Source organism: Streptomyces sp. NPDC054842, from assembly GCF_053611025.1.
Map to the genome: position 1 here is coordinate 1 of NZ_JBSGZN010000003.1, position 55,845 is coordinate 55,845.

Consider the following 55,845-nt stretch of genomic DNA (forward strand, 5'->3'; position numbering starts at 1 on the left):
GGCGGGCACCTGGGGTGCCCGCCCGCTCCGTACCGCTTCGCCAGTGTCCGCCCGTCCGGGCGCCGACGGGCCGGGGCCCGTCGCCCGGCTACTCGGTCTTGACCTTGATGGTGCCCGAGGTGATGCCTTCCTTGGCCTTGGCCACCGCGTCGGTGAGACCGGCGACCTCCGCCATCTTCGGGTTGCTGTCGGCCAGGCCGACACCGTTCACCTTGAGATCGAAGGTCTGCGTGCCGGTCAGCGGCTTCTTGTCGTGGACCGACTTGGCCAGCGCGTAGACCGAACCGCCGACGTCCTTGAGCGCGGAGGTCAGGATGTAGTCCTTGTACGGGGCCAGCGCCTTCTGCTTGTACTGGTCGGAGTCGACGCCGATCGCCCAGACCTTGTTCTTCGCGGCGGCCTCGATGACACCCTGGCCGGACAGGCCGGCGGCGGCGTAGAGGACGTCGGCCTTCTTCTCGATCTGGCCCTCGGCGGCGGCCTTGCCCTTGTCGGGGCTGGAGAAGCCGCCCTCCTCCGCCGTCTGGGTCAGGTACTGCGACAGCACCTTGACGCCGGGCTTGGTGTCCTCGACGCCCTGCTTGTAGCCGGCCTCGAACTTGTGGATCAGCGGGACGTCCACGCCGCCCACGAAGCCCACGGTGTTCGTCTTGGTGGCCTTGGCGGCGGCGACGCCCGCGAGGTAGGACGCCTCCTGCTCGGAGAAGACGAGGGACGCCACGTTCTTGCCCTCGACGACGGAGTCGACGATGCCGAAGGTCGTCTTCGGGTACTTCGCCGCGGCCTTCTCCATCGCGGGGCCGTAGGCGAAGCCGACGCCGATGACCGGGTTGTAGCCCTGCTTGGCCAGCGAGGACAGGCGCTGCTCCTTGTCGGCGTCCGTCTCGCCGTCATTCGGCTCGAGGTCGGCCGTCTCGTAGCCGAACTCCTTCTTCGCCTTCTCCAGGCCCGCGAACGCGGCGTCGTTGAAGGACTGGTCGCCCTTGCCGCCGATGTCGTACGCGATGGCGAGGCCCTTGTCGCTGCTGCTCTCGCCACCGTCGCCTTCGTCACTGGTACCGCCGCAGGCCGTGGCCGCGAGTGCGAGAGACGCGACCCCCACCGCGACACGGGTCAGGCTGGAAATACGACGCATCCGAAGTTCCCCTTCTCCAAAGCCCCGCAGTGGGTGCTGAGTTCGGCGCAGATTAACGCGCGTAGACCGTGGAGGGAACGGGGTTCCCCGGGCCGTTACCCATTCGTGCCGATGGCCGGTTACGTCCTTGTGAACCACGGGATCGAAAGGGGCGCTTCATGGACACAGCCCCCCTCGCGTCCGCCACGCTCTGCAAACGGGGGTGAAGTCCGCGTGACGGCGCGAGTGGCTGTTTCCAACCGACGCTCACGCTACTGCGCACGACCCCGCCCCGCGACCGGAGCGGGGCCGACGGGGGCGGGGCGCGGGACGGCTACGCGAGGGCGTCGAGCAGGGCCGCGGCCGTGAAGAGCTCCACGCCGACCTTGATCGCCGCCTCGTCGGCGTCGAAGTCGCCCTGGTGCAGGTCGCGGCCGCCGCGCTCACCGGGCGTGCGGACGCCGAGCCTGGCCATGGCGCCGGGCACCTGCTCCAGGTACCAGGAGAAGTCCTCGCCGCCCAGGCTCTGCGTGGTGTCCTCGACGGAGTGCGGTCCGAGCCGGGCGGTCATGGCGTCCCGCAGCAGGTCGGCGACGACCGGGTCGTTGACGACCGGCGGGACGCCGCGGACGTAGTTGATCTCGGACTTCGCCCGGTGCAGCGTGGCGATCTCGTCGATCGCGGCGTGCAGCAGGTCGGGCGCCTGGCGCCAGGCGTCGAGGTCCAGGCAGCGCACGGTCCCGGACAGCTCGGCGTGCTGCGGGATGACGTTGCACGCGTGGCCGGACTCGATCCGTCCCCAGGTCACGGAGAGTCCGCTGCGCGCGTCGATGCGGCGGGCGACCACGGCGGGCACGTCCACGGCGACCCGGGCGACCGCCGTGACGAGGTCGGTGGTGAGGTGGGGGCGCGCGGTGTGGCCGCCCGCGCCGTCGAGGGAGACTTCGAGCCGGTCGCACGCGGACGTGATCGGACCGTGCCGCAGGCCGATGCGCCCCGCGTCCACCTTCGGGTCGCAGTGCACGGCGATGATCCGGCCGACGCCCTCCAGCGCCCCGAACTCGATGGCGTCGAGCGCGCCGCCGGGCAGGACCTCCTCGGCGGGCTGGAAGATCAGCCGGACGGGCTGGGGCAGCCGCCCCTCGCGGTGCAGCCCGGCGAGGACCAGGCCGGCCCCGAGGACGACGGTCGTGTGGACGTCGTGTCCGCAGGCGTGGGCGCGGTCCGGGACCGTCGACCGGTAGGCGCAGTCCGCCTTGGTGTCCGGGATGGGCAGCGCGTCGAGGTCGGCGCGCAGGGCGAGCATGGGACGGCCGCCGTCCCGCGGGCCTCCGTCGAGCCCGATGTCGCACACGAGGCCGGTTCCGGTGCCGAGCACACGCGGCGTGAGGCCCGCCTGCTCCAGGCGGGCCTTGATCGCCGCGGTGGTACGGAACTCCTGGTTGCCGAGCTCCGGGTGCATGTGCAGGTCGCGGCGGAAGGCCACGAGTTCGGCGCGCAGTGCCTCGGGCAGCGCGCCGGGAAGCACTGCTTCCCCGGGATGATCGGCCTCGGACTCTCGGGACATCAGTTGGTTCACCCTCTGAAGGGTAGGGCGATCGGGCGGCCGGCCGACCCACGATCAACAAAACTTCAGCCCGTTAGGGGAAGAAAAGCTGGCCGCCCGGCGCATAGGTATCGGCCGGGATGGGTAAACTCGCCCGGCTCTCCGGGCGGCTGGATCTCGAACCGGGCCGTCTGATCAGGCCCTTCGGTCGCCGTCGACCTCTCCCGCCGGTCCGGCGGACGGTTCTCGAACCGCTCCGCGGCGCAGCCCGCGGAGTCCCACTGGGGAACAACGCCCGGGGTGCCCGAGCCCATTCCCGTACTCCACGGTGCCACAGATACGCACGTCGCCGCCCCGTCCCCCAGCGTGACGCGAGCCTCACCCGAGATCCTCCGCACGGCCCGGGACCGTCCGGTGACCGAACGTCACCGGGAGCACGCCCCGTACCGCGCGATGGTTTCCGGGTGCCCGGTCCGCCCGGCCCTATGCCGGGGCGGTGTGCGCGACCGCGGTGAGGCGGTGGACGTCCTTGGCCGTGCCGGTCACCCCGGAGAGGAAGCCCTCGGCGCGGGGCGAGGCGTTCTCGGTGAGCCAGGAGGGGTCGATGTCGCAGACCGCGACGCGCACGTCGGTGCCGGCCAGGGCCAGCGGCAGGGTGTGGACCACGGTCGAGGGGAAGCTGAGGACGGTCCGGCCGATGGGGCCGCGGCGGGCGATCAGTTCGAGCGGGAGGTCGGGGCGGACGATCTCCAGGCCCGTCTCGCCGGCCAGCCTGCGGAGCTTCTCGGGGCTCTCGCGGCGGTGGGCGAAGTACCGGGTCGCGCCGTGCGCCGCCGCGAGCGAGCGGACCGCGGCCAGATAGCGCTCGGGGTCGACCACGCCGGTCTCCACGAGCGAGGTGCCCACCAGGTCGGCGCCCTTGGTGATGCGCGGCGGGCCGAAACGGGCCCGGGTCCAGGCGAAGTCGTTGGGTGTGACGAGGACACCGTCCGGTGCCGAGTCGATCGGCATGGACGAGAACACCTCGACCGAGCGGTGGCCGGTGGGGGTGAGCCGGCGGCGGGCGGAGGCGGACACCGGCGCGAACAGCACGTCGCGCGCCCCGGGCCGGCCGCCGCGCCGGTGCCACCGCACCAGGCGTTCACCGCGGCCGAGCTGGGCGACGAACTCCATCGTCGCCGTGCCGTCGTCCACGACCACCAGGTCGCGGGCGGCGGTGATGGTCAGCAGGAGCTGCACGTAGCGGGAGAACGGGTCTCCCATCACTATGCGGCGGGCCCTGCGCAGCAGCGGGACGAGGCCGCCGATCGTGTGGAACGGGGCAGTCGTGCCGCCGCGGGCCTCCTCCCACCGGACCTCGTAGCCCTCGTCGCGGGCCAGCTCCGCCATGCGGCGCAGCTGTCCCCGGGTCATGGGGTCGGTGGGCGACAGGACGACGAGCGTGAGCCCCGCGCCGGGTGCCGGGGCGGTGCCCTCCTCCGTGCGCAGGTTCTGGGTGTGGGCCCACTCCAGCACGTTGAGGAGTTGCACCGGGCTCTCGACGAACGCGAGGGTGTCCGGCTTCTTGGGGCGGCTGCCGGCGGAACCGGCGCGGGGGCTCATCGACGTACGACCGTCGCTTCCGTGAGGGTGGAAGGGGGCAGAGGGATCAGACCGCGACCGGCTCGCCCGCGGCCGCGGCGATCTCCGCCTCGGCGACGACGCCCGAGACGCGGCGCAGCTTCTTCATCGGGCCGAGCTCGGACTCGTACACCTTCTTGACGCCGTCACCGAGGGACGCCTCGATGGTGCGGATGTCGCGGACGAGGCGGGTCAGGCCCTGCGGCTCGACGGAGGCGGCCTGGTCGGAGCCCCACATCGCGCGGTCGAGGGTGATGTGGCGCTCGACGAAGGTGGCGCCGAGGGCGACCGCGGCGAGCGTGGTCTGCAGGCCCGTCTCGTGACCGGAGTAGCCGATCGGCACGTTCGGGTACTCGGCCTGGAGGGTGTTGATGACGCGGAGGTTCAGCTCCTCCGCCTGCGCCGGGTAGGTCGACGTGGCGTGGCACATCAGGATGTTGTCGCTGCCGAGGACCTCGACGGCGTGGCGGATCTGCTTCGGCGTCGACATGCCGGTGGAGAGGATGACCGTGCGGCCGGTGGCGCGCAGGGCGCGCAGCAGCTCGTCGTCGGTCAGCGACGCGGAGGCGACCTTGTGGGCGGGCACGTCGAACTTCTCCAGGAAGGCGACGGCCTCGGTGTCCCACGGGGAGGCGAACCAGTCGATGCCGCGCTTCTTGCAGTGCTCGTCGATCTGGCGGTACTCGTCCTCGCCGAACTCCACGCGGTGGCGGTAGTCGATGTAGGTCATGCGGCCCCAGGGGGTGTCGCGCTCGATGTCCCACTGGTCGCGCGGGGTGCAGATCTCGGGCGTGCGCTTCTGGAACTTGACGGCGTCGCAGCCGGCCTCGGCGGCCACGTCGATCAGCTTGAAGGCGTTGTCCAGGTCACCGTTGTGGTTGATGCCGATCTCGCCGGTGATGTAGACGGGCTGCCCCGGGCCGGCGGTCTTCGAACCGAAGGTGCGGAGGCGGGAGTTGCTGCTCATGGTGAAGACGTTCCTTACGTGTCGAGGGAGTCGAGAGAAGGGCCGAGGATCCAGCTGGCGATCTCTCGGATCGCGCCGTCGCCGCCGGGGACGGTGGTGACCGCGCGTGCGGCGCCGCGCACGACGTCGTGGGCGCTCGCGACCGCCACGGGCCAGCCCACGAGGGCGAAGCACGGGAGGTCGTTGACGTCGTTGCCGACGTAGAGCACGCGCTCAGGCGCGATGCCCTGCTCCTCGCACCACTGCTTCAGTGCGAGGTCTTTCCGGTCGATGCCGTGCAGGACCGGGATCTTGAGCTTCCGGGCCCGGGCGGCGACGACCGGGTTCTGTTCCGTGGACAGGATCAGCATCGACAGTCCGCTGCGGCGCAGGGCTGCGACACCGAGGCCGTCCCCGCGGTGCACGGAGACGAACTCCCGTCCTTCGGAGTCGATCAGCACCCTGTCGTCGGTCTGGGTGCCGTCGAAGTCGAGTACGACCGCGTCGATGTCGTCGGCGGTCGGGAGGGCGCCGGGCCGGCCCGCGTCGAAGAGCGGGGCCAGCGCGCGGGCGCGGGCGAGGTCGTGCGGGTCGTCGATCTCCAGCACCCTCGCGGGGTCGGTGCGGACGAGTTCCGTACGGCCGAAGAAGCGGTGCCCGGCGGTGCGGAAGCCCGCCGCGTCCATGCCGTAGACGGCGCCGGTCTCCAGGAGGTCCTGGGGGCGGTCCTGGCGGCGGGGGCGGAAGGACTTGTCGTGGTTGATGCCGTAGCCGCCGCTGGTGGCGGTGGAGGCGACGAGGGTGTCCGTGCCGCCGGCGGCCGTGGTGCGGCCGGTGCCGGCCGCGACGGGCGCGGCGGGTTCGTCGGAGCCGTCGCGCCACACGAAGCCGTGGAAGGGGGCCACGGTCAGCGCCGTGTCCGCGCCCTGCTCGACGACCGCGCGGACCACTCCGTCGATGTCCTCGCGGACGATGAACGGGCTGGTGCACTGGACGAGCAGGACCACGTCGACCGCGGCGCCGTGCAGGGCCTCGTGGGCGTCCATGGCGTGCAGGACCGCGGCCTCGGAGGTCGCGGTGTCCCCGGCGATGGCGGCGGGCCGCAGGACGACCTCGGCGCCGGCGGCGCGGGCCGCCGCGGCGATCGCCGTGTCGTCGGTGGAGACCACCACGTCGGTGACGAGCCGGGCCGAGCGGCACTCGCGCACGGCGCGGGCCACCAGCGGCACACCCCCGACCGGGGCGAGGTTCTTCGCGGGCACGCCCTTGGAGCCGCCGCGCGCGGGGATCACCGCGAGCACACGGCGTACCGGCGCCGCTTGGCCCGCTTCCGGGTGGGACATCAGCTGTACTCCTTGGGAGGGGATCGGGGCGCTCACAGCTCCCCCATCCGCCGGATGACGGGCGCCACGCGCTGGACGCCGTGGCGGTAGGCGCCGCGGGCCGCGCGCCGCACGATCTGCCGTACGGGGCTGGGCTCCTTGTCGGCGGCGGGTGCGCCGGGCAGCGGGCTGCCGTCGGGTGCGAGGTGGTGGCGGGCGAGGATGCCGGGCAGGTAGCCGGGCGCGGTGGCGGACGTGTAGTACGGCGCGAGCCGCGGGAGCCGGGCGGCGCCGAGCAGTTCGGCGATGCGGGCCCGCGCGCCGTCGAAGGCCGTCTCGTAGGAGCCTCCCCCAGACTCCGTCTGGGAGGTGCCCCCAGCGGCGACGCCCTGGCGGGCCACCCACGCCGGGTCGGGCGCCGGTTCGTGCCCGGCGTCGAGCTGGTCCCAGGAGGCCAGGCAGCCGGAGCCCACGAAGTGGTGGTTGCCGAGCGCCTCGCGCACCCCGAGGTCGGTCAGGACCACGGTGGGGATGCGGCGGTGCAGGGATTCCAGGGCCGCCGTGGAGCTGACGGTGACCAGCAGGTCGGTGCGGTCAAGGACCTCGCCCATGTGCCCGTACACGAGGCGGAAGTTGGCGGGCGGGTCGGCCTTCTCCGCCAGCTTCTGGTAGGGCAGCTCCTCGATGTGCGTGGTGTGTTCGCCGGGCCTGGAGCGCAGCTTCAGCAGGACCTCGCGGTCCGGGTGCAGCCGTGCGTGCCGGATCAGGCGCTCCAGCAGGTACGTACGGTCCTTGCGGTTCTCGGGCACCGAGGGCTGGGCGGCGAAGACGACCGTGTACGGGTCGTGCTTCTCGTAGCCGGCGCCGCCGAGGAAGGGCAGCGCCACCTCCGTCACCGCCGAGGCGTCGGCGCCCACTCCCTCGTACACGGCCCGGAAACGGTCCGCGTCCTGGCGGGAGTTGGCGAGGACGAGGTCCGCGCCGTGCCGCAGCAGCAGGCCGTCGGCGAGCTTCTCGTAGACGACGCCGACGTAGCCGGTGACGACGAGCGGCCGCCGTGTCCGGCCGTCCCAGGCCCGGCCGAGCCCGTGCAGCATCGCCTGGACGGCGCCGCCGACCAGGGCGAGCACGACGAGGTCGTACGCCTCCTCGCCCATGGTGCGCAGGAACTCGACGCCGGTGACCTCGCGGAGCGAGTCGGGGCGGACGCCGACTTCCTGGAGCTGGCGGGCGGTGGGCGTGGCACGGCCGCGCAGCAGGTAGCCGTCGAGCCGGATGTCCGATCCGGCGGGGGCGATGCGGCTCGCGGTGAGCGAGCCCCACTTCCACCGGGTGTCGGAATCCGCGAGGACGGCGATCCGCAGGGACTTCCTGGTACTTGCTGGCACGTCCAAGACGCTAGGAAGCGATTTCGTTGTGCGGCCCAACCTGAATGCAACAAACGGTTAACAGCACATCGACGAATGGGGATTCGGTCCGTTCTTGGCACGGAAATCAGCCTGGTTCACGGCTTCGCCACGCGTCGTTCACCTTGCATCTCACCAACGGTCAAGACGAATGCCGGGCCGCCGCCTAACGTCACTCGGGTGGTCAAGCTCTCCGTCATCGTGCCGTTCTACAACGTGCAGCAATACGCGCCCGACACTCTGAAGAGTCTGCGTGCCAACACACGCGACGACTTCGAATTCATCCTTGTCGACGACTGTTCTCGCGACGAGACGCCGGACATTCTCGCGCGCGCGGAGCGCGAGCTCCCGGGCGCGGTGCATGTCAGACACGAGAAGAACGGAGGACTGGCGACCGCGCGCAACACCGGCATCGACGCGGCGCGCGGCGAATACCTCACCTTCCTGGACGGGGACGACTGGCTCGCCCCCGGGTACTACGAGCAACTCCTCGCCGCCATCGAGGATCTGGGCTGCGACTTCGTCCGTACGGACCACGTCCAGTGCACCGCGCGGGCCCGCACCGTGCACCGGGTGCCGCACGGCCGGCGCGGCGTCGTGCTGCGTCCCCGTGACGCGATCCTGCCCGCCGACCGTTCCACCTCCGTCGACTACGCCTACGCCTGGGCGGGTGTCTACCACCGCCGGCTGGTCGACCGCGGGCTGCTGCACTTCACCGACGGGCTGCGGACGGCGGAGGACCGGCCGTGGATCTGGAAGCTGCACCGGGAGGCGGAATCCTTCGCCACGGTGGGGCTGCTCGGTGTGTTCTACCGGCGCGGTGTCGCCTCCTCGCTGACCCAGATCGGGGACGTGCGGCAGCTCGATTTCATCCGGGCCTTCGACCAGGTCGTCGCGGAGACCGCGGCGGACCGCGACGCGGACATTCTGCTGCCCAAGGCCGTGCGCACGTATTGCGCGATCATTTCCCATCACCTGGGATCCATCGAGAGGTTCGAGCCGTCCGTGGCACGGAAATTGAAGTCGATGAGCGCCGTCGCGTTGCGGCGCATGCCGCAGGACGTGCTCGACGAGGCACTCGACTCGATGGACGTCCAGCGCGCGACGCGGCTGCGCCGGCTGCGGCGCCGTCCGGCTCCGGCCACGGGGGTGGCCGCGTGACCACGCAGATCTTCATGGCGTCCACGCTGTACGGCACGGCGACGCTCGCCGCGGCGCTGGACACGGACTCCTTCGCGCCCGCCGACCGGCGCATCCTGCTCGTCTCGAACAACGCGGCGACGCCGGAGACGACGCCCGCCGTGGACGAGATGCCGGGCTTCGCGCAGCTGTGCGGCCGGTTCGACGAGGTCATCTCGTGGAACGAGACCATCTCGCCGTTCCACCCAGGTGGCTGGGCGCCGCGCCCCGACGACGTGCCGCTGTGGGAGCGGCATCTGCGGCTGGCCTGGCGGCTCGGGGACGACGACGTCGAGCTGGCCGTCGAGTCGATCCAGGTGAACCCGGCCCTCGCCGTGGCGCAGATCTTCCTCGGCGCACCCGTCACCGTGTACGCGGACGGCCTGATGAGCTACGGGCCCACCCGGAACAAGATCGACCCGCTGGTCGGCACCCGCGTGACCCGGCTGCTCCACCTGGACCTCGTGCCGGGCCTCACGCCCCTGCTGCTCACCGAGTTCGACGTCCCGCCGGAGGTGGTGCCGACGGACGCCTTCTCGAAGGTGCTGGCCGAACTCGGCGACACGGGTGACGCGTTGCCGGTGGTCGAGGAGCCGGCGCTGCTGCTCGGGCAGTACCTGTCGGCGCTCGGCATCCTCTCCGCCGAGGAGGAGGAGGACCTCCACGTGCGGATGCTGCGGGGCGCCGTCGGACTCGGCCACCGCAGCGTGGTGTTCAAGCCGCACCCCACGGCGCCGGCCCGCTGGTCGCGCCTGCTGGAGAAGGAGGCCGAGAAGCTCGGCGCCGACCTGACGGTGGTCGACGTGCCGGTCCTCGCCGAGGTGCTCTACCAGCGAATGCGGCCGGCCCTGGTCGTCGGCTGCTTCTCCACCGCGCTGCTCACGGCGTCCGCGCTGTACGGCCTGCCGGTCGCCCGGATCGGCACGGAGACGCTGCTGGACCGGCTGACCCCGTACGAGAACAGCAACCGCGTCCCGGTGACCGTGGTGGACGCGCTGCTGCCCGAGCTGACGGACCGGGCGGCGGTCGAGGCACAGCGCCCCGGGCTCGGCACGGAGGACCTGACCGCCCTCGTGCGGGCCGTCGGGTTCGCCATGCAGCCGAAGATCTACCCCACGCTGCGTCCGGCCGCCGAGCGGTATCTGACGCTCCATCTGGACCAGCACACCTGGCGCTACTTCAAGCGCCGGCGGCTGACCTCGCTGGCGCTGCCGGGCGCGGTCCCGGCCCAGCTCGCCTTCCTGCCGCGCAACGCGACCGTCCGCCGGGTGGCGCGGCGGGCGCGCTCCCTCAAGCGGGCGACGCTCGGATGACCGCGGCGACGAAGGCACCGGTTCCGGTCCCGCCCGCCGCGGAGGCCGCCGACGTCCCGCCCCGGATAGGACCCCGGGTGCACGCACCGCGGTTGCGTGCGCTCGACGGGCTGCGGCTGGTGGCCGCGCTGATGGTCGCCGGGTACCACTACGGCGGCCGGGACGGCGAGATCGCCCGGGCCTGGGGCAGCTCGCCGAAGGTCCAGTTCCCCTCGCTGCACGAGTGGTTCGCGTACGGCTGCCTGGGCGTGCAGGTCTTCTTCGTGATCAGCGGGTTCGTGATCTGCATGAGCGGCTGGGGCCGCACCCTGCGGGCGTTCTTCGCCTCCCGCGCCTCGCGTCTGCTGCCCTCGTACTGGGCCGCGGTGATCCTCGTGACGGCGGTCTTCGCGCTGCCGGTCGTGGCCTACCGTGCCGTGTCGCCGAGTGACGCGCTGGTGAACCTGACGATGCTCCAGCAGCCGCTGGGCGTGGACCGGGTGCTCGGGGTGTGCTGGACGCTGTGGGCGGAGGTGCGCTTCTACGCGCTGTTCGCGCTGTGCATCGTGCTGCCGGGCGCGAACCGGCGGCGGGTGATCCTCTTCTGCGCCGGCTGGACGCTGGCGGCGGCGATCGCGCAGAGCGCGCACCAGCCGATGCTGGACGTCGTCCTGATGCCGGAGTACGCGCCGTTCTTCGTCGGCGGGGTCGGCCTCTACCTCGTCCACCGCGACCGGCGGGACGCGTACGCCTGGGGCATCGTCGGCGTGAGCTGGCTGCTGGGCCAGCACTACGCGGTGGCGCAGCTGTGGCACGCCCCGAACCCGGACTTCTTCTCGTTCCGCACCTCGTACGGCATCGTCCTGGTCGTCACGCTCGGGTACCTCGCGGTCGCCGCGATCGCGCTCGGCTGGCTGGGCTGGGCGAACTGGCGCTGGCTGACCGTGGCGGGCGCGCTGACGTACCCCTTCTACCTGATCCACGAGCACCTGGGCTGGGTCGCCGTCGAGACCTACCACCGGACCCTGCACCTGCCGTCGTACGCGACGCTGCCGCTGACGGTCGTCACGATGCTGGTCCTGGCCTGGCTGCTGAACCACTTCGTCGAGGACCGGCTGGCGCCCCGGCTGCGCGCCCTGCTCACCACGGCCCGCTGACCGCTCTCCCCGCGTGCGTCAGCCGCGCGCCGCCCGGCCCGGACCTCCGCGCCGGGCCCCTGAGCCGCCGGCCCGGACGTCCGGGCCGGCTCAGGCGATCCCGGCGCGGACGCCCCGGCCGGCTCAGGCGATCCCGTACCGGGCCTCGATGCCCGCGACCACCAGGCTCAGCCCCTCCTCGAAGCCCTGGTCGTAGTCCTGGAAGATCTCGGGGCCCGCGGCGGCCGCGAGCGGGTAGTCGGCCATGCGCGCGGTGCGTTCCCCGATGTCGAAGCGCTCGCCGGACTCCCCGGGCGGCGGCCGCATCCCCTGCTCCTCGGTGACGAAGCCGACCGTGAAGAGGTACGCCGTGGTGGTCGCGCGGGCGGCCTGGGCGAGCGTGAAGCCCGCGCCGGTGAAGAAGCGGAGCTGCTCCTCCATCTGCACCGCGTGGTCGATGCCCGTGAAGCGGGAGCCGCTGAAGACCCTGGCGCCGTCGCGGTAGCCGAGCAGCGCCGCGCGCAGACCCCGGTTGGCGGCCAGCAGCCGTTCCTGCCAGGTGGCGTCGGCGGGCGCGGCCGAGTCCGCGACCATGCGGCGGTACATCTCCGTCGCCATCTCGTCGAGCAGCGCCTGCTTGTTCTTGAAGTGCCAGTACAGGGCGGGTGCCTGGACGTCCAGCTCCTTGGCGATGGCGCGCAGGGTGAGCCCGTCGAGGCCCACGTCGTCGAGCAGCCGCAGTGCGGTGCCGGCCACCAGCCGCTTGTCCAGCCCGGGAGTCTTCCTCGAAGTCACGGTTGACAGTTTAACGCCGTTAAGTGCATGCTGCGCCGCATGGAACTTAACGACGTTAAGGACGGCCCCGCGGACGTCGTCGGGACGGACGTGCTGATCGTCGGCGCCGGTCCCACCGGGCTCGCCCTGGCCGTCGACCTGGCCAGGCGCGGAGTGCGCGCCCTGCTCGTGGAACGCGCCGACACCCTCTTCCCCGGGTCACGGGGCAAGGGCCTCCAGCCGCGCACCCTGGAGGTCATGGACGACCTCGGCGTCCTGGACGAGGTCCGGGCGGCGGGCGGCCCCTACCCGGTGGGCATGATCTGGCGGGACGGCGAACGCCAGGGCGAGCACCGGATGTTCGACGAGCCCGAGCCGACGGAGGCAGAGCCGTACCGGTGGGCCTGGATGCTCCCCCAGTGGCGGACCCAGCGGATCCTCCACGCGCGGCTGCGGGAGCTGGGCGGGGACGTGGCCTTCGGCCGCGAGCTGACCGCTCTCGACCAGGACGCGCGGGGCGTCACCGCCTCCTTCGCCGCCGGCCCCGCGGTCCGCGCCCGCTACGCCGTCGCCGCCGACGGCGGCCGCTCCGCCGTACGGCGCTCGCTCGGCATCGGCATGCGCGGCGAGACCGTGGACCCGCAGCCGACGCTGGTCGCCGACGTCCGCATCACCGGCCTGGACCGCGACAACTGGCACATCTTCCCGCCGGCCGACGGCGGCGGCTTCCTGGCGGTCTGCCCGCTCGCCGGGACGCGGGACTTCCAGGTCATGGCGCAGTTCCCGCCGGACGTGACACCCGACCTGTCCCTGGCGGGCCTGCGCGAGGTCGTCGCCGAACGCTCCCACCTGTCGCCCGACGCCCTGACCGAGGTCCGCTGGGCCTCCGCCTTCCGGCCCCGCACCGCGCTGGCGGAACGCTTCCGCGAGGGGCGCGTCTTCCTTGCGGGCGACGCCGCGCACCTGCACTCACCGGCCGGCGGGCAGGGCCTCAACACCAGCGTCCAGGACGCCTACAACCTCGGCTGGAAGCTGGCCGCGGTGCTCACCGGCGAGGCCGCCGACGCGCTCCTGGACTCCTACGAGGACGAGCGCAGGCCCGTCGCCGCCGGCGTGCTCGGGCTGTCGACCCAGGTGCACCGCGGAGAGGTCCGGCGCGGCGACGCGACCACCCAACTGGGCCTGGGCTACCGGGACTCGGCGCTCACCGAGGAGACCAGGACGGCTCTCGCGGAGGACGCGCTGCACGCCGGGGACCGCGCGCCGGACGGACGGCGCGGTGGCGTACGGCTCTTCGACGCGTTCCGCGGCCCGCACTGGACCCTGCTGGCGGTGGGCACGGACGCCGTACTGCCGTCGTTCGACGGGGTCGCGCCGCGCACGGTCCGCATCCCCGCCTACGAGGCGTACGGCACGGGCGTGTTCCTGGTCCGCCCGGACGGCTACGTCGGCTGGGCGGGCGACTCGGCGCAGGGCGCGGCCGGTTACCTCGCCCGGGTCACGGGGAGCGCCGGGCGCGGCTGAGCGCGCGCCCGGACCGCCGGGGGGTGCCGCGGGGCCCCGCTGCCCCGCCTAGACGGAGCCGGCGAGCGACAGCTTCACCGCGAAGCCGAGGAACAGCGCGCCCGCCGCCGAGGTGGCCCCCGCCGAGAGCGCCCTGCGCCGGCGAAACGCGGCCGCCAGTTTCGTACCGCCGAAGATCAGGGCGGTGAGGTAGAGGAAGCTCGCGAGCTGGGCGAAGGTGCCCAGCACGACGAAGGAGAGCGCCGGGTAGGCGTACCCGGGGTCGACGAACTGCACAAAGAAGGCGACGAAGAACAGGATCGCCTTGGGGTTGAAGAGGCTCACCACCAGCGCCCGTCGGAACGGCCGCTCCCCGGCGACCGGCGCGGGCTCGGCGCTCCGGGCGTCCGCCCGCTCACGCCGGGTCCGCCACAGGCTCCACGCGGCCCGCAGCATGCCCACCGCGAGCCAGGTCAGATAGCCCGCTCCCGCGTACTTCACGATCCCGAACAGCACGTCGTTGCCCTGGAGCAGCGAGGCGACCCCCGCGGCGGACAGCGTCATCAGCACGGCGTCGCCGCACCAGACACCGGCGGCGGCCCGGTACCCGCTGCGCACGCCGCGGCGGGCGGCCACCGAGAGGACGTAGAGCGAGTTCGGCCCGGGAAGCAGCACGATCAGGACGAGGCCCGCGAGGTAGGTGGGGAGGTCGATGACGCCAAGCATGAGCGGAGTCTCGCACAGGGGTACGACACTCCGCTCGGGGCTTCCGGACGGCGGGACGGGTCAGAACGCGTCGGTCGGCACGTACGTCCCCCAGACCTCCCGGAGGGCGTTGCAGACCTCGCCCACCGTCGCCCGGGCGCGCAGCGCGTCCTTCATCGGGTACAGCACGTTGTCCGTGCCCTCGGCCGCCTTCTTCAGGTCGGCGAGCGCCGCGTCGACGACCGCCTGGTCGCGCTCGGCGCGCAGCCGGGCGAGCCGCTCCGCCTGCTGGGCCTCGATGGCGGGGTCGACGCGCAGCGGCTCGTAGGGCTCCTCCTCGTCGAGCTGGTAGCGGTTGACGCCGACGACCACGCGTTCGCCGGAGTCCGTCTCCTGGGCGATGCGGTAGGCGGAGCGCTCGATCTCGCCCTTCTGGAAGCCGTGCTCGATCGCGTTGACCGCGCCGCCCATCTCCTCGACCTTCGCCATCAGCTCGACGGCGGCGGCCTCCACGTCGTCCGTCATCCTCTCGACCACGTACGAGCCCGCGAAGGGGTCGACGGTGGCGGTGACGTCGGTCTCGTAGGCGAGCACCTGCTGGGTCCGCAGGGCCAGGCGCGCGCTCTTGTCCGTGGGCAGCGCGATGGCCTCGTCGAAGGAGTTGGTGTGCAGCGACTGCGTGCCGCCGAGCACCGCGCCGAGGCCCTGGACGGCGACGCGGACCAGGTTCACCTCGGGCTGCTGCGCCGTCAGCTGCACGCCCGCCGTCTGCGTGTGGAAGCGCAGCATCAGCGACTTGGGGTTCTTCGCGCCGAACTCCTCGCGCATCACCCGGGCCCAGATGCGGCGGGCGGCGCGGAACTTGGCGACCTCCTCCAGGATCGTCGTGCGGGCGACGAAGAAGAAGGACAGGCGCGGGGCGAAGTCGTCGACGTCCATGCCGGCGGCGACGGCCGTGCGCACGTACTCGATGCCGTCGGCGAGCGTGAAGGCGATCTCCTGCGCGGGAGAGGCACCGGCCTCGGCCATGTGGTAGCCGGAGATCGAGATGGTGTTCCACTTCGGGATCTCGGCCTTGCAGTACTTGAAGATGTCCGCGATCAGCCGCAGCGAGGGCTTGGGCGGGAAGATGTACGTGCCGCGGGCGATGTACTCCTTCAGCACGTCGTTCTGGATCGTGCCGGTGAGCTGGTCCGCGGGGACGCCCTGCTCCTCGCCGACGAGCTGGTACATGAGCAGCAGCAGCGCCGCGGGGGCGTTGATCGTCATGGACGTCGAGACCTTGTCCAGCGGGATGCCGCCGAACAGGATGCGCATGTCGTCGATCGAGTCGATGGCCACGCCGACCTTGCCGACCTCACCGGAGGCGATCGGCGCGTCGGAGTCGTGGCCCATCTGGGTGGGCAGGTCGAAGGCGACGGACAGTCCCATGGTGCCGTTCGCGATCAGCTGCTTGTAGCGGGCGTTGGACTCCACGGCCGTGCCGAAGCCCGCGTACTGGCGCATGGTCCACGGGCGGCCGGTGTACATCGAGGGGTACACGCCCCGCGTGAACGGGTACTTCCCGGGCTCGCCCAGCTTCTCCGCAGGATCCCAGTCCGCGAGGGAGTCCGGTCCGTAGACCGGCTCGATGGGCAGTCCGGACTCCGACTCGCGCGCCATGGTGTGTGCCTCCGCTTGCTTGGTTACTCGCTAGTACAGACGACCCTTGCGACGGACTGTAGCGGCGGGCGTGCGCGCGGTGGAGAGGCCCACGCTGGGACCTTGCTCACAGACCCGTCCGGTCCCCCGTCCGCGGACGCCGGGGCGTCCGGTACCGACTATTGCCGCCCGTGTGCCGCCCGGCAATGCCACCGGGTTCGCAACCGGCCCCGCGGGGGGAGCATCTCAGGTGACACAGCCGTGGCGGGCCATCTCCGAGACGACAGGGGCCGGGATGCACAGCAGGGGCATGCGGAGGGGCGTCGCCGTCCTCGTGGCGCTCGCCGCCGTCGCCGGGTGCAAGGCGGCGGCCGACGGGCCCGCGGACGGGAAGGAGCCGCTGGTCCGGATCGACGTGAGCGGCACGCCCGACGCCAAGGGCCGCCCGACGAAAGACCCGGGCGCGAAGGACGACGGCGGCACCACCGCGCCCGCCCCGGCGGCGCCGTCCCGCACGAAGGTGCTCTGGTCGGCGGGCGACCGGGGCACGGACGTCCGCGAGGTGCAGGCCCGCCTGCGTCAGCTCGCCTGGCTGTTCGAGGGACCCACCGGGACGTACGACACCGCGACGGTCGCCGCGGTCGAGGGCTTCCAGGGCAAGCGCGGGCTGCCGCGGACCGGCAGGACCGACACCGCGACCTGGCGGCGCCTTGAGCGGATGACGCACGAGCCGACCAAGTGGGAGCTGTACGCGTTCGGCGGGCAGCCGGCGGCGAAGCCGGACCCGCGCTGCCTGACCGGCCGGGTGCTGTGCGTCAGCAAGACCAGCCGGACCCTGCGCTGGATGATCGACGGCCGGACGGTCTCGACGATGGCGGTGCGCTTCGGCTCGCAGTACACCCCGACCCGCGAAGGCGTCTTCACCGTCTCCTTCAAGTCCCGGCACCACGTGTCGACGCTCTACGACTCGCCGATGCCGTACGCGATGTTCTTCAGCGGCGGCCAGGCGGTGCACTACTCGTACGACTTCGCGGCGCGGGGCTACGCGGGCGGCTCGCACGGCTGCGTCAACGTTCGGGACGAGGCGAAGATCGCGGAGCTGTTCGCGCAGGTCTCCGTGGGCGACAAGGTCGTCGTCGACTGGTGACGCGAAGGCCCGGAGCGAGGAGATGGGGCGCGGGCGGGACCGGGGGAACGTGTCCCGCCCGCGCCTCGGTGCACCAAGCCGTGGGTACGGGGGGAACCCCGGCTCGATGCGAGGGCCGATGACCAGTCGGCTCACTCATTACTGCGCCCCGGCGGCCGAAAACGTCACACCCCGGCGGGAAAAAGTTCAAGGAAAGTCGAAACCGCAGGTCAGCGCCCTCCGATGGACCGGCGCGGGGGGTTCGCCCAGCTCAGGAGGGTGCCGGTACCGGCAGCGCGCCGTAGACCGGCGAGGGGCTCGCGGCCGGTGACGGTCCGGACCTGACGGGCCTTGCCGGCGCGGACCCCGCGGCGGGCGGGGCGAAGGCCGCGGACTCGGGAGTTCCGGTCTCGCCGCTCCCCCGGTGGCGGTCGCCGCCCGGCCCTATGTGATGGCCGTCGTCGTCACCGCCCTTGGCGCCCTGGTCCGCCTCGCCGCCCTTGTCCCCCTTGCCCTTCTCGTCGCCCTTGCCGCCGCCGCTCTCCCCGCCGGAGCCGGAGCGCCCGTCGGCGTCACCGAGGACACCGTCGCAGTACTGCTTCACCCGGCCGGAGCCCTGGGCCGCGCCCTCCAGGACGCGCCTGCGGTCCGGGCTGAGCTGCTTGCCCTGGCGCAGGTCGCGGCAGGACGCCAGGAGACCGTTCTTCCTGTTGTCGGAGCGGCCGGACGTGCCGTTCTCCCCGGGTTCCGGCTGTCCGCTCGCGTCGCCGCCGCCGCGTGCCTCGTCGTGCCGGGAGCCGCCCGGGGACGCGCCGCGCGTGGACGCGCCCGGCGAGGGGGCGTCCGGTCCGCGGCCTCCGGTGGCGCCGGGCGACGGGGAGAGCAGGGGCTGGCGGGGCGTCGCCCCCGCGGAGACCGAGGCGGCCGGTGCCGGCTCGTGCTCGCCGAACGGCGTGGGCAGCACTCCGGTTTGCGCCGCCATCGCGACCCCGCCGATCATCCCGGCGGCCAGCGCGGCGGCCAGGCCGAGCCGCACGGGACGGCCCCGCGACGACCGCCGGCCGCCGGACGCGACCCGGCCGAGGCGTACGAGACCGGCGTCCGCGGTGCGGCGACGGCTCTCGCGTGCGAGCAGCGCGGCCTCGTCGTCGGCGCCCGCCCGGGCGGCCCGGAAGGCGGCCAACGCGGCGGCCTCACCCGGGAGTTCGGCGCTGCTCAGCGGGGGTGCGGAGGCCAGCGCCCGCAGTGCCCCGGCCAGCCGGTCCGCCTGCTCACGGGTGTCGGCGTCGACGGTCTCCAGCGGCTCTCCGCGCAGCAGCCGCTCCGCGGCGTCCCGGTCCAGCCACCTGTCGTGCTCGTCGGCCATCACATGTCCTTCTGCGTCCGCGCACGCGTATGCGTCACACCGGCGGACGTCACCGCGCGGGGACGCGGCTCTCTTTGTGGGGGTACGGCACCGAGGGCGCCGACGGATTCCGCATCCGCGCCGAGCAGCTCCGCGAGCCGCTTCAGGCCGCGGTGCGCCGCCGTGCGGACGGCGCCGGGGCGCTTGCCGAGCGTCTCGGCCGCGGTCTTGGCGTCGAGTCCGACGACGACACGCAGCACGACGGCCTCGGCCTGGTCCTGCGGGAGCTGGGCGATGAGGGAGAGGGTGCTGTCGGTGGCCAGGGCCTCGATGGCCTCGCCCGCGGTGTCCGACTCGGCGGCCTTCCCGGTCAGCTCGGTCTCGTCACCGCCGATCGCGGGCCGGCGCCCGCGCATGCGTATGTGGTCGAGGGCGCGGTTGCGGGCGATGCGGGCGGCCCAGCCGCGGAACCGGTCGGCGTCCCCGCTGAACCGCTCCAGGTCCCGGGCGATCTGCAGCCAGGCCTCGGAGGTCACGTCCTCCGCGTCCGGGTCGCCGACCAGCGTCCGTACGTACCCGAGCAACCGCGGGTGCACGGCGCGGTACACAGTCCGGAACGCGGTCTCGTCCCCGTCCTGTGCCGCAAGCACCGCGGCGGTCAGCTCCGCGTCGTCCCCCAGCACCGCGCCCCTCTTGCGCCTCGGCCGGCGCCGCTGTCGCGGACCGGGTTCTCGCCGTCGTGGTCCCTCAATGGATGGTCGCGGTCCGTGGGCCCTTCGTGGATGTGGCTCCGGTCCGCGGTCCGGCGCGAAAGGCACGTTACGGCGTGAAACCACTCTTCGTCCATGTCCGTAGAACATGCAACTAACTCGTGACGCACCGGGGTGTGACAGAAAGCGCGCCCGCGGCGCTGTAGAGGGTACGGGCCGCCGCGCGGCCCGTGCCGCGCGACGGCCGGGGCCTCTCCTGTGGGGGGTGGCGGCCCCGGCCGTTGCCTCGGCACCGGGGGAGACACGGCGCCCACCTGGGTTGTTGCACGGCCTTGGTGACCGGTGCGACCGGCGCGTGACCGACAGGCCGCCCACTTGATGTGATCCTTTCCAGCGCTGGGGCCCGAACCGGTCCGGCGGTCGCGGAGCGCAGCCGCCCGCGAGGAACCGCCGCACACCACAGAGAACGCGCTCCGAGAATCCGCCCCGGATCCGGGCGACCGCTTCCCTGAGCCACCTCTTCGTCCCCGCCCCGCCCGGAGCGTCCCGACCGCGGCTGTCAGGGCCTGTCGTTGCCCTTCGACGCCTCCGGCTCGCCCGGAACCGCCCGGGTCGGCTCGGCGGGCGGTGTCGGGTCCGCGGCCCGCGACGGCCGGGTCGCCGCGGCCGACGGGGTCGGACGGGCGTTCCCGCCGTCCTGGCCGGGCTCGCCCGCGCGCGCACTCGCCGAGGCCCGCCGCCCGGCGCAGTACGCCCCGACCTTCTCCTCGCCGCCGGCCTCCGCGATCAGGCGCCGCCAGGCCGTCGCGCCGAGGGACTGCCCCCGGCCACCGGCGGCCTCGTACGCGCGGCACCGCGCCTCGGTGTCCGCGGCGGCCGGCGGACGGCCGGACGGGCTCGTGCCACCGGGTGCGCCGGTCGCGCCGGACCGTGTCCGGGAGGGGTCCGCGGGGGCGCTGGAGGGGCGGGTCCCGTGCCGGTCCTCGTCACCGCCGGACGACAGTCCCCCGGGACCGATGGCCGCGACCGCGACACCGCCCAGCGCGAGACCGGCGAACAGCGCGCCGAGCGCGGCCCGCAGCGAGCGTCTCCCCCGCCGCTGCTCCCGCGGCCGCCAGTCGTCCCGCCGCCGGCCCGGGGCGCCGTGCGCCCCCTGCTCGCGGGCGGCGAGGAACGCGGCGACGGCGGTCTTCTCCCCGCGCGGATCGACCGGATGGTCGCGCACGGCGGTGAGCAGGGCCTCGACGAGGGACTCGGCGTCCGCCCCGGCCGGAGGGGACGTGCCGGCGTCCGGCCACGCGACGACCGGAGGTACGGCCCGGCTGCCGGGATGCCTCCCGTCGCTCTGCCGTTCACCCATGTCCGCTTCCATCCCCGGCCGTCGTCCTACCGCCGCTCGTCTTCCTGCCGCTCATCCCGACTCCCCCAGCGTCCTGGGGCCCTCATGCGTCACACCCCGGGCGCCGAGCTCCCGGGCGAGCCGCTTCAGGCCCCGGTGGGCCGCGGTGCGCACCGCGCCGGGCCGCTTGCCGAGCACGCGGGCGGCGGCGGGACCGTCGAGACCGACCACCACGCGCAGGAGGACGGCCTCGGCCTGGTCCCGCGGCAGCCCGGCGACCAGTTCCAGGGCGTACTCGGTGGACAGGGACTCCAGCGCCTGGTCGTGCGTGCTGTGCGTGCCGGGCAGCTCCAGCAGGTCCTGTTCGAGCGCGGTCGCCCGGGGCCGTACCCGCTGCCGGCGCAGATGGTCGAGCGCCCGGTGCCGGGCGATCGTCGCCGTCCAGCCGCGGAAGCCCGCCCCGTCCCCCCGGAAGCGCCCGAGGTCCCGGGCGATCTCCAGCCAGGCGTCGGACGCCACGTCCTCCGCGTCGTCCCCGACGAGCCCGCGCAGATACCCGAGCAGCCCGGGCTGCACGATCCGGTACGCGACCGCGAACGCGGCTTCGTCCCCTTCCTGGGCACGCCCGACGGCCACGCCCAGCTCCCCGTCGTACGCCTGCACGCGGCGGGGCTCCCCTCCCTGGCCCAACACTGTCCTCGTTCGCACCGAGTCGTCACGGATCCGCACCGCGTGCCACGGCCGACCTTGTCCACGCCCCCCACGGTCATCAGCGTCGGGCCTCACATAAATGTCACAGCCCGTCAGAATGCCCTTCACACCCCCGGCACCCGCGCCGCCCCGTTTCCCGCAGTTCCCGGGGCTCTCCGAGCCTTCGGGGTCCTCCGAGTACGCGGGGTCCTCAGGGCTCTCCGGGTTCTCCGGGTTCCTGGGGTTCTCGATGCAGGTGCCCTAGGCGGACCGCCTGTCGCAGCCGGGCCGCGCCGCCCGGCCGTGCACCTGGAGGTACAGCGTGCGCACGGACTCCGACGCACCCTCCTCGAAGCGCTTCACGACCTTGCCGAGCGGGTTCCACACCCGTCCGTCCGGCATCCGCACCCCGACCGGCTGCCCGAACAACTCCCGCTGCGCGGCGTCGAACTCGACCCACACCCCGCCGGCCCGGCGGACGAACACCTCACCCGTGTAGACGCCGAGGCCGAACAGCACGTCGTGCACACGCGCCCGCTCCGGCCCGCCCTTGCGGACCCCGTCCACGATGAAGTCGACGACCCGCAGGCTGTCCACGGAGTAGTCCAGAGGCAGCCGGTTGCGCGCCGTGGCCCGCCGCACGAACTCCGCCGCCTGCCACCGCATCCGCGCCTCGACCTCGCCCCGCTTCGCCACGAATTCCCCTCCCGTCCCGCACGTCTCCCGCGCCTCTTCCGCACGCCTCTGGCACACCCAGCGCACCAGGGCCGCGGAACGTCACTCCCCGGACTGCTGTGCGAGGCGCCGGAACAACCGTTTCCGGGCCGGTGGAGCGCCCGCGCGGGCAAGAGTGATGTAGCGCACACCTTCCGACGGTGATGTGCACCCGCTCCGGTGAGCTGAAATGGAGGGTCACCTGTGTGATGGGTGATCTTTATGTGAAGTTCATCTAGGGGTGGGGCATTTGAGTCGCCGTAAGACCCATGCGTACAAGCCGCTGAGCCTGAAGCGGAGGACATGGCTGACGCTCGGGGCCGTCGTACTGGGTGGGGCGGGAGTCGTGACGTACGCAGTCGCGAATCCCAGCGACGGTCCGGCCGGGGACGCCGCCCGCGGCAAGCGGCCCGTGAAGGTGCACGGACTCGCGCTGAAGAGCGGCGGCGCCGGCGCGCGCGAGCTGCCGAGGACCGGCACCGACACCTTCTCGCTGGTCGGTGTCTCGTGGACCGGCGCGAAGACCGAACTCGACGGAACCGCCCAGGTGCGCACCCGCGACAGCGCGACCGGACGGTGGACCGGCTGGCAGAGCCTCGACGTCGCCTTCCGGCCCGTCGACGGCGCCGAGCCGGGCGCGAAGGAGGCGCGCGGCGTCTCCCGGCCGCTCTGGGTCGGCCCGAGCGACGGGGTGCAGGCCCGGATCCTCGCCGCCGACGGCTCCACCGGCGCGAAGCTGCCCGCCGGACTCCAGGTCAACCTGGTCGACCCGGGCATGACCGCCGCCGAGGCCGGAACCGCGGGCGCGGAAACCGGCACCGGCACCGACCTGGCCGAGGGCACCGTCGACACGGCCGGCCTGAGCAACGCGGCCTTCGCCGAGAGCCCGACCGACCCGACCGACCCGGCCTCGCCCACCGACTCCGCGTCGCCCAGCGACTCCGCGGACCCGTCCGAGCCCGCGAGCCCGCCCGCGTCGGCCACCGCGTCCGAGTCCGAGTCGGCGCCGGAGTCCGGTTCCGCCTCGCCGAGCGCGACCCCGTCGCCCGCTCCCTCCCCGCGCCCCTCGACCGTCGTCCAGCCGATCGTCGTCCCCCGTTCCGCGTGGGGCGCGAACGAGTCGACGGTGGCGGACGCGCCGGAGTACGCCGACGAGATCGACGCCGTCTTCGTCCACCACACGGGCGGCACCAACGACTACAGCTGCGCCCAGTCGGCGTCCCTGGTGCGCGGCCTCATGGCGTACGACATCCAGGTCGGCAAGCGCAACGACCTCGGCTACAACTTCCTGGTCGACAAGTGCGGCCGGATCTTCGAGGGCCGCGCGGGCGGCATCGACCTGCCGGTGCGCGGTGAGCACACCTACGGCTTCAACGGCGCCTCGACGGGCGTCGCCGTCCTCGGTGACTTCGAGGGCGACGCGACCAGCACCCCGGCCAGGCCCGCCGGCAAGCCGTCCAGGGCCGCGGTGGAGGCCGTGGCGCGTCTCGCCGCCTGGAAGCTCGGCCAGTACGCCGGCGACCCGAGCGGCTCGGTCACCCTGACGGCCGACGCCGACACCGGCACGCACGCCGAGGGCACGCCGGTCACGGTCAAGACCATCGCCGGGCACAAGGACGTCGCGACGACCACCTCGCCCGGCAAGAACCTGTACGCCAAGCTCGCCGAGATCCGCCGTTACGCCGCCGGCCCCGGTCGCAACTCCGCGGCCCCGACCGCCGACTACACCGGCGACGGCGTCAGCGACCTGGTCGCCGCCACGGCCAAGGAGGGCAGCGGCTGGCTCACGCTGGTGCCCGGCGGGACCAACGGCCCCGTCTCCGCCGCGAAGTCCAAGCTCAACCAGGGCAGCGCCGGTGTCCCCGGCGCCGCCGAGTCCGGCGACCAGTGGGGCGCGGCCACCGCCTGGGGCGACATCAACGGCGACGGGGTCGCGGACCTCGCGATCGGCGCGCCCGGCGAGGACGACACCACGCACGCGGACCGCGGCGCGGTGACGATCCTCTACGGCCCCGAGTTCGACAGCGGCGCCGACACCATGGCGCTGGGCGACGACTACAACCCGAACGGCGCGCGGTTCGGGGCGACCGTCGCGGTCGGCGACTTCAACGCCGACGGCAAGGCGGACGTGTTCACCGCGGCCACCGGCACCGGCGGCAACTGGGCGGCCCGCTTCGGCGACGGCCACGAGGTCGCCGGCGACATCACCACCGTCACCGGCGCCCTGGCCTACGCGGACGCCGCGTCCGGCGACTTCAACCGGGACGGCTACGCGGACGTCGCCCTCAACTACCGGGACGCGTCCGGGACCGGCAAGGTCACCTGGTTCAAGGGCTCCAAGACGCTCGGCCTGTCGAAGGTGTCCACGCTCACCGTCAAGGGCGGCCGCTCCATCGCGGCGGGCGACGTGAACGGCAACGGCTACGACGACATCGTGGTCGGCCAGCCCTACACGGGCGAGTCCGGCGGCAACTCCGGCGGCCAGATCACCATGGTCCCCGGCACGTCGACCGGCTTCACCACGACCGGCCTGACGGCGGTCCACCAGTCCACCACCGGCGTGGAGGGCGCCTCCGAGTCGGGCGACGCCTTCGGCTCCTCGGTCTCGGTGGGCGACTTCAACGCCGACGGCTACGCGGACGTCCTCACCGGCGCCCCGAACGAGGACATCACCCGGGACACCAAGAACCGCTCCAACGCGGGCTCGGTGTGGCTGCTCAAGGGCACCTCCACGGGCGTCACGGGCGACGGCTCGGTGGCGCTCTCGCAGGACACGGAGGGCGTCCCCGGCTCCACGGAGACGGACGACAAGCTCGGCTCGGCGCTCTCTCTGACCGACGTCACGGGTGACGGCTACGCCGACCTCACCATCGGCGCGGAGGGCGAGGACACCGGCAACGGCACCCTGCTCCACGTGCCGGTCCCCGGCGGTGCCGCCGCGCCGGCCAAGTCCGCGTACTACGGGGTCACCCAGCTGAGCACGGCGACGGCCGCGCGACTGGGCCAGGTGCTCACCCCGTAACGCGGCACCATCGCCCGCGGACGACAGCGCGGCCGGGGCCCCGGCTCACCGGGGTCACGGCCGCGCTGTCGCGTCCCGGCACAGCAGCCGCAGCGAGCCCTCGCCCGCGTACGCGCGCCGGGCCTCGTCGATGGGGTCCCACAGCCGCCCGTCGGGCGTGCGGACCCAGTGGTCGCCGCCCGTCTCCCACCACTCGGCGCCGGTCTGCCGGACGACGACCTCGCCGGCGTACGCGCCGAATCCGCGCAGCGCGCTCTCCACGGCGGCGAACGGCGCCCCGTCCCGGCGAATCTCCTCGATCATCCGGTCGACGCGCCAGAGGCTCTGCGCCGAGTAGTCGAGCCGCAGCCGCGCGCCTTCGCGCATCGCCGCGACAGCGTCCGCCGCCCACCGCACGGGCTTCGTTGCGGACGAGGGCCTGGTTGCCTGCTGTGCCGTCACACTTCCAAGAGCGCGCCCGGAGCGGGAATCGTCACAGCGGACGCGCGGCGGCGGCGACACCGGCGCAGGATCACCGCACCGCCCTCACGTCCGCCCCGGGACGGTCACAGAACTCTCGCGGGCAACGAGGGTTCACAGCCGTCCACGCGCCCAGCCGCGGCACCACGGCGGACCGGGGGATGTCACACCCGCCGCCGGTCCGCCGCATCACCGCGGACCGGGGATCACACCCGTCCGCGCGCCCGCCGCGACACCACCGCGCGCAGCACGCGCCGCCCCTCCGTCGACACGTCCAGGGCGAGCCGCAGACCGCCGGCGCCGTGGTCCGCGAGGAGTTCGAGGACCGTGACCTGGCGCCGCAGTTCGGCCGCGACGAGCGGTGACATGCCGTCGGTGCGGCCCTCGCGGCGGGCGGTCACCGAGGAGGTGCCGTCGTCGCCCACGTCCAGCAGCCGGTGGATCTGGAGGGCCGCCACCGAGCACGCGTCGGCCCACTCCCGCACGGCCGGCCCGGTGGGCGGCGCGGGCGCGGCGTCGAGCATGCGGCGGGCGAGCAGGGCGGCCTCGTCCTCGTCGGTCAGCGCCGGGTCCGGACCACCGGGCCCCAGCTTCGAGCGGGCCTGCTCCAGCCGGTCCCGCCACCCCTCGCCGTCCACGAGACTCGCCCACAGCGGGCGCAGGATCTCGTCGTCACCGCCCAGCAGGGGCACGCAGCGATCCAAACAAGCCAGCCCGCTCGCCGCCAGGCCACGGTCGTCGGCCTGCGCGACCAGTTCCACCAGGCTCATCAACGCCTCCCTCGAAATCCCAAGAAGTCCCTCGACAGGGCGCCCTTTTCTTACGGAGCCCGCACTTCCCCTTACTGCGTGCGACGGGCCAGGAGTGTCACTGGAGCACCACCCCGGACCGGCCGAGTAACCGGAACGGGCGTTTTTCGGCCAGCGGAAGATCGGCGGGCAGGACGTCCCCGGCGGGCGGACGTTCCGCGCGGCCCACGGCGCGATGACCCCAGCAGCCCATCGGACGGTTCCCCCCCGGGTGTCGGTTCGGCTCGCGCCGAATACACCACACCCGGACGCCCGTACGCCAGGGGAACGGACGATCCGCGCGGGCCGGGTCCGGCGGCCGGCCCCTCAGAGAGCGGCGGGCGGCACGCCCTCGTGCGCCTTCCGGTCCTGCATACGGGTCAGCCGCAGGACGACCAGGACGGCGAGCACGGCGGCCACCAGCTGGACGAGGTCGGCGAACATCGTGGTCTCGACCCACGCCTGGATGCCGTCGGCCGTCTCGGCCTCCCGGGAGTCGGACTGGGCGACCCGGTCGGTCAGCAGGGTGAGCACCCAGCACGCCCACCAGCCGTTGACGAGCCCGCGCCCGCCCCGGTCGCCCACCGGACGGCTCGCGTCCCAGATGTCCGTCATGATCCGGCGTGAGATCCACAGGTTCACCAGCGGCAGGAACCAGCTCCAGCAGGTCCAGCCGCGCAACATGGTGTGCCCGTGCGGGTCGAAGATCTCGGCGTTGTCCCGCGCCCGCTGGAACCAGACGAGGAAGACGACGACCGTGGCGATCAGCAGGGCGGCCTGCACCCTTCCCGCCAGGGTGTACAGCGCGTCCGCGCGCGCGGCGGACTCCGGGAGACCGGTGTCGGTCGCGCCGGCGGCGACGCGGACCACGACGTCGCGCAGGGCGTACCCGGCGCCGAGCGCGAAGAGGTCGGCGGCGGCGACGAGGCCGAGCAGGACGGCCGTCGCCTGCCCGAGACCGACCGGCGAGCGCAGCAGGGGCCGCCCCTTCGGTGAGTGCAGGGACCTGACGCCCGACGGCCTGGGGGCGGGCGGCACGACGGGCGGGCCGCCCGGGGCCACGGACGGCGGTGTCACGGACGGCACGGGCGGCGACACGGATGACGGTGTCACGAGCGGGCCGGCCGACGTCGCGGGCGCCGGGTTGTGGCCGCACCGACCGCCGCGAGCGGCTCGGCCACCGCGGGCGCTGCGGCCGGGGCGCTCTCCTCCGCCGGTGCGGCCGGGGCGCTTCCCTCGGCCGGTGCGGTCGCCGCGCAGTCCGGGCAGAGGGTCCCGCCGGGGGGCGCGGCGGCATGGCGGCAGTGCGAGCAGAGCATGACGGAGTGGTCCCCCAGGGGCGCGGTGATCAGGAGCCGGGCGCGCCCTCTCCCCAGGACCGCTCCGGCAGGCGGACGTTACGGTCCGCCCGCCCCCGGCGTCCAGCGCGATCAGCGCAGGCTGTTCGCCAGCTTCTGGAAGTCCGGCCAGGACAGCGGCGGTTTGTCCGGGTCCCACAGCTTCTGGACCGTGGCCGCAAGGGGCATCCGGATCCCGGCGGCCACCTGCTCCGGCGTCTGCGCCTGCGAGCGGTCGCACCAGACCGCGAAGCTCCCGCCGAGGATCTGGCCGTCGTACTCGGCGGGCACCGGCGAGGTGCCGCGCAGGACGAGCGGGGTCCACTGCTCGTAGATGCGCTGCCCGGTCGGGTAGACGAAGGTCTGTGGCTGGCCGAGCACGTAGTAGAGGTACTCGTCGTTGTAGTTGATCACCTTGCGGCCGGCGCTCAGGTACTCGGCCGGCTGCCGGGCGCCGATCTCCTTGCCGGTCCAGTACGCGACCTGGATGTCGTCGTCCGCCTGGACCTTGCCCCCGTCGAAGAAGCCGTCGTTCCAGGCCCGCGCGGTCCGCTCGTGCCCGCGCACCACGTCCGCGCGGTCGTTGAGCCAGCCGGTGGCCAGGTCGGCGATGCCCGCGCCGGAGCCGAAGGAGTTCACGGCCGCGGTGGCCAGCTGGGGGAACGAGGCCGCCGGGTTCGACACGGTCAGGGCCTGGTACTCGTCGGCGCCGAGGTGCCAGTACGGGCCGGGGAAGAGGTCGGCGTACTCGTTCAGCAGGTCGTCGAGGAGGTCCGCGGACGCCTGCTTCGAGATGTCGATCGCGCCCCGCGTGGCCACGCCCTGCGTGTTGCGGAGCTGGAGGTCGGGGTGGGCGGCGATCACCGCGCCGAGGTGTCCGGGCGAGTCGATCTCGGGGACGACGGTGATGTGCCGGCTCGCCGCGAGCTTCAGGATGCGGCGGACCTCGGCCTTGGTGAGGTGCTCCTTGGAAACGATCTCCGGGTGGGTGTCCGACTCGATGCGGAAGCCCTGGTCGTCGGAGAAGTGCAGCCCCAGCTGGTTGAACTTGAGGTCGCCCAGCTCGCGTATCCGGTCCTCGATCCAGCCGGCGGTGAAGTGCTTGCGGGCCGTGTCGAGCATGAGCCCGCGCTGCGGCTTGGCGGGCCGGTCGCGGACGACGCCCTCGGCCGCCGTGCCGCCGCCGTGCACCTCCTGCTTGAGGGTGCGGGTGCCGTAGAACACGCCTGCCTGGCCGGGGGCCGCGACGGTGACCCGCCGGTTCCTGACCGTCAGGGTGTACGACTCCGGGTTCGCGCCCTCGTCGTCCGCGCCGTTCAGCGTGAGCCGGACGTCGCCGTCCTTCGCCGCGGTCTCTCCCGCGTACGACAGCTTCAGCTCACCGGCGAGCAGCCGCCCCTCGTCCTCCAGGCCGGCGTCGTCCACCACGACCCGGCCGCCCTCGGCGGGACGCCAGCCGGGGCCGCGCGCGGGGGTGTGCTCGCGGACGGCGGGAATCGTGCGGGGCGTCGTCGACAGGGCGTACGAGCGCGAGGGGGTGGGGGAGGCCGGGGCCCGGGACGCCGCCGAACCGCGCTCCGTGGGGGCGGCCGCCCCGGCGGGCCCGCCGTCGCCGGACGGCCAGAACGCGAAGGTCGCCGCGGTCGCGCCGGCCACCACCACGCCCGCCGCGGCCAGCACGCCGTTCCGGCCGGCCGGCCCGCGCCGCGCCCGGCCGTGCGCCCGCCGCCTGCCCCGGCTCACCGCGCCACGTCCCACGCCTCGGCCACCACGGTCCACTCCACGTCACCCACGCCTCTTACGCCTTCCTGGTGCAGCACGCGTACGGCTTCCTCGTACACCTCCTGTTACTCCTCCACGGTGAACCCAAGCCAACGTCTCCGCCTCCCCACCGTCCACCCGATGGAGCGAAACTCTCTCGTGCGGGTGAATTCGCGGCATCCTTCGGACAGGTCCTGATCGGGATCGATAACGTAGCGGCACATCTGTCACACCTTTCCCTGCCGACCCGCACGTGCCGTCCCCCGGGCGTCACCGTCCCATCGCCGAGGACCCACGCTGCCTTCGCACCGTCTCCCGCGCCTCCCCGGCCAGGTCGCCCTGCCCGAGCAGAAGGGTGCGACCCGGTCCCCGGTCCGCCTGGAGCCGTTCAACACGGCGCCGGCCGAGGCCGTCGAGCAGGCGCTGCTCACCTGCTGCCGCAGCCTCCGCTGGGCCAGACGCCTGTCCGAGCACCGGCCCTATCCGGACCTGGGCGCGCTGCTCGCCGCGGCCGACGAGGCGGCGTACGACCTGACCGCCGCCGACCTCACCGAGGCGCTGGCCGGCGAGCCGCTGACGGTCCTGGCCGAGGACGCCTACTCCGCCGCCCACACCGCGCTCCGCGCCGCGCACGCCGCGTACGAGAGCCGTTTCGGGCACGTCTTCGTGATCTGCCTGGACGACGTCGCCCCGGACGAGGCCCTCGACCAGGTCCTGGCCGGAATCCGCGCCCGGCTCGGCAACGACCCTGAGGAGGAGCGGGTCCTGGCGGCCGAGGAACTCCGGCGACTCGCCCGTGGCCGGATTGCGCGTCTTGTCCACACGTTCGAAGGCCCCGACGACCCAGGCACCCCAGGCGCCGCACGCCCGGAATCGGCCGATTCGGGCCGGCCTGATAGCCCGTACGTGCCTGTTTGATTGCCTGTTTGATCACACAGACGGGCCCGCTGTAAGCGTTCCGACAACTCGTCGCTACGATGGCCGGGGCCGGTGGACCGTACCCGGCCGGGCCCGTCCGACACAGAAGCCGGCGCGGCCCCAATCCCCGCTCCCGGAGGGTTCTTCCGTGCCGGCTGGAACGCTGTACCGCGGCCGGGAAGGAATGTGGTCCTGGGTGGCTCATCGAGTCACCGGCGTCCTCATCTTCTTCTTCCTGTTCGTACACGTCCTGGACACCGCTCTCGTCCGTGTCTCCCCCGAGGACTACGACAAGGTCGTGTCCACGTACAAGACCCCGATCGTCGCGCTGCTGGAGTACGGCCTCGTGGCCGCCATCCTCTTCCACGCGCTGAACGGCCTGCGGGTCATCGCCGTCGACTTCTGGTCGAAGGGCACCCGCTACCAGAAGCAGATGCTCTGGTCCGTCGTCGGTATCTGGGTCGTGCTGATGGCCGGGGCGCTCTACCCGGTCCTCGGTCACGCATTCCGCGAAGTATTCGGGAGCTGACGCCGATGTCCACTGAGACCACCACCTCCGGTATCGGGCCCGTCGAGGGTGCCTCGCTCTACAGCGTCGACAACCCGGCGCCCCTGATCGAGGCCCCGCGCAAGCGGACCCGGAAGACCCCGAAGTCGACCCGCGGCAACTTCGAGATGTACGGCTGGCTCTTCATGCGCCTGTCCGGCATCGTCCTGGTCGTCCTGGTCCTCGGCCACCTGCTCATCCAGCTCGTCCTCGACGGCGGCGTGTCCAAGATCGGTTTCGCCTTCGTGGCCGGCCGCTGGGCGTCCCCGTGGTGGCAGGCCTGGGACCTGGCCATGCTGTGGCTCGCCATGCTGCACGGCGCCAACGGCCTGCGCACGGTCATCAACGACTACGCCGAGCGCACCACCTCCCGGCTGTGGCTCAAGGGCCTGCTCTACACCGCCACGGTGTTCACCATCCTGCTGGGCACGCTGGTGATCTTCACCTTCGACCCGAACATCCGCTAGGCACGGGGCTGCGAGAATCATGAAGATCCACAAGTACGACACCGTCATCGTCGGCGCCGGCGGCGCCGGCATGCGCGCCGCCATCGAGGCGACGAAGCGCAGCCGCACCGCCGTCCTGACGAAGCTCTACCCCACCCGCTCCCACACGGGCGCCGCGCAGGGCGGCATGGCCGCCGCGCTGGCCAACGTGGAGGAGGACAACTGGGAGTGGCACACCTTCGACACGGTCAAGGGCGGTGACTACCTGGTCGACCAGGACGCCGCGGAGATCCTGGCGAAGGAGGCCATCGACTCGGTCCTCGACCTGGAGAAGATGGGCCTGCCGTTCAACCGCACCCCGGACGGCACCATCGACCAGCGCCGCTTCGGCGGCCACTCCCGCAACCACGGCGAGGCCCCGGTCCGCCGGTCCTGCTACGCCGCGGACCGCACCGGCCACATGATCCTCCAGACGCTGTACCAGAACTGCGTCAAGGAGGGCGTGGAGTTCTTCAACGAGTTCTACGTCCTGGACCAGCTGATCACCGAGGTCGACGGCGTCAAGCGCTCGGCCGGCGTGGTCGCGTACGAGCTGGCGACCGGCGAGATCCACGTCTTCCAGGCGAAGGCCGTGATCTACGCGTCCGGCGGCACCGGCAAGTTCTTCAAGGTCACGTCCAACGCGCACACGCTGACCGGTGACGGCCAGGCCGCCGTGTACCGGCGCGGGCTGCCGCTGGAGGACATGGAGTTCTTCCAGTTCCACCCGACCGGCATCTGGCGCATGGGCATCCTGCTGACGGAGGGCGCCCGCGGTGAGGGCGGCATCCTCCGCAACAAGGACGGCGAGCGCTTCATGGAGAAGTACGCGCCGGTCATGAAGGACCTCGCGTCCCGTGACGTCGTCTCGCGCTCCATCTACACGGAGATCCGTGAGGGCCGCGGCTGCGGTCCCGAGGGCGACCACGTCTACCTCGACCTCACGCACCTCCCGCCGGAGCAGCTCGACGCGAAGCTCCCGGACATCACGGAGTTCGCGCGGACCTACCTCGGCATCGAGCCCTACACGGACCCGATCCCGATCCAGCCCACCGCGCACTACGCCATGGGCGGCATCCCGACCAACGTCCAGGGCGAGGTCCTCGCGGACAACACCACGGTCGTCCCGGGCCTGTACGCCGCCGGTGAGGTCGCCTGCGTCTCGGTGCACGGCGCGAACCGCCTGGGCACCAACTCGCTGCTCGACATCAACGTGTTCGGCAAGCGCGCCGGCATCGCCGCCGCCGAGTACTCGGCCACGGCCGAGTACGTCGAGCTGCCCGAGGACCCGGCCTCGCTGGTCGTCTCCCAGGTGGAGCGGCTGCGCGGCTCCACGGGCACCGAGCGGGTCTCCGACATCCGCCGGGAACTCCAGGAGTGCATGGACGCCAACGTGATGGTGTTCCGCACCGAGCAGACGATCAAGACGGCGGTCGAGAAGATCGCGGAGCTGCGCGAGCGCTACCGGAACGTCTCGATCCAGGACAAGGGCAAGCGGTACAACACGGACCTGCTGGAGGCCGTCGAGCTGGGCAACCTGCTCGACCTGGCCGAGGTCATGGCCGTCTCCGCGCTCGCCCGCAAGGAGTCGCGCGGCGGTCACTACCGCGAGGACTACCCGAACCGCGACGACGTCAACTTCATGCGCCACACCATGGCGTACCGCGAGGTCGGCGACGACGGCACCGAGTCCATCCGTCTCGACTACAAGCCGGTCGTCCAGACCCGCTACCAGCCGATGGAGCGTAAGTACTGATGGCTACCCCGACCCTCGACAAGGCGGACAGCGCCGGCAAGCCCGAGGCGGGCTTCGCCGATTCCCCCTACATCACCGCCACCTTCCGGATCCGCCGGTACAACCCGGAGATCTCGGCCGAGGCGACCTGGGAAGACTTCCAGCTGGAGATCGACCCGAAGGAGCGTGTCCTCGACGCCCTCCACAAGATCAAGTGGGACCTCGACGGCACGCTGACGTTCCGCCGGTCCTGCGCGCACGGCATCTGCGGCTCGGACGCCATGCGGATCAACGGCAAGAACCGTCTCGCCTGCAAGACCCTGATCAAGGACATCAACCCCGAGAAGCCGATCACGGTCGAGGCCATCAAGGGCCTGACGGTGCTGAAGGACCTCGTGGTCGACATGGAGCCGTTCTTCCAGGCGTACCGCGACGTGATGCCCTTCCTCATCACCAAGGAGACGAACGAGCCGACGCGCGAGCGTCTGCAGTCCTCCGAGGACCGCGAGCGGTTCGACGACACCACGAAGTGCATCCTGTGCGCCGCGTGCACGTCCTCGTGCCCGGTGTTCTGGAACGACGGCCAGTACTTCGGTCCGGCCGCCATCGTGAACGCGCACCGCTTCATCTTCGACTCGCGTGACGACGCGGGCGAGCAGCGCCTGGAGATCCTCAACGACAAGGACGGTGTGTGGCGCTGCCGCACGACGTTCAACTGCACGGACGCCTGCCCGCGCGGTATCGAGGTCACCAAGGCGATCCAGGAAGTCAAGCGCGCGCTGATCACGCGCCGCATCTGACCTCCCGGCCGAGCCCGGCCGAAGGCCCCGTTCCCCTCCCGGGAGCGGGGCCTTCGGCGTACGGGGGCCCGCCTAGAGCTGGCTCAGGATCGCCGGGTCGGTGATCTTCGAGTCGTCGGCCAGCAGCACGGCCTTGCTCAGCACGACCGCCAGCGTCCGGTCGCCCTCGAACGGCAGGTAGCCGGAGCCGCCGGTGCCCGTCCTCGGGACGACGCACACGTACTGGTCGTTCGGGCTGCGCAGGACGTTGCCCGAGCCGAGATGGATCCTGTACTGGTGGCGGTCGCCCTCGACGTGCAGGAAGCGGCCCTGCAGCCGGCAGCGGTCCGCGATCGCCAGCCGGGGTATCAGGCGTTCGAGGAGCGCCCGGCGGGTCTCGGCGCTCTGGTTCAGCTCGCCGAAACCGTACGACGTCCAGTACTCGCGGAAGCGGCCGCCGGGGCCGCCGTCCTGCCAGGTCGGGTCGTTGCCGACGCTGGCGACGCCCACGAACAGGTCGACGTCGCGGAGGACCTCGGAGAGCACCAGGGGCGGAATGCCGTCGAGCGGCAGCGGCTCCACGGGGTCCTCGCCGTCGCGCAGCCACATGCGGTACTCGCCGCCGTAGCAGTGCGCCGAGTTCTCCGGGGCGCCGATCGGGTAGAAGCGCACCTGGTCGGTGCGCAGCCGCAGGTAGCTGCCCGACTCGGTGGTGTCGACGCCGTACTCCTCGCCCTCGCCCTCGATCCAGTACTCGGCGCGCAGCCCCCATTGGGGCAGCTCCCGGGTGGCGGGCGGCGCCTCGTCGTCCACGCACAGCCGCAGCTTGTCGCGCCAGCCGCGGACGGCGGCGAGGGAGTGGAACTGGTGCTGGCGCAGGATGTGGGCCGCGAACCGGTTCGAGTACGTGCCCGTGGCGCGCTCGGCGTCGGTGAGCAGGTACACCTCGCGGTGCGCCTGCTTGAACGGCTGGGTGACCTCGTGCCGCTCCAGCCAGTCCCGCCAGGCGACGACCTCGGCGGGATCGCGGTCCACGGGGTGCCACAGCTCGACGCGCCCGCCGGCGGTGACCGGGGTGTCGGTCAGGGTGCGCAGCTCCCCGGCGGCGAATCCGACGGGGGTGCCGTCGACGGTCCACAGGAGCCGGCGGGCGAGCGTGCCGACCAGGGGGTGGTCGAGGTAGCGCTCGCGCCAGGTGCCGTACGCCCAGACGCGGCGGGCGAGGAACTGCCGGTCGAGGCGCTCGCTCTGCGCCGACAGCATCTTGTCGATGTCCTTGACCGCGGCCTTCAGCTCCTTGAGCTCGTCGGCGTGGTCGCGCCGGACGGCCGCCGGGACGGTCTTCACCGGGGCGCCCGCGGCGTTGCGCCAGCTCAGCACGGCCCGGGTGCCCCGCACCCGGATCACCGCGGTGGCCTCGCCGAGGCGCAGCTCGGTGCCGCCGACCTCGGTGAGCCCGTACGCCGGGACGGCCAGTTCCTCGATCTCCTCCCGGGGCAGTCCGAGCGCGGCGGCCCGCGCCTCCAGGGCGCCGTCGATCAGCCTGGCGGTGTTCTTGTACGTCACCCTCGTGGCCAGCCGGGCCAGTTCGCCGAGGGCGGCCTCGCTCTCGACGCGGGCCAGGGCGACCACGCCGGCGTTGGCCACCTTGGGGTTGCGGGGGCCGAGGCCTGCGACCTTCTTCAGCGAGGTCTCGACGAGGGTGCCGAGGGTCCGTGCCGTCTCGGGGTGCGGCGGCAGCAGGGAGAGCAGCCAGGCGAGTCCGCGCAGGGCGTTGGCGTTGTACGGGTCGTAGGCGCTGTTGACGTGGGGCGCGTACGGCCCGCCGTCCAGCGGGAAGGTCCGGGGGCGGCCGACGAGCGCCAGCCAGGACAGTACGGCGGCGCGCACGCGGTCCGCGCCGAGGGCGTCGGTCAGGGTGCGGGCCCGCTTGTCCCACGTGGCGGTGGGCTTGGCGGCGGTGGCGGTCGCGGCGTGGGCGAGGAGGGCGTGCCAGGGCCCGTCCGGGCCGTCGTCGTGTCCCATGGCCCGCTCGGCCCATTCCTCGCCGACGTTGAGGACAGGCTCGGTGAGCCGTCCGGCCAGCTCCGTCAGGCCGGGGACGCGGTAGGCCTCCAGGGCGGAGCGGCGGTAGACGGCGACGACCGCCGGGGGCAGTGCGCGGCCGGCGGCCCGCTCGGCCTCGGCGAGGACGTCGAGACGGGAGCCGTACCCGACGGAGTGCTGCCGTCCGATCCGCTCCAGCTCCTTCAGCCGCTCCGTGGCGAGGGGGTCGCCGGGCAGGCCGCGTCGGACGACGCCGATCAGGGTGAGCAGGTTGCGGCGGGCGTCCGTCTCCTCGCCGAGCGAGTGGTACCGCTCGGTGAGGGCTCCGGCGAGGCGGACGCGGTCCTCCTGGGGCAGGTCGCCCAGGACGTCGGTGATCTCGGTCCAGAGCCCGCCCCAGTGCCCCCGGGCGGCGACGGCGGCTCTGAGCGCCTCGTCGGCCAGCTTCCCCATGTTCCCGTCGGCGGCGTGCGAGCGGGCGCGCTCCGCGATCGTCCTGGTCCCCACGGCGGTCAGCCCCCCACCAGTGCGACGAGCTTCAGGAAGGTCACCTCGGTGCCGGGCGCGAGGTCGATCTCCTCGTCGGGGCCGGTGACCTGGCGGTCCCCCACGAGCACCAGGAAGCCGTTGCCCGCGAACGCCTTCAGCGCCAGCGCCGTCTGCGCCTCGGGGTCCACCCGCCGGGGTGTGCGCAGCGCGTAGCCGTTCAGCACGCGCTCGGTGTCCTCGGGCTGCACCAGCCCCTGGAACACCCGCGGCCTGCGCGCGTTGTACTCGGCGACCTCCTGGAAGACCCGCCGCCGGATCAGCTCACCCACCGTGAGCCGCTCCTCGGCGATCTCGATCCCCCAGCCCGCACCGCGGTCCCCACTGGTCGTCTCGTCGACGATCGTCACCGTTGCCATGGGAAGGACAGTAGGCGGAGGGTCTGACAACGGGTCATCTGCCCGGCGTCCCCGCGGTCCGCCCGGCGCCCTCCCCTCAGCCCTCGTACACCTGTGCCACGCACAGCCCTTCGCGGTCCGCGAGGACGTACAGCTTCCAGAGGCCGTCCAGGGTCTCCCGCAGGTCGTCCAGGTAGCCCGCCGGGATTCCTCCGCGGAGGATGCCGGACAGCACTTCCGGGGCGCTCTGCATTACTTCGTGCACACTCACCGTAGAAAAGAAGCGGGCGATCCGCGCCACCTCTTCCGTCGGCAGGAAAGTGCAGACGGTTCCTGCACCGTCGTCCCCGAGAACGTTCTCCCCGGACACGGCGGCGAGGACTTCGTCCCCGGCGCCGGCACGGACGAGCAGCTGCTCCACTACGCCTGAGTCCTCGCCGAGGTCGCACAGTTCGGCAGCCTCTTCGGACTCGAGGGCGTAATAGCGGGACATCACGTGCGCGAACCCGCTGTCGACCTCCCGTGCGGGGAGGGGAAACAGCGAAACGTTCATCACTCAGCGCCTTTCGAACGGGTCGGGGTCAGAGGCTGGCCCCGGGGCGGCGCTCCTGACGGCCGCCCGCGAACTCCCGCTCACCCCCGCGGCGTCCTCCCGCTCGCCACATCAGGTGACCACCGGGTCGGGTTCCCCGGGAAAGTACGGATGCCGTTTTAGCCTGACGCCATGTCAGATGACGAGTCGTACGAGCTGCTCGGTTTCGACAATGTGGTGCTGCCCGTGGGGAGTCTCGGTGAGGCGGTGGGCTTCTACGAGCGGGCCGGGTTCCCCGTGGCCTTCCGGCTCGACGAGGCCGGGATCGCGCTGCTGAAGGTGGGCAAGGAGACCCCCGGGCTGCTGCTGCGCCTGGACGAGGAGCTGAGTCACCGCCAGCCGCCGTGGGCCACGCCCCGGGTGTGGCTGGAGGTGCGGGACGCGCGGGCCGCCGCCGACGCGCTCGCCGCGGCCGGCATCCAGCCCCTGGACGCCCCCTTCCCCGGGGCGACCGGGTGGACCGTGGAGATCGCCGACCCCTGGGGCAACGTCATCGGCTTCACCGACTACGGCAAGCGCCCCGAACTCGCGCGCGGCGGACAGCGGTAGGCGACACCCGGAGCGCGCGCACCGTACAGCCGCAGCCCGGCACCGACGGCGGCCCACTCCGAACTTGAACATGTTCAAAAGCAGGTCTACAGTCGTGCACGACAACGCTTTTGAACGCGTTCAACAAGGGGTGGGGACATGGATCTCACAGTCGTCGCGTACGTCATCTATCTGCTGGTCAGCGTCGCTCTGACCATCTGGGTGGCGCGCACGCTCAGCCACAACGGGCGGGTCTTCCTCGCCGACGTGCTGCACGGGAACGAGAAGCTCGCCGACGCGGTCAACCACCTGCTGGTGGTCGGCTTCTACCTGGTCAACCTGGGCTTCGTCGCCCTCTACCTGAACCAGGACGACGAGATCGCCGACGCCCGCGGCGTCTTCGAGGCCCTGTCGACCAAGCTCGGCGTGGTGCTGCTGGTCCTCGGGGTCATGCACCTGGGCAACGTGTTCGTCCTGAACAAGATCCGCCGCCGGGGCGTCATGGAGCGGGAGCAGCTCCCGCCCGTCGCGCCGCAGGGTTGGGTCGCTCCCCCGGCCGGGGTGTGAGCGGGATGACCCCGACGGCCACCGCCGCCGGCCGGGACCGGGACGCCTCGCGCGTCCCGGTCCGCGGGCTCACGGTCCTCTACGACGCCCGGTGCGGGCTGTGCTCGTTCGTGCGCGACTGGCTGGTGCGCCAGCCGCAGCTGGTGCCGCTGCGGCTGGTCCCCGCCGGCTCGGAGGAGGCGCGCCGCCGCCTCCCGGGCCTCGACCACCGGGCCACCCTCGACGAGATCACCGTCATCGGGGACACCGGCCAGCTCTACCGCGGCTCCGCCGCCTGGGTCGTCTGCCTCTGGGCGCTGCGCGACCACCGGCCGCTCGCCCACCGCCTCAGCACGCCGGCCGGGGCGCAGCTCGCCAAGGGCGCGATGCTCGCCGCCGCGAAGTGGCGCCGCACGCACCGCGGCGGGGCCGACAACTGGGGCGGCCGGGTCTACCACGGGAGCGACGGATGGGCGTACGACCCGAAGGACGGCTGGGTCTACACCCCGCCCGCCTGTGACGGCGACGCCTGCGCCACTCGTTAGGCTCTGTTCCCGTGCCAGCACCGAACGACAGCCCCGGTTCCGACGCGGCCCCCTCCCCCGGCGGGAGCCCCGCCAGGCGCTCCGCCCCGGGCCAGGACAAGAACCCGGCCAAGAGCGAGCAGACCCGTGCGCTGATCCTGGAGACGGCCCTGCGCCTGTTCCAGGAGCGCGGGTACGACAAGACGACCATGCGGGCCATCGCCAAGGAGGCCGGCGTCTCCGTCGGCAACGCCTACTACTACTTCGCCGGCAAGGAGCACCTGATCCAGGGCTTCTACGACCGGATCGGGGTCGAACACCAGGTGGCGGTCGGCCCCGTCCTGGAGCGGGAGAAGGACCTGGAGGCGCGGATCGCCGGGGTGCTGAAGGCGTGGCTGGACGTGGCCGAGCCGTACCACGAGTTCGCGGCGCAGTTCTTCAAGAACGCCGCCGACCCCGACAGCCCGCTCAGCCCCTTCTCCCCGGAGTCGCAGGGCCCGCGCGAGGCGGCCATCGCCATACACCGGCAGGTGCTCGCCGGTTCGAAGGCGAAGGTCCCCGAGGAGCTGCGGGAGGTGCTGCCGGAGCTGATGTGGCTCTCCCAGATGGGCCTCGTCCTGTACTGGGTCTTCGACCGCACGGAGGGACGCGAGCGCAGCTACCGGCTGGCCGAGCGCGGGGCACGGCTCACCGCGCGGGGCGTCTCGCTGGCCCGGTTCCGGGTGCTGCGCCCGCTCGTCCACGAGGTGCACGAGCTGTTCACGGACTTCCTGCCGGGGATGACCCGGGTGCTGCCGGACCCGGCGGCCAGGGGGAGGAAAACCCGGGACGCGGGCCGGCCGGACGACCCGGACGAGCCCCAGGTGACGTGAGCGGCGCACCGCCGGGCACGGGAGCGTGTGAGTCCCTGCCCGGCCGTGCGCCCGGCCTCAGTTCACCGCGTCGACCTCGTCCGACGAGGTCAGCTCCACGTCGTGCACCAGGGGTTCGCCGGTGACGACCACGTGGTGGGCACGGGAGCCGTGCGAGGCCGCGGTCGTTGCCAGCAGGTACGTCCCCGGCGACGGCACCGAGACGATGTAGGAGCCGTCGGCGAGCGAGTGCACGCGGTCCAGGCGGCGTCCGCCCTTGGAGAGCAGGGTGAGGACCGCGCCGTCGACCGGTTCGCCGTCGGCGTCGCGGACCAGGCCGTGGACGACCGTCGCCCCTCCCCCGCCGGCCGGCGGCTGCGGCTCGGCCTCCTCGCGGGGCTCGACCGCCAGATGCGGCAGCCGCTTGTCGAGCCCGGCCGGCAGCCACCAGTTCGAGCGGCCCAGCAGGTGCATCGCGGCCGGCACCAGGGCCGTACGGAGGATGAAGGCGTCCAGCGCGACGGCCGCCGCCAGTCCGATGCCCGCCATGGCGCCCTCCGTGTCGCCGCTCAGGACGAACGCGGAGAACACGCAGATCATGATCAGGGCCGCGCAGTTGATGACCCGGCTGGTCTCGGCGAGGCCGACGCGGACCGCGCGCGCGTTGTCGCCGGTGTGCACCCACTCCTCGTGCATCCGGCTGACCAGGAACACCTGGTAGTCCATCGAGAGGCCGAACAGGAGCGACAGCATGATCACCGGGAGGAAGGAGGTGATCGGGCCCTCCTTGCCGAAGCCGATGGCCTCCACCCCCCAGCCCCACTGGAAGACCGCGACCAGGACACCGAAGGACGCGGCCGCCGCGATCAGGTTCATCAGGGCGGCCGTCAGCGGGACGACCAGGGAGCGGAAGGCGACGAGCAGCAGCAGGAAGCCGAGCGCGATGATCGTCGCGACGAAGTACGGCAGCCGGTCCCCGGTCACGGACGCGAAGTCCTTGAAGACGGCCGTCACCCCGCCGACGTACGCCTCGGTCCCGGACTCGGGGATCACCTCGTCGCGCAGCTCGTCGATGAGCCGGTCCGTCTCCTCGGACTGCGGGGAGGTCTCCGGCACGACCTGGATGACGGTGATGCCCCGCGCGGGCGGCGCCGCGGCCACCTGCGCCACTCCCTCGGTCGCCTCGATCGCCGACACCAAACCGGAGGCGTCGCCGCGCTCCACGACGACCTGGAGGGGCCCGTTGAAGCCGGGCCCGAATCCCTCGGCGAGCAGGTCGTACGCCTGCCGGGTCGTCGTGGACTCCGGCTGGTTGCCCTGGTCGCTGGTGCCGAGGCGCAGCGACAGCACCGGGACCGCCAGCGCGGCCATCACCACGAGGGCCACCAGCGCCGTCGAGCGGGGGCGGCGCTGGACGTACGCCGACCAGCGGGCGGCGAGGCCGCTCGCCTCGTGCGACTCCGGTCCCGCCTCGGCGAGCCGGCGGCGCTGGCGGCGGCTGAGGACCTTCATCCCGAGCAGGCCGAGCAGCGCGGGCAGCAGGGTGACGGCCGCGAGCACGCTCAGGACGACCGTCAGCGAGGTCGCGATGACGACGCCGTCCAGGAAGCGCATGTTCATCACCAGCATGCCCGCGAGCGCGATGCAGACGGTGCCGCCCGCGAACAGCACCGCGCGCCCCGAGGTGTTGAGGGCGGTGACCGCCGCGTCCTCGGGGGAGGCACCGCGCAGGATGCCCCGCCGGTGCCGGGTCACGATGAACAGCGCGTAGTCGATACCGACGCCGAGGCCGATCAACGACCCGAGGAGCGGGGCGACTTCGGGTACGTCGGTGACATGGCTGAGCAGGGTCGTGGACATGAGTCCGGTGCCGACGCCCGCGATCGCGATGACGATCGGCAGCACCATCGCGAAGAGGGCGCCGAAGGCGAGGAAGAGGACCACGGCGGCGGCCGCGATGCCGACGACCTCGGCGAAACCGGTCGGCGGCTCCTGGATCCGGGTGATCGCCTGACCGCCCAACTCCACGCTCAGGCCCGCGCGTTCGGCGTTCTGAGCGCGGTCCACGACGTCCTGGACCAGCTCCTTGGGGACGGCGTTCGCCTGTTCCTCGAAGGTGACCCTGGCGTAGGCGATCTTCCCGTTCCCACTGATCTGCGCCGCGCCCTCGGGGCCCGCGTAGGGGCCGGCGACCTGGCCGACGCCCTCCATACGGCCGATCTCCGCGAGGGCGGGCTCGATCCGGGACCGTACGGACGCGTCCCGCACCGAGCCCTCGTCGACCTTCCAGACCACCGTGTCGGTGTCGCCCGAGCTCTCCGGGAAGGCCTTCTGCATCAGGTCGAACGCCCGCTTGGAGTCCGTGTCGGGGAGGGAGAAGACGTTCGAGTAGTCGGTACCGGCGGCCGATCCCGCCGCGCCCAGCCCGAACACGGCTCCCACCCACAGGAACAGGACCACCAGCCGGTGCCGATAGCACCACCGTGCCAATGTCGTCACGCTCTACGCTCCTTCATCGGGTCCCCCAGGTCCTGAGCCCCCAGGATCCCGGGGCGCGCGGTCCCGGCGACACGACACACGCATGACTCTCAAGGAACTCCAAAGCGGGAGCCGCCCCAAGGGCGCACGGGTGCGCGGATACTGAGGGGCATGACCGGACACGAGGGAGCGCCCGCCGCCGACCCCGAGGGCGCGACCGTCCTCGTCGTCGAGGACGAGCCGAGCATCGCTGACGTCCTGGCCATCGCCCTGCGCTACCACCGGTTCACGGTCATGACGGCGGGCACCGTCCGCGAGGCGCTCACCCTGGCCGAGCGCACCCGGCCCGACGCGGCGCTGCTCGACGTGATGCTGCCCGACGGCGACGGACGGGCGCTGGGCCGCGAACTGCGCGCGCGGCGACCCGATCTGGCGCTCGTCTTCCTCACCGCCCGCGACGCGCCCGCCGAGATCGTCGGCGCGCTCGGCTTCGGCGACGACTACATCACCAAGCCGTTCAACATCGACGAGGTGATCGCCCGGGTCACGGCCGTACTGCGCCGCACCCGCGCGGCCGACGTGCTGCCGCAGCGCCCGCCGCTGCGCTACGGCGACCTGGAGCTGGACGAGTCGACGTACCGCGTCCACCGCGCGGGCCGCACCGTCGAACTCACCCCCACCGAGTACGCGCTGCTGCGGTTCCTGGTCCGCAACGGCGGCCGGATCGTGCCCAAGGAGCAACTGCTGCGCCACGTCTGGCAGTACGAGCACGCGCCGTCCGAGTCGACCGTCGTGGAGACCTACATCAGCTATCTGCGGCGCAAGCTCGACGCCCTCGGAGCGCCCGTGATCACCACCCGGCGGGGCGTCGGATACGGGCTCGCGTGAGGCTCTGGCGCCCCCGGCACGGCATCCACTCGCTGCGCGGAGGGCTGACGCTGGCGAACGTGGGACTGCTGGCCCTCGGCATCGTCGTCGCCACCGCCGTGAGCCTGATGGGCATGCGGCACTACTTGGTCGACCAGGTCGACGCCGAGCTGGTCAAGACGCGCTCCTCGCTGGGCAGTTCGCGGCTCACCCTGCGGCAGATCGACTCGCTGGCCGCGCTCGCGATCGTGCGGGACCGGCTTCTGACGCCCACGGACGAGTCGCCGGAACCGGACACGATCTTCGCGCTGGCGGACCGCTCGGGCGTGGCCGTCAGCATGGGCGGCTTCGCCCCGACCCGCGGCCAGCGCGACCTCGCCGCCGCGGTCGACGACCCGGGCGGCCTCGCCGCCGACGCCGAACCGCACGACGTCACGGTGCGCGGCACTCCCTACCGGGCCACCGGGGTGCGGCTGGCCGACGGCTCGTACGTCCTGCTCGCCGCCTCGACCGACGGCCTGCACAAGGGCATCGAGAAGGCGCTCCGGCTCGACCTGGCCGTCGGCACCCTGCTCCTGGCGCTGCTCGCCGCGCTGACGATGATCAGCGTGAGCCGCCGGATGCGGCCGCTGGAGGCCATGGTGGAGACCTCGACCGCGATCGCCGAGGGCGACCTGACACGGCGCGTGCCCTCCAGCCACCACCCGACCCAGGAGGTCGAGCAGCTGCGGCTCGCCCTCAACTCCATGCTCCAGCAGGTCGAATCGGCCTACCGGACCCGTGAGCGCAGCGCGGCCCAGCTGCGCCGGTTCGTCGGCGACGCCTCGCACGAGCTGCGCACCCCGCTGTCGGCGATCCGCGGCTACCTCCAGCTCTACGAGCGGGGCATGCTGGTGAACCCGGACGAACGGGAGCGGGCCTGGACGCGGGTGAACGCGGAGGCCGACCGCATGGGCCGGCTGGTCGACGAACTCCTCACCCTGGCCCGCCTGGACCAGCGTCCCGAGCTGCGCTTCCGGAGCGTGGACCTGAGCGCCCTGGTGCGGGACGCGGCCGAGGATCTGCGGGCCCAGCAGCCGGACCGGCCGGTGACCGTGCACGCCGAGGGCACGATCCTGGTGCGGGCCGACGAGTCGGGGCTGCGGCAGGTCCTCGGCAACCTGGTGGGCAACGTACGGACCCACACGCCCGCCGATGTGCCGGTGCGGCTGGGCCTGGAGCGCGCGGACGGGGCGGTGCGCCTGTGCGTCGCGGACGAGGGGCCGGGGCTCGCGGAGGACGACGCGGCGCGCGTCTTCGACCGCTTCTTCCGGGCGGGCGGCGGAGCGGGCAGCGGCCTCGGGATGTCCATCGTGCAGGGCGTGGTGGCGGCCCACGGCGGCGAGGTGGCGGTGCGTACGGCACCGGGTGAGGGCCTCGCCGTGACGGTGACCCTGCCGTCCCGGCCGCACGACGCCTGCCCCGCGTAGGCCGTGTAGCCCGTGAGGGGCGGTAGCCCGCGAGGGGGCCCAGGGTCCGGGAGGCCGCTGGGGCCGGGGGGCCGCCCCCCCCTCTCCGGCCGGGAGGCCGGCTCAGGACCCCGACCGCATCCCCGCGCCCGATGGCCGGGCGCCGTCACGCGGCCCGTTCACGCCTGCTTCGACGCCAGCTCCACGACCGTGATGTCGGAAGGGGCGCCCACCCGGACCGGCGGTCCCCAGGCGCCCGCGCCGCGGGAGACGTAGAGCTGGGTGTCGCCGTACCGTTCCAGGCCCGCGACCGTGGGGTTGGCGAGTTCGGCGACGAAGTTGCCGGGCCAGAGCTGGCCACCGTGCGTGTGGCCGGAGAGCTGGAGGTCCACGCCGTGCTCGACGGCGTCGTGGATCTGCACCGGCTGGTGGGCGAGGAGCACGCACGCGCGTGCCGGGTCGCGGTCCCCGAGCGCCTTCGCGAAGTCCGGCCCCTGCCCCTCGCTCTCGCCCTGCACGTCGTTGACGCCCGCGAGGTCGAAGCCGGCCAGCTCCGTGCGCGCGTTCTCCAGTGGGTGCAGGCCCAGTTCACGCACCTCGCGGACCCACTGCTCGGCTCCGGAGAAGTACTCGTGGTTGCCGGTGACGAAGTAGGCGCCGTGGCGTGCGCGGAGGCGGGCCAGGGGCGCCGCGGCCGGACCGAGGTCCTTGACGCTGCCGTCGACCAGGTCGCCCACGACGGCGATGAGGTCGGGCTGCGTCGCGTTGATCGTGTCGACGACCCGGGCGCAGAAGTCCCGGCCGAGGACGGGCCCGAGGTGGATGTCGCTGACCACCGCGATCCGGAACCCGTGCGCGGCGCGCGGCAGCTTGGCCAGCGGGACGGTGACGCGCTTGACGGCGGGCCCGCGCAGGACGCCGTACGTCCCGTAGCCCACGGTCCCCGCGGCGACGGCCGCCGCCGCACCGCCCACCACACGCGAGACGAACAGCCGCCGCGAAGGACCGTCCGCGGAAGGGTCTTTCGCGCCCGCGCCCGCGCCCGAGGACGCCTGCGCGCCGGTGTCCCCCGGGGCCGGCTCCGCCCCGCCGGGGCGGGGAAGGGCGCCGCGGCGGGACCCGGGTCCTCCGACGGCCGCCGGCTCGGCCGGCGCGGTGGTCTCGGCGTCGGCCGGGGCGTCCGGGTCCGCCTCCGCGGCGGGCCGGTCGTCGCCGGGGCGCGGACCGCCGCCCGTACCGGCGGACGCCCGCCGCGCGACCGCCCTGCGCAGCAGCGGGCGGACGAACTCGCCCGCGACCAGTGCCAGCAGGAGGTACATCGACAGGGCCATCCACAGGAACCCCGGCCAGGCCAGGACCCGCTGGAGCGGGAACGGCGCCCCGCCCCGCTCGGCGGCCAGACCGGCGAACATCAGCACCGGTCCGGCCACGAACACCACCGTGCCGGCGCGCCGGGCGGGACCGGGCCCGCGGGTGGTGTCCCGGACCAGCCGGCGCCACGCGTACCAGTGCAGCGCGCCGAACGCGGCCAGCACGGCCGCCCCGATCAGCACGAAGACGATGACCATGACGCCGTACCCCCCGCAGTTCCCTCGGTCATGACGATCCGACGCATCCGGCGGCCCGGCCCGCGGGCCCTATGCCGTCCGGCGCAATGCGCGCAGACCGCGCAACCCGATGCCCCCGACGATCGTCCCCAAGACAAAGGAGACGACGGCCAGAGTCAGGTGCACCCAGAAGTACGCCGTCGGGTCGCCGTCGTCGAAGGCGAGCCCGCTGCCGTCCTCGGCGAGATTTTTGACGAAAGTGATCCAGATGACCCAGCTCCACACCCCGAAGGCGAGCAGGAACCAGGACACGGGGCGGCTGAGCTTCATGCGTTCAGTATCGTCGCCGCCGAACGGACACCGCGGCCGGGGTGGGGAGGGCGGCGGGACTTCCCGCGCGCGGCCCTGTACTTTCTCGTCCGTGCCCGCCTCGAAACAGACCGCCAGGCATCGTCTGCCGGTCGCTTCCGCCGCCCTGCTGTCGCTCTCGCTGTCCCTCTCCCTCGCGGCGCCCGCCTTCGCCGACGCGACACCGACGGCGACACCGGCCCCCTCCCCGTCGGCGAGGCCCTCGGACCCGCCCCCGGCCGACATGTCGACCGTGGGCGGCGCCCGCCTCGGCCGGCCGGGGACGCAGGTGGACCTGGGCAGCGGCGCCCCGGTGCTGCCCAAGGACGTGACCGCCCGCTCCTGGATCGTCGCCGACGCCGAGTCCGGCGAGGTGCTGGCCGCGCACAACGCGCACTGGAAGCTGCCCCCGGCGAGCACCCTGAAGATGCTCTTCGCGGACACCGTGCTGCCGAGGTTCCCCAAGACCGAGAAGCACAAGGTGCAGAGCTCCGACCTGGCCGGGATCGGTTCGGGTTCCAGCATGGTCGGGATAAAGGAGGGCGAGACGTACTCGGTCCACGACCTGTGGCTCGGCGTCTTCCTGCGCTCCGGCAACGACGCGGTGCACGTCCTGTCCGCGATGAACGGCGGCGTGGAGCGGACCGTGCAGGACATGCAGGCGCACGCCGAGGAGCTGAAGGCCCTCGACACCCACGTGGTGAGCCCCGACGGCTACGACGAGCAGGGCCAGGTGTCGTCGGCGTACGACCTGACGCTGATCGCCCGCTCGGGACTGCAGAAGGCGGACTTCCGGGAGTACTGCTCGACGGTGCGGGCGTCGTTCCCCGGCGCGACGACGAAGAACAAGAAGGGCAAGACCTCCCGCCCGTCCTTCGAGATCCAGAACACCAACCGGCTGCTGTCCGGCGACAGCGATGTCACCCCGTACCAGGGCATCGCCGGGGTGAAGAACGGCAACACGAGCAACGCGGGCGCCACCTTCACGGGCGTCGCCGAACGCGACGGCAGGGTGCTGCTCGTCACCGTCCTGAACCCCGAGAAGGACGAGCACAACGAGGTCTACAAGGAGACCGCCCGCCTCTTCGACTGGGGCTTCAAGGCCGCGGGCAAGGTCACGCCGGTGGGGATGCTGGTGGTGCCCGAGGGCGCCGAGGCGACGGCGCAGCCGGGGTCGAACGCGTCCGCCTCCCCGGACGGCGCCGCCTCCGCGAAGCCGGTGGCCGCCTCGTCCGCGGGCAGGGGCGGTTCGAGCGGCATCGCCACCGCCCTGGCCGTCACGGGCGGAATGCTGGTGCTGCTCGCCGCGGGGGTGTTCGTGGTCAACCGCCGGTGGCCGCTGCCGGATCTGGTACGCCGCCGGACGCGCCGCTGACCGGCCGGTCCGCCTCCCGGCTCGGTTCCGCCGTCCACGCGGCGCAGAACAGCACGAGTTTCGCGGTGAAGTTGATCCACAGCAGCAGCGCGACGGGCACGCCGAAGGCGCCGTACATGCTCTTCGAGGCGACGCCCTGGATGTAGCCGCTGAGCAGCAGCTTGAGCAGTTCGAAGCCGACGGCGCCGGTCAGCGCGGCCACCAGCAGCCGGCGCCGGGTCGGTTCGACGCCGGGCAGCAGGGTCAGGACGTACAGCAGGAGCAGGAAGTCGGCGAGGACCGCGACGACGAACGCGGCGACGTGCAGCAGGACGCTTCCCCAGCCGCCCTTGTCGAGGCCCAGCCGGTCGGCGGTCCAGCCGACCAGGGCCGAGGCGACGGTCGACGCGGCGAGGGTGACGAGGACGGCGCCGCCGAGGCCGAGGAGCACTCCGCCGTCCTTGAGCTTGCGCAGGAACGGGTTCTCGTCGGTGTCGTCCAGCTCCCACACGGCCCGCAGGCACTCCCGCACGGAGCCGACCCAGCCGATGCCGGTGAACAGGAGGACCGCGCCGGCGATGAGCCCGACCGTGCCGGCGTTCGCCACCAGGCCGGCGATGTCGAGCTGGTCGGAGATGCCGGGGAACTGCTCGGCGATCTTGTCCTGGATCTCCTTCTGCTGTTCGGGGCTGAGCGTGGCCGCGCCGATCGCGGCGGAGACGGTGAGCAGGGGGAAGAGGGCCACGAAGCTGATGAAGGTCATCGCCGCCGCGAGGCGGGTCCACTTCACCCGGTCGAGGCGCTCGTACGACCGCCACGCGTGCGTCCGGCTCAGCCGCTCGACGAGCGGGCCGATCCCCGGGAGCTTCTTCAGCCAGTCCATGATCCGACTCTGCCCCGCTCCTGGCGGAACACCCATGTCCGGGTGCCCCAGAACCGCAGCACCGTGGCCAGCGCCATGCCGACGCCCGCGCCGGAGACGGTGTCCGCGCGCTGCGAGGTGAGCCCGAGGCCGTAGTGGCTGACGGCGATGCAGAGCAGCTGGACGAGGGCGCCCGCGACGTTCACCGCGAAGAAGACGGCGTACCGGCGCAGGCCCCGGGCCCCCGTGTGCCGGTAGGTGCCGAGCGCGTTGCCCGCGTACGCCACCGAGCAGCCGGCCACGAAGGAGAGGGCCTTGGCGGTGAGCGGGTCGAGGCCGGCGGGTCCGCGCAGCCAGACGAAGAGGCCGAGGTCGGCCGCGTAGGCGAGGAGGCCGACGGCGGCGAAGCCGAGCAGCTCCCGCAGGAAGGCGCGCCTCCCGGGGCTCCCCCGGTCCGGCGCGGATGCCTCCGCGTCGCGCGCCGGTGCCGTGCCGGGGGCCGGTGTTGTGCCGGGGGCCGGTGCCGTGGGCTGTCCGGTGACGCTCACCAGTTCGCGACGGCGAGGCCGTACATGGCCAGCCACACCAGGCCGATGAGGGCGAGCGCGCGGTCGCGCAGGACCACGTCCTCCGGTTCGCCCGCGGTGCCCCGGTCGGCGAAGACGGCGTACCGCAGGATCGCGAGGATGAAGGCGACCATCGACAGCTGGCGCCAGGGCAGCACGCTGGTGCTGGCGACGCCGCCCTCCTCCAGGGCCCACAGGCAGTAGCCGAGGACGGCGACACCGGCGGCCAGCTGCCAGACGAAGCGCAGGTAGCCGGTGGTGTACTCGGTGAGCAGCGCGCGGGTGGCGCCGGCCTTGCCGGCCATCTGCACGGCCTCGGAGTAGCGCTTGGCGGACACCATGAACAGCGCTCCGAACCCCGTGGTGATCAGGAACCAGCGCGAGAGCGGGATGCCGAGGGCCAGCCCGCCGATCATCGCGCGCATCAGGAACCCGGTGGTGACGACGGCGAGGTCGACGACCAGGACGTGCTTGAGGCTGACGCAGTACGCCAGCTGCATGCCGAGGTAGGCGGTGAGCAGGGCCGAGACGAGCGGCGAGCACAGCCAGGCGGCGAGGACCGGGGCGAGGACGGCGAGCACCCCGCCGACGGCGTACGCGAGCGGGACCGGGACCTGTCCGGCGGCGACCGGGCGGTGGCGTTTGACGGGGTGCGCCCGGTCGGCGGCCGCGTCCCGGGCGTCGTTGACCAGGTAGACGGCGGCGGCGCTCGCGGTGAACAGCGCGAAGACGAGCGCGATCTGGACGAGGGCGTGGCGCGAGAACAGCTCGCCCGCCGCGGCCGGCGCGGCCACGACCAGGACGTTCTTCACCCACTGGCGGGGGCGTGCGGTCCGCAGCAGGCCGACGGCGGCACCGCCGCGTGCGACGGCCGGCGGGGCGGGGCTCGGGGCCGGCAGTACCGCCGTGCGCTCGGTCATCGGCCCGCCCCCATCCAGCGGGCGCCGAGCCGGGCGGTCAGCGCGCCCAGCGCCGCGCCGGCGGCGACGTCGGAGGGGTAGTGGACGCCGACGACCAGCCGGGAGAGGCACATGGCCGCGGCGAGCGGGGGGACCAGGTGGGCGCCGAGCGCTCCGTAGGCGACCGCGGCGGCCGCCGCCGACGTGGCGTGCGAGCTGGGGAAGGAGTGCCGGCCCGCGGTGCGGACCAGGGGCTCGACGTGTCCGGGGCGCGGGCGCCGCACCAGCCGTTTCACTCCCATGCTGGTCAGGTGCGCGGTGGCGGTCAGCGCGGTGCCGCGCAGCCAGGCGCCGCGCCGCTCCCGGTCGGCGGCCGCCCCCGCGAGTCCCGCCGCGAGCCACAGCGCGCCGTGCTCACCGGCCCAGGACAGAGCGCGCGCGGCGGCGGCCACGCGCGGATCGGTCCCGCAGCGGTGGATTGCCGACAGCAGCCGACGGTCCATGTCGTCGATCCGACGGTCCATGTCGTCAAGGTCGTCCATGTGATCTCACTCTTCTAGGGAGTGGCCCCGGAATTACGGCAATCTAGGACGACATCCCATTAATCACCCATTTCGGTGAGGACCCGTCAGGGCCGCACCGATTCCGCCGGTATGCACCCATTCCGGCGATACGGTCACGGGCATGCCTTCCGACACCGTCTCCGTCACGGGTTGGGGCCGCACCGCCCCGACCGCCGCCCGCCTGGTCCGCCCGCGCAGCTACGAGGAGGCGGTCACCGCCGTCCGGGAGTGCGGGGCGCGCGGAGGGATCGCCCGGGGACTCGGGCGGGCGTACGGGGACGCCGCGCAGAACGCGGGCGGCGCCGTCCTCGACATGACGGGACTTGACCGGGTGCACGCCATCGACGCCACCCCCGTCACGGCCGACGGTTCGGCGGGCGGGACCGTCCTCTGCGACGCCGGAGTGAGCCTGCACCGGCTGATGCAGGTGCTGCTCCCGCTGGGCTGGTTCGTGCCCGTCTCGCCCGGCACCCGCTACGTCACGGTCGGCGGCGCGATCGGCGCGGACATCCACGGCAAGAACCACCACGTGTCGGGCTCCTTCTCCCGCCACGTCGTCTCCTTCGAACTGCTCACCGCCGACGGCGAGATCCGCACGGTCACCCGCGGCACGCCCCTCTTCGACGCCACCACCGGCGGCATGGGCCTGACGGGCGTGGTCCTCACGGCGGCCGTCCGCCTCCAGCCCGTCGAGACCTCGCTGATGTCGGTCGACACCGAACGCGCGGACGACCTCGACGACCTGATGGCCCGGCTCACCGCCACCGACCACCGCTACCGGTACTCGGTCGCCTGGATCGACCTGCTCGCCCGGGGTGCCGCCATGGGGCGCTCGGTGCTGACCCGCGGCGACCACGCGCCGCTCGACGCCCTGCCCGGCCGGACGCGCAGGCACCCGCTGGAGTTCCGCCCCGGCCGCCTCCCCGCCGCCCCGTCCTTCGTGCCCGAGGGACTCCTCGGCCGGACGACGGTGGGCCTCTTCAACGAGCTCTGGTACCGCAGGGCGCCCCGCTCGCGCACCGGTGAACTGCAGCGGATCTCCACCTTCTTCCACCCGCTCGACGGGGTCCCGCACTGGAACCGGATCTACGGGCGCGGCGGCTTCGTCCAGTACCAGTTCGTCGTCGGGTACGGGAAGGAGGAGGCCCTGCGCCGGATCGTGCGGCGCATCTCCGATCGCCGGTGCCCGTCCTTCCTCGCCGTGCTGAAGCGGTTCGGGGAGGGCGACCCGGGCTGGCTGTCCTTCCCGCTGCCGGGCTGGACCCTCGCCCTGGACATCCCCGCGAACCTGCCCGGCCTCGGCGCCTTCCTCGACGAGCTGGACGAGGAGGTGGCCGCGGCCGACGGACGCGTCTACCTCGCCAAGGACTCCCGCCTGCGGCCGGAGCTGCTGGACGGGATGTACCCGCGGCTGGCGGACTTCCGGGCGCTGCGCGCGGAGCTGGACCCGCGCGGTGTCTTCACCTCCGACCTGTCCCGCCGGCTCGGTCTGTGAGGCGGGCGTTCCCCCGGGAACGCCCCCGCCGCCCGCGCCCCCGAAGAGTGCTGTCCCATCGGCTCGCCCCCTGGAGTTTTTTCATGAAGGACGCCTTCGGCATCCCGCAGTCCCTGCTGATCCTCGGCGGCACGTCGGAGATCGCGCTGGCCACCGCGCGCCGGCTGATCACCCGCCGTACCCGCACGGTGTGGCTCGCCGCCCGCCCCTCCCCCGCGCTCGACAGGGCCGCGTCCCACCTGAAGGCGCTGGGCGCGGACGTCCGTACGGTCGCCTTCGACGCGCTCGACCCCGACTCCCACGAGACGGTGCTCGGCAAGGTCTTCGCCGAGGGCGACATCGACATGGTGCTGCTCGCCTTCGGCGTCCTGGGCAACCAGGCGCGCGACGAGAACGAGCCCGCCGCCGCCGTGCGGGTCGCGCAGACCAACTACACGGGCGCGGTCTCCGCCGGGCTGGTGAGTGCCCGGGCCCTGCAGACCCAGGGCCACGGCTCGCTGGTGGTGCTCTCCTCGGTCGCCGGTGAGCGCGCCCGGCGCTCCAACTTCATCTACGGCTCCAGCAAGGCCGGCCTGGACGCCTTCGCGCAGGGCCTCGGCGACGCGCTGTACGGCACGGGCGTGCACGTGATGGTCGTACGCCCCGGGTTCGTGCGGACGCGGATGACGGCCGGTATGACCGAGGCGCCGCTGGCGACCACGCCCGAGGCGGTCGCGCTGGCCGTCGAGACGGGACTGCGGCGGCGCTCCGAGACCGTGTGGGTGCCGGGTGCGCTGCGGCTGGTGATGGCGGCGCTGCGGCACGTGCCGCGCTCGGTGTTCCGGCGGCTGCCCGTCTGACGGCGACGGGACGGACCCGCGCCCCGGCCGCCGTCGCGGGCCGCCAGGACCGCCGGGCACGGTCGCCGCGTGTTCGCGGCGTCCTCGTCCGGCGGGTGCGGTCAGGGGCCCGGGGTGACCAACCGCACGGCGGGCCGGGCTCCGGTCCACCGCCGTCGTGGGCGGGCCGCGGGCGCGGACGTGGTCCCGGGGCGGCGCCCGTCGCCGGCGTCAGCGCGCCGGCAGCGTCGTGTCCCGCTCCGCGGGCGCGCCCCCCTGCGGGGGCACCACCGCTCCGCCGAACAGGAAGTCGCGCAGCCTGCGCCACACGCCGTCGGCGCCCTGCTCGTACAGCGCGAAGCCGGTGCAGGGCCACTGGGCCTCGTACCCGGACAGCTCCTCGTAGGCCCGGTCCATCGCCGCGTCCTCGATGCCGTGCGCCACGGTGACGTGCGGGTGGTACGGGAACTGGAGCTCGCGGGCCACGGGGCCGGAGGCGTCCCTGACCTGCTTCTGGAGCCAGCCGCAGGCCTCGGCGCCGTCGACCACACGGACGAAGACGACCGGCGACAGCGGCCGGAACGTGCCCGTGCCCGCCAGCCGCATCAGGAAGGGCCGTCCGGCGGCCGCCACCTCGGCGAGGTGCGTCTCGATCGCCGGCAGCGCCGAGGCGTCCACCTCGGTCGGCGGCAGCAGCGTGACGTGCGTGGGGATGCCACAAGCCGCGGGGTCGCCGAAGCCCGCGCGCCGCTCCTGGAGCAGGCTGCCGTGAGGCTCCGGGACCGCGATCGACACACCGATCGTTACGGTCCCCACGTCGTCTCCTGTCGTCGGTCGGGCCGGTCGCCCGGTCGTCCTTCGCGTCCCTTGGGCAGGGGGCGTCCACTGCGTCAGCTATCGACTGTACGGCGGCGCGGCCCGGTACCGGATGCCGTACGGAACCCGTACGGTCCGCCGGGCGCGGCGCTCAGTGCTTGGCCGGCAGGAAACCGACCCGGTCGTACGCCTGGGAGAGCGTCTCCGCGGCGACGGCGCGGGCCTTCTCGGCGCCCTTGGCCAGGACCGAGTCGAGCGTCTCCGGGTCGTCCAGGTACTGCTGGGTGCGCTCCCGGAACGGCGTCACGAAGTCGACCATGACCTCGGCCAGGTCCGTCTTGAGCGCACCGTAGCCCTTGCCGGCGTACTTCTGCTCCAGATCGGCGACACCGGCTCCGGTGAGCGTGGAGTAGATGGTCAGCAGGTTGCTGACGCCCGGCTTCTGCTCCCGGTCGTACCTGATGACCGTGTCCGTGTCGGTGACCGCGCTCTTGACCTTCTTGGCGGTCGCCTTCGGCTCGTCCAGCAGGTTGATGAGGCCCTTCGGCGTGGACGCCGACTTGCTCATCTTGATCGACGGGTCCTGGAGGTCGAAGATCTTCGCCGTCTCCTTCAGGATGTACGGCTTCGGGACCGTGAACGTCTCGCCGAAGCGCCCGTTGAAGCGCTCGGCCAGGTCGCGCGTCAGCTCGATGTGCTGGCGCTGGTCCTCGCCCACCGGGACCTCGTTGGCCTGGTACAGCAGGATGTCCGCGACCTGGAGGACCGGGTACGTGAAGAGGCCGACGGAGGCGCGGTCGGCGCCCTGCCGGGCGGACTTGTCCTTGAACTGCGTCATGCGGCTCGCCTCGCCGAAGCCCGTGAGGCAGTTCATGACCCAGGCGAGCTGCGCGTGCTCGGGGACGTGGCTCTGGACGAAGAGCGTGCAGCGGTCCGGGTCGAGCCCGGCGGCGAGCAGCTGGGCGGCGGCGAGCCGGGTGTTGGCGCGCAGGGCCGCGGGATCCTGCGGAACGGTGATCGCGTGCAGGTCGACGACCATGTAGAACGCGTCGTGGGACTCCTGCAGGGCCACCCACTGGCGGACGGCGCCGAGGTAGTTGCCGAGGTGGAACGAGCCTGCGGTGGGCTGGATCCCGGAGAGCACACGCGGACGACGCTGCATGGCGGAGCCATCCCCCTGAGGGCGGTGGTGGGTGACGGGCGGGCGGTCAGAGGCCATGTTCACCATTCTCTCAGGTACCCGGACCCGGTCCGGAACTGGCCGGGAACAGACGGGAACCGGTCAGGGCCGGACAGTGCGGCGGAGCGGCGGGGGCGCCGCGCCGCATCCCGGCCGGTACGGACATCGCGGGCGGGGTCGGGGGTCCCGGTACCCGTCGGGCCGGACGGCCGCCGGTGAGACGAGGAACACAGAGCGGGCGGCGGCGGGCCGGGGGCCGTCCGGTGGCGGACGTGAGGCGTGACACGCGGGCCGCGGGGCGGAAGAGTGCGGGGACCGAGGAGGGGGTGGGCGCATGCGGGCCACGGGTCGACGGTCACGGACGCGGGCGGGGGCGCGGGCGGGGGCGCGGGCGGGGCTGGTGTTCCTCGCGGCGGCGCTGGTCGTCCTGTCCGGCGCGGGCGGGGCGGGCGCCGAAGGGGCCGGGCCCGGCAGGAGCGCGCCGGACCGGGCGCTGGTCATCGCCGGGGACACCGGGCGGACCGTCACGCTGCGTTCCGGCGAGCGGCGGTTCGCCCGGCTGTGGCAGCTGCTGGAGCCGGCGTACACGGGCACGGAGCGGGTGCCGGCCGCCTGGACGGAGGGCGACTTCCCGCGAGTGCGGGCCACCGTCGTCTGGGGGATGTCCGGCGTCGGGGGCTGGCCGCAGACCGAC

51 protein-coding genes (1 of these 51 only partly in view) are annotated in these 55,845 nt (G+C 73.1%); 21 read left to right on the plus strand and 30 right to left on the minus strand.

From position 1 onward, the window contains the following. Positions 1-88 precede the first annotated feature (88 nt). The 6 genes from ACWGIS_RS03120 to ACWGIS_RS03145 form a co-directional block, all read right to left on the minus strand. Positions 89-1,135, minus strand: a complete 1,047-nt coding sequence (locus tag ACWGIS_RS03120) for a BMP family lipoprotein (protein WP_453360693.1) — start codon at positions 1,133-1,135, stop codon at positions 89-91. A 313-nt stretch (positions 1,136-1,448) separates the two neighbouring features. Beyond that, positions 1,449-2,681 (minus strand): amidohydrolase, encoded by a 1,233-nt coding sequence (locus ACWGIS_RS03125; protein ID WP_453360886.1) that lies wholly within the window; start codon positions 2,679-2,681, stop codon positions 1,449-1,451. 462 nt (positions 2,682-3,143) lie between these two features. Next, positions 3,144-4,262, minus strand: coding sequence for a hypothetical protein (locus ACWGIS_RS03130; RefSeq protein ID WP_453360694.1), 1,119 nt, complete (start codon positions 4,260-4,262; stop codon positions 3,144-3,146). 46 nt (positions 4,263-4,308) lie between these two features. Next, positions 4,309-5,247, minus strand: coding sequence for an N-acetylneuraminate synthase family protein (locus tag ACWGIS_RS03135; protein WP_453360695.1), 939 nt, complete (start codon positions 5,245-5,247; stop codon positions 4,309-4,311). A gap of 14 nt (positions 5,248-5,261) precedes the next feature. Next, positions 5,262-6,569 (minus strand): cytidylyltransferase domain-containing protein, encoded by a 1,308-nt coding sequence (locus ACWGIS_RS03140; RefSeq protein ID WP_453360696.1) that lies wholly within the window; start codon positions 6,567-6,569, stop codon positions 5,262-5,264. A 32-nt stretch (positions 6,570-6,601) separates the two neighbouring features. Further along, positions 6,602-7,936 carry a DUF6716 putative glycosyltransferase gene (locus ACWGIS_RS03145; RefSeq protein WP_453360697.1) on the minus strand — a complete coding sequence of 445 codons (1,335 nt, stop codon included), beginning with the start codon at positions 7,934-7,936 and terminating at the stop codon, positions 6,602-6,604. Positions 7,937-8,134: 198 nt separating this feature from the next. Here ACWGIS_RS03145 and ACWGIS_RS03150 point away from each other — a divergent pair, with 198 nt between their 5' ends. The 3 genes from ACWGIS_RS03150 to ACWGIS_RS03160 are packed head-to-tail and all read left to right on the plus strand — an operon-like array spanning position 8,135 to position 11,582. Next, the gene (locus ACWGIS_RS03150) at positions 8,135-9,115 is read left to right on the plus strand and encodes a glycosyltransferase family 2 protein (protein ID WP_453360698.1); all 981 of its coding nucleotides are present in this window, start codon (positions 8,135-8,137) and stop codon (positions 9,113-9,115) included. Next, entirely contained in the window at positions 9,112-10,446 is a 1,335-nt protein-coding gene (locus ACWGIS_RS03155) for an alpha-2,8-polysialyltransferase family protein (protein ID WP_453360699.1), read from the plus strand. The genes ACWGIS_RS03150 and ACWGIS_RS03155 overlap by 4 nt, the downstream gene beginning before the upstream one ends. After that, positions 10,443-11,582: an acyltransferase family protein gene (locus tag ACWGIS_RS03160; RefSeq protein WP_453360700.1), complete on the plus strand. Its 1,140-nt coding sequence runs from the start codon at positions 10,443-10,445 to the stop codon at positions 11,580-11,582. Before ACWGIS_RS03155 ends, ACWGIS_RS03160 begins: the two co-directional genes overlap by 4 nt. 123 nt (positions 11,583-11,705) lie before the next feature. Here the strand turns inward: ACWGIS_RS03160 and ACWGIS_RS03165 are convergent, their stop codons facing one another. After that, complete coding sequence (locus ACWGIS_RS03165; RefSeq protein ID WP_453360701.1) at positions 11,706-12,356, minus strand: TetR/AcrR family transcriptional regulator C-terminal domain-containing protein; 651 nt, start codon at positions 12,354-12,356, stop codon at positions 11,706-11,708. Positions 12,357-12,395: 39 nt separating this feature from the next. Between ACWGIS_RS03165 and ACWGIS_RS03170 the strand changes: the two genes are divergently transcribed. Then, positions 12,396-13,859 (plus strand): FAD-dependent monooxygenase, encoded by a 1,464-nt coding sequence (locus tag ACWGIS_RS03170; protein ID WP_453360702.1) that lies wholly within the window; start codon positions 12,396-12,398, stop codon positions 13,857-13,859. 48 nt (positions 13,860-13,907) lie between these two features. On the opposite strand, the gene leuE is transcribed toward ACWGIS_RS03170, so the two are convergent. Next, positions 13,908-14,564 carry a leucine efflux protein LeuE gene (gene leuE / locus ACWGIS_RS03175; protein WP_453360703.1) on the minus strand — a complete coding sequence of 219 codons (657 nt, stop codon included), beginning with the start codon at positions 14,562-14,564 and terminating at the stop codon, positions 13,908-13,910. Between the two features lie 60 nt (positions 14,565-14,624). Further along, positions 14,625-16,205 (minus strand): acyl-CoA mutase large subunit family protein, encoded by a 1,581-nt coding sequence (locus tag ACWGIS_RS03180; RefSeq protein WP_453360704.1) that lies wholly within the window; start codon positions 16,203-16,205, stop codon positions 14,625-14,627. 274 nt (positions 16,206-16,479) lie between these two features. Between ACWGIS_RS03180 and ACWGIS_RS03185 the strand changes: the two genes are divergently transcribed. Then, complete coding sequence (locus ACWGIS_RS03185; protein ID WP_453360887.1) at positions 16,480-17,331, plus strand: L,D-transpeptidase family protein; 852 nt, start codon at positions 16,480-16,482, stop codon at positions 17,329-17,331. Positions 17,332-17,581: 250 nt separating this feature from the next. Here the strand turns inward: ACWGIS_RS03185 and ACWGIS_RS03190 are convergent, their stop codons facing one another. The 5 genes from ACWGIS_RS03190 to ACWGIS_RS03210 all read right to left on the minus strand — a co-directional run bounded on the left by ACWGIS_RS03190 (position 17,582) and on the right by ACWGIS_RS03210 (position 22,090). Then, the gene (locus ACWGIS_RS03190) at positions 17,582-18,676 is read right to left on the minus strand and encodes an extensin (protein ID WP_453360705.1); all 1,095 of its coding nucleotides are present in this window, start codon (positions 18,674-18,676) and stop codon (positions 17,582-17,584) included. Continuing rightward, complete coding sequence (locus tag ACWGIS_RS03195) at positions 18,676-19,338, minus strand: RNA polymerase sigma factor (protein ID WP_453360706.1); 663 nt, start codon at positions 19,336-19,338, stop codon at positions 18,676-18,678. Before ACWGIS_RS03195 ends, ACWGIS_RS03190 begins: the two co-directional genes overlap by 1 nt. A 586-nt stretch (positions 19,339-19,924) precedes the next feature. Continuing rightward, positions 19,925-20,725 (minus strand): hypothetical protein, encoded by an 801-nt coding sequence (locus ACWGIS_RS03200; RefSeq protein ID WP_453360707.1) that lies wholly within the window; start codon positions 20,723-20,725, stop codon positions 19,925-19,927. A 51-nt stretch (positions 20,726-20,776) separates the two neighbouring features. Continuing rightward, the gene (locus tag ACWGIS_RS03205) at positions 20,777-21,394 is read right to left on the minus strand and encodes an RNA polymerase sigma factor (protein ID WP_355790531.1); all 618 of its coding nucleotides are present in this window, start codon (positions 21,392-21,394) and stop codon (positions 20,777-20,779) included. Between the two features lie 261 nt (positions 21,395-21,655). Continuing rightward, positions 21,656-22,090 carry a hypothetical protein gene (locus ACWGIS_RS03210; protein ID WP_453360708.1) on the minus strand — a complete coding sequence of 145 codons (435 nt, stop codon included), beginning with the start codon at positions 22,088-22,090 and terminating at the stop codon, positions 21,656-21,658. A 364-nt stretch (positions 22,091-22,454) separates the two neighbouring features. Here ACWGIS_RS03210 and ACWGIS_RS03215 point away from each other — a divergent pair, with 364 nt between their 5' ends. Further along, the gene (locus ACWGIS_RS03215) at positions 22,455-25,130 is read left to right on the plus strand and encodes an FG-GAP-like repeat-containing protein (RefSeq protein ID WP_453360709.1); all 2,676 of its coding nucleotides are present in this window, start codon (positions 22,455-22,457) and stop codon (positions 25,128-25,130) included. Between the two features lie 54 nt (positions 25,131-25,184). On the opposite strand, the gene ACWGIS_RS03220 is transcribed toward ACWGIS_RS03215, so the two are convergent. The 4 genes from ACWGIS_RS03220 to ACWGIS_RS03235 all read right to left on the minus strand — a co-directional run bounded on the left by ACWGIS_RS03220 (position 25,185) and on the right by ACWGIS_RS03235 (position 29,376). Continuing rightward, a complete protein-coding gene (locus ACWGIS_RS03220; protein WP_453360710.1) occupies positions 25,185-25,571 on the minus strand; it encodes a hypothetical protein in 387 nt (128 codons plus the stop codon). 224 nt (positions 25,572-25,795) lie between these two features. Then, positions 25,796-26,359, minus strand: a complete 564-nt coding sequence (locus tag ACWGIS_RS03225) for a hypothetical protein (protein ID WP_453360711.1) — start codon at positions 26,357-26,359, stop codon at positions 25,796-25,798. A 345-nt stretch (positions 26,360-26,704) separates the two neighbouring features. Further along, positions 26,705-27,454, minus strand: a complete 750-nt coding sequence (locus ACWGIS_RS03230; protein ID WP_453360712.1) for a DUF4328 domain-containing protein — start codon at positions 27,452-27,454, stop codon at positions 26,705-26,707. Between the two features lie 353 nt (positions 27,455-27,807). Beyond that, positions 27,808-29,376, minus strand: coding sequence for a family 20 glycosylhydrolase (locus ACWGIS_RS03235; RefSeq protein ID WP_453360888.1), 1,569 nt, complete (start codon positions 29,374-29,376; stop codon positions 27,808-27,810). Positions 29,377-29,772: 396 nt separating this feature from the next. Here ACWGIS_RS03235 and ACWGIS_RS03240 point away from each other — a divergent pair, with 396 nt between their 5' ends. The 5 genes from ACWGIS_RS03240 to ACWGIS_RS03260 all read left to right on the plus strand — a co-directional run bounded on the left by ACWGIS_RS03240 (position 29,773) and on the right by ACWGIS_RS03260 (position 33,960). Beyond that, positions 29,773-30,393, plus strand: coding sequence for a 2-oxo-4-hydroxy-4-carboxy-5-ureidoimidazoline decarboxylase (locus tag ACWGIS_RS03240; RefSeq protein WP_453360889.1), 621 nt, complete (start codon positions 29,773-29,775; stop codon positions 30,391-30,393). Positions 30,394-30,541: 148 nt separating this feature from the next. Further along, a complete protein-coding gene (gene sdhC, locus ACWGIS_RS03245) occupies positions 30,542-30,922 on the plus strand; it encodes a succinate dehydrogenase, cytochrome b556 subunit (RefSeq protein ID WP_453360713.1) in 381 nt (126 codons plus the stop codon). A gap of 5 nt (positions 30,923-30,927) precedes the next feature. After that, a complete protein-coding gene (locus ACWGIS_RS03250; protein WP_453360714.1) occupies positions 30,928-31,407 on the plus strand; it encodes a succinate dehydrogenase hydrophobic membrane anchor subunit in 480 nt (159 codons plus the stop codon). A gap of 19 nt (positions 31,408-31,426) precedes the next feature. Next, positions 31,427-33,181, plus strand: a complete 1,755-nt coding sequence (gene sdhA, locus ACWGIS_RS03255) for a succinate dehydrogenase flavoprotein subunit (RefSeq protein ID WP_453360715.1) — start codon at positions 31,427-31,429, stop codon at positions 33,179-33,181. Beyond that, positions 33,181-33,960: a succinate dehydrogenase iron-sulfur subunit gene (locus ACWGIS_RS03260; protein ID WP_453360716.1), complete on the plus strand. Its 780-nt coding sequence runs from the start codon at positions 33,181-33,183 to the stop codon at positions 33,958-33,960. Before sdhA ends, ACWGIS_RS03260 begins: the two co-directional genes overlap by 1 nt. A gap of 72 nt (positions 33,961-34,032) precedes the next feature. Here the strand turns inward: ACWGIS_RS03260 and ACWGIS_RS03265 are convergent, their stop codons facing one another. From ACWGIS_RS03265 to ACWGIS_RS03275, 3 genes are all read right to left on the minus strand, one after another. Then, entirely contained in the window at positions 34,033-36,438 is a 2,406-nt protein-coding gene (locus tag ACWGIS_RS03265) for a DUF4132 domain-containing protein (RefSeq protein ID WP_453360890.1), read from the minus strand. Between the two features lie 59 nt (positions 36,439-36,497). Further along, a complete protein-coding gene (locus ACWGIS_RS03270; RefSeq protein WP_453360717.1) occupies positions 36,498-36,890 on the minus strand; it encodes a hypothetical protein in 393 nt (130 codons plus the stop codon). Positions 36,891-36,966: 76 nt separating this feature from the next. After that, positions 36,967-37,422, minus strand: coding sequence for a hypothetical protein (locus ACWGIS_RS03275; RefSeq protein ID WP_453360718.1), 456 nt, complete (start codon positions 37,420-37,422; stop codon positions 36,967-36,969). Positions 37,423-37,593: 171 nt separating this feature from the next. Here ACWGIS_RS03275 and ACWGIS_RS03280 point away from each other — a divergent pair, with 171 nt between their 5' ends. The 4 genes from ACWGIS_RS03280 (at position 37,594) to ACWGIS_RS03295 (ending at position 39,931) form a co-directional block, all read left to right on the plus strand. Next, positions 37,594-38,010 (plus strand): VOC family protein, encoded by a 417-nt coding sequence (locus ACWGIS_RS03280; RefSeq protein ID WP_453360719.1) that lies wholly within the window; start codon positions 37,594-37,596, stop codon positions 38,008-38,010. 138 nt (positions 38,011-38,148) lie between these two features. Then, a complete protein-coding gene (locus ACWGIS_RS03285) occupies positions 38,149-38,556 on the plus strand; it encodes a hypothetical protein (RefSeq protein ID WP_453360720.1) in 408 nt (135 codons plus the stop codon). A 5-nt stretch (positions 38,557-38,561) separates the two neighbouring features. After that, positions 38,562-39,080 carry a thiol-disulfide oxidoreductase DCC family protein gene (locus ACWGIS_RS03290; RefSeq protein WP_453360721.1) on the plus strand — a complete coding sequence of 173 codons (519 nt, stop codon included), beginning with the start codon at positions 38,562-38,564 and terminating at the stop codon, positions 39,078-39,080. An 11-nt stretch (positions 39,081-39,091) separates the two neighbouring features. Further along, entirely contained in the window at positions 39,092-39,931 is an 840-nt protein-coding gene (locus ACWGIS_RS03295) for a TetR family transcriptional regulator (RefSeq protein WP_453360722.1), read from the plus strand. A 57-nt stretch (positions 39,932-39,988) separates the two neighbouring features. Here ACWGIS_RS03295 and ACWGIS_RS03300 read toward each other — a convergent pair whose 3' ends face one another. Next, positions 39,989-42,400, minus strand: a complete 2,412-nt coding sequence (locus tag ACWGIS_RS03300) for an MMPL family transporter (protein WP_453360891.1) — start codon at positions 42,398-42,400, stop codon at positions 39,989-39,991. Positions 42,401-42,559: 159 nt separating this feature from the next. Between ACWGIS_RS03300 and ACWGIS_RS03305 the strand changes: the two genes are divergently transcribed. Both ACWGIS_RS03305 and ACWGIS_RS03310 read left to right on the plus strand, forming a co-directional pair. After that, positions 42,560-43,276, plus strand: coding sequence for a response regulator transcription factor (locus ACWGIS_RS03305; RefSeq protein WP_453360723.1), 717 nt, complete (start codon positions 42,560-42,562; stop codon positions 43,274-43,276). Continuing rightward, on the plus strand, positions 43,273-44,724 hold the full coding sequence (locus ACWGIS_RS03310; RefSeq protein ID WP_453360724.1) for an ATP-binding protein: 1,452 nt from the start codon (positions 43,273-43,275) through the stop codon (positions 44,722-44,724). The genes ACWGIS_RS03305 and ACWGIS_RS03310 overlap by 4 nt, the downstream gene beginning before the upstream one ends. Positions 44,725-44,882: 158 nt before the next feature. Here the strand turns inward: ACWGIS_RS03310 and ACWGIS_RS03315 are convergent, their stop codons facing one another. Both ACWGIS_RS03315 and ACWGIS_RS03320 read right to left on the minus strand, forming a co-directional pair. After that, positions 44,883-46,271: a metallophosphoesterase gene (locus tag ACWGIS_RS03315; protein WP_453360725.1), complete on the minus strand. Its 1,389-nt coding sequence runs from the start codon at positions 46,269-46,271 to the stop codon at positions 44,883-44,885. 69 nt (positions 46,272-46,340) lie between these two features. Then, positions 46,341-46,580, minus strand: coding sequence for an SCO4848 family membrane protein (locus ACWGIS_RS03320; RefSeq protein ID WP_453360726.1), 240 nt, complete (start codon positions 46,578-46,580; stop codon positions 46,341-46,343). 91 nt (positions 46,581-46,671) lie between these two features. Here ACWGIS_RS03320 and ACWGIS_RS03325 point away from each other — a divergent pair, with 91 nt between their 5' ends. Further along, positions 46,672-47,973 (plus strand): D-alanyl-D-alanine carboxypeptidase family protein, encoded by a 1,302-nt coding sequence (locus tag ACWGIS_RS03325; protein WP_453360727.1) that lies wholly within the window; start codon positions 46,672-46,674, stop codon positions 47,971-47,973. On the opposite strand, the gene ACWGIS_RS03330 is transcribed toward ACWGIS_RS03325, so the two are convergent. The 4 genes from ACWGIS_RS03330 to ACWGIS_RS03345 all read right to left on the minus strand — a co-directional run bounded on the left by ACWGIS_RS03330 (position 47,921) and on the right by ACWGIS_RS03345 (position 50,821). After that, positions 47,921-48,835 carry a YihY/virulence factor BrkB family protein gene (locus ACWGIS_RS03330; RefSeq protein ID WP_453360728.1) on the minus strand — a complete coding sequence of 305 codons (915 nt, stop codon included), beginning with the start codon at positions 48,833-48,835 and terminating at the stop codon, positions 47,921-47,923. The two genes, ACWGIS_RS03325 and ACWGIS_RS03330, sit on opposite strands and share 53 nt — an antisense overlap. Further along, complete coding sequence (locus ACWGIS_RS03335; protein WP_453360892.1) at positions 48,823-49,239, minus strand: GtrA family protein; 417 nt, start codon at positions 49,237-49,239, stop codon at positions 48,823-48,825. The genes ACWGIS_RS03330 and ACWGIS_RS03335 overlap by 13 nt, the downstream gene beginning before the upstream one ends. A gap of 119 nt (positions 49,240-49,358) precedes the next feature. After that, positions 49,359-50,300: a decaprenyl-phosphate phosphoribosyltransferase gene (locus ACWGIS_RS03340; RefSeq protein WP_453360729.1), complete on the minus strand. Its 942-nt coding sequence runs from the start codon at positions 50,298-50,300 to the stop codon at positions 49,359-49,361. Further along, the gene (locus ACWGIS_RS03345; protein ID WP_453360730.1) at positions 50,297-50,821 is read right to left on the minus strand and encodes a phosphatase PAP2 family protein; all 525 of its coding nucleotides are present in this window, start codon (positions 50,819-50,821) and stop codon (positions 50,297-50,299) included. The genes ACWGIS_RS03340 and ACWGIS_RS03345 overlap by 4 nt, the downstream gene beginning before the upstream one ends. 142 nt (positions 50,822-50,963) lie before the next feature. Here ACWGIS_RS03345 and ACWGIS_RS03350 point away from each other — a divergent pair, with 142 nt between their 5' ends. Both ACWGIS_RS03350 and ACWGIS_RS03355 read left to right on the plus strand, forming a co-directional pair. Next, positions 50,964-52,337, plus strand: coding sequence for an FAD-binding protein (locus ACWGIS_RS03350; RefSeq protein WP_453360731.1), 1,374 nt, complete (start codon positions 50,964-50,966; stop codon positions 52,335-52,337). Positions 52,338-52,420: 83 nt separating this feature from the next. Next, positions 52,421-53,176 (plus strand): decaprenylphospho-beta-D-erythro-pentofuranosid-2-ulose 2-reductase, encoded by a 756-nt coding sequence (locus ACWGIS_RS03355; RefSeq protein WP_453360732.1) that lies wholly within the window; start codon positions 52,421-52,423, stop codon positions 53,174-53,176. Between the two features lie 210 nt (positions 53,177-53,386). Here ACWGIS_RS03355 and ACWGIS_RS03360 read toward each other — a convergent pair whose 3' ends face one another. Together ACWGIS_RS03360 and trpS are read right to left on the minus strand one after the other, a co-directional pair. Further along, positions 53,387-53,971, minus strand: a complete 585-nt coding sequence (locus tag ACWGIS_RS03360) for a 2'-5' RNA ligase family protein (protein ID WP_453360733.1) — start codon at positions 53,969-53,971, stop codon at positions 53,387-53,389. 151 nt (positions 53,972-54,122) lie between these two features. After that, entirely contained in the window at positions 54,123-55,133 is a 1,011-nt protein-coding gene (gene trpS, locus ACWGIS_RS03365) for a tryptophan--tRNA ligase (RefSeq protein ID WP_453360734.1), read from the minus strand. A gap of 352 nt (positions 55,134-55,485) precedes the next feature. Here trpS and ACWGIS_RS03370 point away from each other — a divergent pair, with 352 nt between their 5' ends. After that, positions 55,486-55,845 carry the 5' portion of a hypothetical protein gene (locus ACWGIS_RS03370; RefSeq protein ID WP_453360735.1) on the plus strand. Its footprint extends 354 nt past the window's final position, so only the first 360 of its 714 coding nucleotides appear in the window; the start codon lies at positions 55,486-55,488; its stop codon lies off the right edge, out of view.

What these genes read in the sequence shown, in the direction of transcription:
- ACWGIS_RS03225 (WP_453360711.1), bottom strand. Translation starts at nt 26,359, where the DNA reads ATGAGCCTGGTGGAACTGGTCGCGCAGGCCGACGACCGTGGCCTGGCG.
- ACWGIS_RS03330 (WP_453360728.1), bottom strand. Translation starts at nt 48,835, where the DNA reads ATGGACTGGCTGAAGAAGCTCCCGGGGATCGGCCCGCTCGTCGAGCGG.
- trpS (WP_453360734.1), bottom strand. Translation starts at nt 55,133, where the DNA reads ATGCAGCGTCGTCCGCGTGTGCTCTCCGGGATCCAGCCCACCGCAGGC.
- ACWGIS_RS03270 (WP_453360717.1), bottom strand. Translation starts at nt 36,890, where the DNA reads ATGGCAACGGTGACGATCGTCGACGAGACGACCAGTGGGGACCGCGGT.
- ACWGIS_RS03135 (WP_453360695.1), bottom strand. Translation starts at nt 5,247, where the DNA reads ATGAGCAGCAACTCCCGCCTCCGCACCTTCGGTTCGAAGACCGCCGGC.
- ACWGIS_RS03285 (WP_453360720.1), top strand. Translation starts at nt 38,149, where the DNA reads ATGGATCTCACAGTCGTCGCGTACGTCATCTATCTGCTGGTCAGCGTC.
- ACWGIS_RS03140 (WP_453360696.1), bottom strand. Translation starts at nt 6,569, where the DNA reads ATGTCCCACCCGGAAGCGGGCCAAGCGGCGCCGGTACGCCGTGTGCTC.
- ACWGIS_RS03265 (WP_453360890.1), bottom strand. Translation starts at nt 36,438, where the DNA reads ATGGGGAAGCTGGCCGACGAGGCGCTCAGAGCCGCCGTCGCCGCCCGG.
- ACWGIS_RS03250 (WP_453360714.1), top strand. Translation starts at nt 30,928, where the DNA reads ATGTCCACTGAGACCACCACCTCCGGTATCGGGCCCGTCGAGGGTGCC.
- ACWGIS_RS03350 (WP_453360731.1), top strand. Translation starts at nt 50,964, where the DNA reads ATGCCTTCCGACACCGTCTCCGTCACGGGTTGGGGCCGCACCGCCCCG.
- ACWGIS_RS03315 (WP_453360725.1), bottom strand. Translation starts at nt 46,271, where the DNA reads ATGGTCATCGTCTTCGTGCTGATCGGGGCGGCCGTGCTGGCCGCGTTC.
- ACWGIS_RS03180 (WP_453360704.1), bottom strand. Translation starts at nt 16,205, where the DNA reads ATGGCGCGCGAGTCGGAGTCCGGACTGCCCATCGAGCCGGTCTACGGA.
- ACWGIS_RS03320 (WP_453360726.1), bottom strand. Translation starts at nt 46,580, where the DNA reads ATGAAGCTCAGCCGCCCCGTGTCCTGGTTCCTGCTCGCCTTCGGGGTG.
- ACWGIS_RS03125 (WP_453360886.1), bottom strand. Translation starts at nt 2,681, where the DNA reads ATGTCCCGAGAGTCCGAGGCCGATCATCCCGGGGAAGCAGTGCTTCCC.
- ACWGIS_RS03275 (WP_453360718.1), bottom strand. Translation starts at nt 37,422, where the DNA reads ATGAACGTTTCGCTGTTTCCCCTCCCCGCACGGGAGGTCGACAGCGGG.
- ACWGIS_RS03200 (WP_453360707.1), bottom strand. Translation starts at nt 20,725, where the DNA reads ATGGGTGAACGGCAGAGCGACGGGAGGCATCCCGGCAGCCGGGCCGTA.
- ACWGIS_RS03120 (WP_453360693.1), bottom strand. Translation starts at nt 1,135, where the DNA reads ATGCGTCGTATTTCCAGCCTGACCCGTGTCGCGGTGGGGGTCGCGTCT.
- leuE (WP_453360703.1), bottom strand. Translation starts at nt 14,564, where the DNA reads ATGCTTGGCGTCATCGACCTCCCCACCTACCTCGCGGGCCTCGTCCTG.
- sdhA (WP_453360715.1), top strand. Translation starts at nt 31,427, where the DNA reads ATGAAGATCCACAAGTACGACACCGTCATCGTCGGCGCCGGCGGCGCC.
- ACWGIS_RS03290 (WP_453360721.1), top strand. Translation starts at nt 38,562, where the DNA reads ATGACCCCGACGGCCACCGCCGCCGGCCGGGACCGGGACGCCTCGCGC.
- ACWGIS_RS03280 (WP_453360719.1), top strand. Translation starts at nt 37,594, where the DNA reads ATGTCAGATGACGAGTCGTACGAGCTGCTCGGTTTCGACAATGTGGTG.
- ACWGIS_RS03170 (WP_453360702.1), top strand. Translation starts at nt 12,396, where the DNA reads ATGGAACTTAACGACGTTAAGGACGGCCCCGCGGACGTCGTCGGGACG.
- ACWGIS_RS03345 (WP_453360730.1), bottom strand. Translation starts at nt 50,821, where the DNA reads ATGGACGACCTTGACGACATGGACCGTCGGATCGACGACATGGACCGT.
- ACWGIS_RS03260 (WP_453360716.1), top strand. Translation starts at nt 33,181, where the DNA reads ATGGCTACCCCGACCCTCGACAAGGCGGACAGCGCCGGCAAGCCCGAG.
- ACWGIS_RS03355 (WP_453360732.1), top strand. Translation starts at nt 52,421, where the DNA reads ATGAAGGACGCCTTCGGCATCCCGCAGTCCCTGCTGATCCTCGGCGGC.
- ACWGIS_RS03185 (WP_453360887.1), top strand. Translation starts at nt 16,480, where the DNA reads ATGCACAGCAGGGGCATGCGGAGGGGCGTCGCCGTCCTCGTGGCGCTC.
- ACWGIS_RS03340 (WP_453360729.1), bottom strand. Translation starts at nt 50,300, where the DNA reads ATGACCGAGCGCACGGCGGTACTGCCGGCCCCGAGCCCCGCCCCGCCG.
- ACWGIS_RS03130 (WP_453360694.1), bottom strand. Translation starts at nt 4,262, where the DNA reads ATGAGCCCCCGCGCCGGTTCCGCCGGCAGCCGCCCCAAGAAGCCGGAC.
- ACWGIS_RS03160 (WP_453360700.1), top strand. Translation starts at nt 10,443, where the DNA reads ATGACCGCGGCGACGAAGGCACCGGTTCCGGTCCCGCCCGCCGCGGAG.
- ACWGIS_RS03190 (WP_453360705.1), bottom strand. Translation starts at nt 18,676, where the DNA reads ATGGCCGACGAGCACGACAGGTGGCTGGACCGGGACGCCGCGGAGCGG.
- ACWGIS_RS03305 (WP_453360723.1), top strand. Translation starts at nt 42,560, where the DNA reads ATGACCGGACACGAGGGAGCGCCCGCCGCCGACCCCGAGGGCGCGACC.